Source organism: Modestobacter sp. KNN46-3 (assembly GCF_011039295.1).
On sequence record NZ_JAAKGN010000014.1, the window covers coordinates 1 to 54538 of the forward strand.

The window sequence follows — 54538 nt, forward strand, 5'->3', positions numbered from 1 at the left end:
CGTCGAGGGCGGCATCCCCCGCTACGTCGCGGTTTACCACTCGACCCTGCCGGCCCAGATCGGGCCGATCCGTTCCGTGCGTCCGATGGACCCGGCGATCGCCGCGCCGCTGCACGGCCTGTTCGCCTTCTCCGGTGGCCAGGCCGGCTACGTGGATGCGATCGCCGCCGCCGGGATGCAGGTGCTCAGCAACGACGCCGGCGCCGACGGCTTCTTCCGCACCAGCGACCGGCCTGCGCCGCACAACGTGCACGCCGACCCGCTGCGCCTCCTGGCCCAGTCCGACCCCGCCCACCAGGCGGCGCCGCCACCGCAGTTCGACCTGGCCGCCACGGCGGAGGAGGCCACCGCGGTGACCGCCGGCACGCCGGCGACGAACCTGGCGCTGACCCTGTCCCGGGTCAGCCGCCCGCAGTGGACCTGGAGCCCACCGGACGCCCGGTGGCTGCGGACCGAGGGCAGCACCCCGGCCGTCGGGGCCGACGGTGCCCGGCTGGCCGCCACCAACGTCGTCGTGCTGCGGGTGGACGTCCGGGCGACTGCGGCCCGCGACCCGGCCGGCAACGCGGTGCCGGAGACCGTGCTGGTCGGGGAGGGGGAGGCCCTCGTCGCCACCGGCGGCAAGACGGTGGCCGCCACCTGGGTCAAGACCGGCGTCGGGGACCGCGTGGTGCTGCGCGGGGCCGATGGCAACCCGGTCCGGCTGGCTCCGGGGAACACCTGGGTCGAGCTGGTGCCCAACTCCGGTGGCGCGGTCGCCGTCGGCTGAACGCCCCGCATCCGGGAGGCCGGGGCGGGGCGGTCAGCTGTCGCTGCGGGCGGTCAGCTGTCGCTGCGGGACATCACCGGGCGGTCCTTGGCCCACTGCAGGAAGCGCGCCGCCTGCTGCAGGTCCGGGAGGTCGTTGCCGACCAGTGAGCGGAGCAGGTCATTGCTCCAGACCGCCAGCCGGCCGCTGGTCCACGCCGTCTTCTCCACCGGCGGGAGGTCCAGCTCGAAGACCGTCTTGGCCAGCTCCTTCTTGCCGCCGTTCGCGGCGGTGTACCGCACCACGGGCAGGAAGCGCTCGGGCTCCACGACGCAGAGGACCTTGGTCAGCAGCGCCTCCTTGAACGACGGGAAGCCCAGGCCCTTCTTGCTGCCGTCGATCAGCTGGGTCATCCGGTCCTCGAGACGCAGGCTCTCCGGCCCGTACAGCAGGTGCTCGATCGTCTGCCGCACCTGCGCGGCCGCCTTGTCCGGGCCGGCGGTCTTCCACGCCCGGTTGAAGCCGGACACGTTGCCCGGGTCGGCGACGGTCGTGGAGTTGGCGAAGTGCAGCAGCTGCTCCGGCGTCGCCGACGACAGGTTCTCGCGGGAGAACAGCGCCGCGTACCGCTCGCGGTAGGGCTCGACGTCCGGGTCCGGCTCGGGCCGGTCCATGGCGAACTCCGACTGCAGCAGCATCACCCGCTCCCGCACGTCGGGACGGACGTCGGCCGGGGTGGGGAAGGCCGCCTGCAGGGAGTCGAACGACTGCACGGCGGGCCGGGCCGGGTCGCGGCGGGTCTCCCCGCGCAGCCACTCGGCGCCGCAGTCATCGCAGTGGATCAGCAGGCGGCCGTCCGGCTGCGGCTTGCCCGAGATCTCCTCGGAATTGCAGGTGGGGCAGGTGATCAGTGCCAAGGGAGCCCCGTTCGTCGGCGGCGAGTCAGCGAGCGCGTCGTCGTCGGTCAGGGTCCAGCGTCCCACGCCGGGCCGGGAGCGTGTCACCTCCGGCCCCGCCCTCCGGGTCGATGACCCCCTGCCGGACGCGCCGGAGAGGCAGGGCAGGGGGGCGGCGCGTCGCACCACGCGCGAGAATCGACCCCGATGTCCAGCACCCGCGGCGGCGACCAGCTCCCCCTCCCTCTCCCGTTCACCCGCCGTCAGGAGGCGGAGCGGATCGCCCGGCGCACCGGACAGGTCGTCTCCCGCGTCGTCCAGGTGGTGCTGCGGTGGGCGCTGCGGCTGGTCCTGCCGCTGGTCTGCGCCGCTGCGGCGCTGCGCGCGTTCCCGTACGAGGCGACCGTGCAGGGCGTGCCGTTCGAGGTCCGCGGCACGCTGCTCAGCCGGCCGGGGCTCAGCGCCGACACCACGCTGGGCAGCTGGGAGTTCCCCGAGGTCAGCGGGGTGCCCTTCGGCGTGCACATCAGCCCGGTCGACGTCGACGTCCTGCAGCTCACCAGGTTGGCCGGCGGCGACCTGCCCGGCTTCGTGGAGCGGATGCAGGCCGACTTCACCGCCCAGCTGCCGCGGATCGCCACCTGGCTGATCGCCGAGTTCCTGCTGGGCCTCGTCTCCGGTCTGCTCATCGCCGCCGCGATCAACATGTCGGTCCGCTACCTGCGAGGCCTGCCGCGCCGCCCGCACGAGCTGCGGTACCGGTCGCTGCAGGCCGCTGGCGCCGCCGCCGTCACGGTGACCGTCGCCGGGTACGGGGTGCTCAGCTACAACCCGAACTGGGTGCGGGACTCGCAGCTGACCGGCACGCTCGCCGCGGCGCAGCTGTTCCCCAGTGAGCTGAGCGCCTACTACAGCCAGTCGAACAAGGCCCTGGACGTGCTCGGCTCGGTGGTCGGCATCCAGGCGGCGCTGCAGGCCCAGATCGAGGACGACCAGACGCCGGAGACGGCGCTGCAGATCATGACCATCTCCGACATGCACCTGTCGGCGAACTACCCGCTGGTGGCGCGGTACGCGGCCAACTACGACGTCGACCTGATCGTCAACGCCGGCGACGAGAGCGCCTTCGGCACCCGCCAGGAGCTGACCCCGGCCTACCTGGAGGCGGTCGCCGCCCTCACCGAGACCGCCCCGATGCTCTGGGTGGCCGGCAACCACGACTCCCCGGCCACGGTCGAGGTCATGCGCTCCGTGCCGGGCGTCACCGTGCTGGGCGACAAGGTCGCCACCGCGGACGGCTACGCCGTGACCGCCGGCGTCGTGGACGCCTACGGGCTCACCGTCGCCGGCCTGTCGGACCCCCGGGTCTACGGCGGCCCCGGCCGGTACGGCGCCGATGCGGCCGACGTGGTGGAGCCGCTGCAGCGCGAGGCGGTGCGGGAGGCCCTCGGCGTGCTGGAGGACGAGGAGATCCCGGCGAGCGAGGAGATCGTCCTCGACGAGGCCCCCGCCGACGGCGCGGTGGCAGGCCGTGACGACCCCCTCGTCGGCGACGGCTCCGCCGTGCTGGACGGCATCGACGCCGAGACGGGGGAACCCGCCGATGCCCTGGAGACGATCGACGTCTTCGCCGTCCACGAGCCGGTCGCCGCCGAGGAGGTGCGCGAGGTGCTCCCCGGGCGGGTCCGGCAGACGATCTCCGGCCACGTCCACGCCCAGAACGACAGCTCCGAGGTGCAGGACGAGGACGGGGTGATCGATCTCGTCGAGGGCTCGACCGGGGCCGGCGGGCTGGACAACATCGTGCGCGGCACCGGTCGCCCGCCGATCGAGTTCAGCATCGTGTCGGTCGCCACCGACTGCCAGTTCACCCGGGTCATCCGCTTTTCGATCGAGTCGACCCAGCCGGTGCTGGTGGCCCCGCCGACGGCGGACTCCCCACGGGACTTCGGCGACGACGTCACCGCCTCGACGGTCTACTTCCGCCCGCAGGACATCGACCCGGACCGCCTCTGCAGCACCGGGCTCGGCATCAGCGAGGAGCGCCCCTGGCCGCTGCCGGAGTGACAGTCCGCTGAGCGACGCCCGCCCCGTGCGTCCCCCGGAAGGGTGGAGTCCGGCGCCCAGGGCCGCTCCGGCCGCCGTCCGGGCTCCCCGGACCCGACCACGGCACCGATCATGATCGGTGCCGTCCCGGTCCTGGTTCGGCCGGACGGGAAGGTGGTCGACCGGTGTCAGCAGGCACCCTGCAGCGTGCCCGGGCGACCGCCGAGCCACCGCCGCCCCGGCGGTCGTGGCCCCGGCGGGTGCTGCGCCGCCTCGGTGGGCTGGCCCTGGTGCTGGTCTTCCTGGGCGTGGCCGTGGTCGGCATCGGCTGGGCGCGGACGCCGCCGGTCGACGACGCCGCGGCGCGGGTCGCGGCGCACCTGGCCGAGCAGGGTGCGCCCCCGCTGCGGGTGGAGCCTGCCCCGGCCTTCGTGCAGGCCCTGCTCGCGACCGAGGACACCGGCTTCACCAGCCACCTCGGGGTGAGCCCGACCGGGGCGGTCCGGGCGTTCTGGGGGCTGGTGTCAGGCACCGACCAGGGCGGGTCGACGCTGGTGCAGCAGCTGGCCAAGAACGTGTACCTGGGCGGGGAGAACGGCCCGGTGCAGAAGGCCGAGGCCGTCGTCCTCGCGCTCAAGCTGGACGCTGCGTACAGCAAGGACGAGCTGCTGCGGATGTACCTGGACAACGGGTACTACGGCCACGGCTTCGTCGGGCTGACCGCGGCCACCCAGGGCTACTTCGGGGTGCCGCCCGACCAGCTAAGCTGGGCGCAGGCGACGCTGCTCGCCGGCCTGTTCGCCGCGCCCACCGCCTACGACCCGCTGGTGTCCCCGGCCCTCGCCGGCCAGCGGCAGGCCCACGTGCTGGGCCGGCTGGTCGACGAGGGCGTGCTGGGCCGCGACGAGGCCGCCGAGATCGCTGCCGACGACTGGGGTCTGGTCACCAGCTGACCGGCTCCTTCTTCAGTCGCCCTTGACGTTGACGACCTGGCGCAGCGTGTGCCGGACCTCCACCAGGTCGGCCGCGTCGGCCATCACCTGGTCGATCGGCTTGTACGCATCCGGGTGCTCGTCCAGGAACGCGTCGGAGTGCCCCCAGGCGATCCCGGTCATCCGCTGCTCCAAGTCCGCCCGGCTGAACAGCCGGCGGGCGGCGTTCCGCGAGTGGTTGCGGCCGGCCCCGTGCGGGGCCGACATCAGCGCCGTCGCGTTGCCCAGCCCGGAGACGACGTAGGACGCCGTCCCCATCGAGCCGGGGATCAGCCCGGCCTGCCCCCGGCGGGCGGAGATCGCGCCCTTGCGGGACAGCCACACCTCGCGCCCGTCGTGCCGCTCGCGCTCGGTGTAGTTGTGGTGGCAGTTCACCGTCTCCAGCCGCTGGACGTCGTCCCGGACGAACCGGCCCAGCTGCTCGACGACCCGGTCCATCATCTCCTCGCGGTTGAGGAAGGCGAACCGCTGCGCCCAGCGCAGCGCCTCCAGGTACGCGTCGAACTCCGGCGTCCCCTCCTGCAGGTACGCCAGGTCGCGGTCGGCCAGCTCGACCCCCTGCGCCCGGCACCACTCCTGGGCCCGGCGGATGTGCACCGACGCGAGCTTGTTGCCGACCCCGCGGGAGCCGGAGTGCAGGAACAGCCACACCCGGTCCTGCTCGTCCAGCGACACCTCGATGAAGTGGTTGCCCGAGCCGAGCGAGCCCAGCTGCAGCGGCCAGTTGCCGGCGGCGCCATCGGCCTGGGCGATGCCGGGCAGCGCGCGGAGCTCGGCGACCCGGGGCTCGGCGGTGGGCCGGACCGCCTTGTTGTTCCGCCCGGCCGACAGCGGCACCGAGCGGGAGATCTGCCCGTGCAGCACGGACAGGTCCCGGCCGGCGAGGGCAGATGCGTCGAACTGGGTGCGCACCGCCATCATCCCGCAGCCGATGTCGACGCCGACCGCGGCCGGGATGATGGTGCCCTCGGTGGGGATGACCGAGCCGACGGTCGCGCCCTTGCCCAGGTGGGCGTCGGGCATCAGCGCCAGGTACGGGCGGATGAACGGCATCGCCGCGGTCCGCTCGGCCTGCTCGCGGGTGCCGGGGTCGAGGATGGACGCCCAGCTCAGCAGCCGTCCGTTGATGGTCTCCATGGTCCCTTCCCGTGTGTTCCACCCCGTCCACCAAAATGGCCATTTTGGTGGACCTGCGGGGGTGTCGGTGGTGCCGCGCGGCCGGGGCAGTCAACGCGATGCCGGCTGGACCCGCACCCGCTTCACCCGGCCGGCCCCGTGCGAAGCTGCCGGGCGTGCCAGTCACGCGCAGCGCCGGGGTGCTGCTCCACCGGGTCTCCAGCGACGGTGGGGTCGAGGTGCTGCTCGGCCACATGGGTGGCCCGTTCTGGGCGCGCAAGGACGACGGCGGGTGGTCGATCCCCAAGGGCGAGCACGACCCGGGGGAGGAGCCGCTGGACGTGGCCCGCCGGGAGTTCGTCGAGGAGCTCGGCTCGCCGGTGCCGGCGCAGGAGTTCCTCGACCTCGGTGAGCTGCGGGTGACCAGCGGCAAGCTGCTCACCGTCTTCGCCGCGGCGGGCGACCTGGACGCCGCAGCCTGCACCAGCAACACCTTCGACCTGGAGTGGCCGCCCCGGTCGGGCCGGGTCCAGCAGTTCCCCGAGATCGACCGGGCCGGGTGGTTCCCGGTCGCGGAGGCGCGGGCCAAGCTCGTCAAGGGCCAGGTGCCGTTCCTGGACCGGCTGCTGGCCCGGCTGGCCACCCCGGCCTGACCGGGGTCCACCCAGGAGCGGAGGAGGGGGTCCGCCCGGGGGTGCAGGTGGGACGACGGAGGTCAGCGCGCGGGCCGATGCGCGCCGCGGGTGGACTGCGGTCGACTGGGGGAGCACCGCACCCCAGCCGAGGAGCACCCGATGTCCGCACCGCACGCCCCGACGTCCGTCGGTGGGCCGGCGTGGTGACGACGGCGTCCCGGCCCACCTGGTCGCCCGCACCGGCCCCGCGGCCACGGCGGGTGTCCTGGGGGCGCCGGGTGCTGCGCCGCGCGGTCCGGGCCGTGGTGGCCCTCGTCCTCGTCGGGCTGCTCTTCCTCGCCGTGGCCTGGCAGCTGACCCCCGACGTCGGCGACGCCCGGGACCGGGTGGACGCCCGGCTGGCGGCCGCCGCAGCGCCGCCGCTGTCCGGGCCACTGCCGGCGCGGCTGTCGGCGGCCGTGCTGGCCACCGAGGACAGCCACTTCCGCAGCCACCCGGGCGTCGACCCGCGCGGGGTGGTGCGGGCGGCCCGCGGAGCGCTGACCGGCGTCGACCTGGGCGGGTCGACGCTGCACCAGCAGCTGGCGAAGAACGTCTACGAGGGCGGGGAGAACGGGTTCACCGACCGGGTCTCCGCGGTGGTGCTGGCGCTGAAGCTGGACCGCACCTGGAGCGAGGACGCCGTGCTCCGGATGTACCTGGACGACGCCTACTTCGGGCACGGCTTCACCGGTGCCACCGCGGCGGCGCAGGGGTACTTCGGCGTGCCGCCCGAGGAGCTCAGCTGGGCCCAGGCCACGCTGCTGGCCGGCCTGCTGCAGGCCCCGAGCGGCTACGACCCGGTGCGGCACCCCGACCGGGCCGCCGGCCGGCAGGAGCACGTGCTGGACCGGCTGGTGGACGTCGGTGAGCTGACCCGTGCCCAGGCCGACGAGGTGGACGCCGACCCCTGGGGCCTGGTCGTCGGCTGACCGGCCGGTTTCCGCTGCCGACCTCCCGGGCACCGCCGTCCAGACGGCAGGTGACGACGGAGGGACTCCCCATGCAGGTCGGCTACAAGCTCGCCACCGAGGCGTTCAGCCCCACGGAGATCGTCGAGCAGACGGTGGCGGCCGAGGAGGCCGGCTTCGACTTCGTCGAGCTGAGCGACCACTACCACCCGTGGCTGGAGGAGCAGGGCCACAGCGGGTTCACCTGGTCGATGCTCGGGAGCATGGCGGCGAAGACCGAGCGGATCGGCCTGGCCACCGGCGTGACCTGCCCGATGATCCGGTACCACCCGGCGATCATCGCCCAGGCCGCCGCCACCGTGCAGCTGCTCTCCGGCAACCGCTTCACCCTGGGCATCGGGTCCGGCGAACGGCTCAACGAGCACGTGGTCGGGGGCGGCTGGCCCGCCGTCCGGATCCGGCACCACATGCTCCGCGAGGCGCTGGAGATCATCAACCTGCTGTGGCAGGGCGGCTACCAGTCCTACGAGGGGGAGTACCTCACGCTGGAGGACGCCCGGGTGTTCGACCTGCCCGACCAGCTGCCGGTGATCGCCGTCGCCAGCGGCGGCCCGGGGGCCTCCAAGCTCGCGGCCCAGTACGGGAGCGGGCTGTTCGCCACCGAGCCGAAGGCCGAGCTCGTCGAGGCCTACGCCGAGCACGGGGGCAGCGGCCCGAAGTACGCCGAGGTGCCGATGGCCTGGGCGCCGGACGAGGACGCCGCCGCGCAGGAGGCGCTGAAGACCAGCCGCTGGGCGCTGTCCGGCTGGAAGGTGATGAGCGAGCTGCCCAACCCGGTCAACTTCGACGCCGCCAGCAGCACGGTGACCGCCGAAGACGTCAAGGGCCAGTTCTCCTGCGGCCCGGACCTCGACCGGCACGTGCAGCAGGCGCAGCCCTACGTCGACGCCGGTTTCGACCACCTCGTCTTCCAGAACGCAGGTCCGGACCCGGACGGGTTCCTCGAGGTCTGCGAGAGCGAGCTCATCGAGCGGGTGCGTTCGCTGACCCCGTCGTCCTGACCCCTGTGCGAGGTGCGCCGTGAGCCGGGAGGAACGGTGGGAGCGCCGTCTGGCACTCCCCGTCCTGGTCGCGGCGCTGGCCTCGGTGCCGGCGATGTTCCTGACCTTCGCCGGCGGTCCGCTGGGCACCGCCGGCCGCTGGGTGGACGTCGCCAGCGGGGTCGTGCTCGTCGGCGAGGCGGTCGTGCTGCTGGTCGTGGCCGAGGACAAGCGTGCCTGGATCCGGGGGCACGTGGGGTTGCTGGCGCTCAGCTTCGCCGTGCTGGTGGCGATCGTGCTCGCCGTCGGACCGGTCCAGCTGCTCCGGCTGGTCCGTGCGGTCGGCGCGCTCCGGGTGCTGCGGGCCGGCCGGATCGTGCGGGCCGCCCGGGAGCTCGCCGACCGCCTGGGGTGGACCGGCCGGGCCTCCGCCGTCTTCGCGGCCGGGGCGGGTCTGCTGGCCGCCGTCTTCGTGGGTGTGGTCCTGGCGGACCCGACCTCCCGCTCCCGGTCGCTGCTCACCTGGGCGCTCGGCCCCGTGAGCCCGCCGGTGGTCGTGGTCCTCTCGGTGATCGCCGGGGCCCTGCTGGGCGGTGCGACCTACCTGTTGGCCCGGGACAGCGGTCTGGGGGACGCGCCGGACGACGAGGACGAGGACGGGGATGCAGCTCGGGACGCCGGCGAGGGCCGACCGGCGTCCAGCTGAACGAGACCCCCCGGGGCCGGTTGAGCGCGCGCTGGGCGGGCACCGACAGGGGAACAGCGGGCAGACGAGACGAAGGAGAACACCATGGGACTGATCAGCAAGCTCACCAAGGGCGCGGTCGCCAAGAAGGCCATGACAGAGGCGAAGAAGCCGCAGAACCAGGCCAAGATCAAGAACGCCATCTCCTCGATGCGCGGCAAGAAGAGCGGCGGCACCGGCACCAGCCGTCGCGGCTGACCCAGCGTCTCCCCTCGCCGGGACGAGGTCAGGGCCCGCACGGGTCCGGGCCGACGTCACCGACGTTGCGGCTGATCGAGCCCAACAGCTCGATCAGCCGCGCGCGGTCGGCCTGACTGAGGTCCCCGACCGTGCGCCGCTCCAGCTCGGCCCAGATCTGCTCGACCCGCGCACGCAGCGCCCGGCCGCTCGCGGTCAGCGACACCAGCACCACCCGACGGTCGTCGGTCGACCGTTCCCGCTGCACGAACCCCGCGTCCTCCAGTCGGGAGACCGCCTTGACCGCAGTCGGCGGCTCGACCCGCAGCGCTCGGGCGAGTTCGCCGGGGGAGCGCGGCTCATGCTCCCAGAGCTGCATCAGCAGGAGCTCCTGGCCTGGGTAGAGGCCGACCTCCCGCAGCAGGGTCCCCGCCAGCGTGCGGTGCGCCCGCGCGACCGCCGGGATCAGCGCGCTCACCGGCCCGACCGCCGCGACCGACGACGCACCGTGCGCGTACTCCTGCTCCAGTGTGCCCACCCCCGGAATGAAATACAGCCGGCTATTGGTTAGTCGGCTACAGGAACCGCGCGAGGCGGTCCCTGGTCCGAGGGAGTACAGCATGGACAGCAGCATCCCCAGCAACGACGGCCCGCTCGTCGCCGTCGTCGGCGCGACCGGACAGCAGGGCGGGGCGACCGCGCGGGCGTTGCTCGCCGCCGGCGTGCGGGTCCGCGCGCTGGTACGCGACCCCGGCAAGGCCACGGCCCAGGCGCTGGCCGCACGCGGCGCCGACCTGGTCCACGCCGACCTCCGCGACCCGGAGTCGCTGCGCACCGCGTTCCGCGGAGCCGACCGGGTGTTCGCGATGACCACCTTCGCCGACGAGCGCGGCGTCGACGGGGAGGTGCAGGACGGCCGGGCACTCGCCGATGCCGCAGCCGAGTCGGGTGTCGGGCACCTGGTGTACAGCTCGGTCGGCGGCGCGGAACGGGAGACCGGCGTGCCGCACTTCGAGAGCAAGCGCCGGGTGGAGGAGCACATCGCGGCGCTGGGGGTGCCCGCCACCTTCCTCCGACCGGTCTTCTTCCTGGACAACCTGACCGCCCAGGGCCCGACGGTGGAGGACGGCGTGGTCGTGGTGCGGCTGCCGCTCCCGGCGGACGTGCCGCTGCAGATGGTCGCCGTCCAGGACATCGGCGTCGCCGCCGCAGCGCTGCTGCGGGAGCCCGGCCAGGTGCCCGGCGGCTCGGTCGAGCTCGTCGGCGACGAGCGGACCGGTGCGCAGATCGCCGCCGCGTTCGGAGCCGCAGCGGGACTGCCCGGCCGCTACGAGGCGCTGCCGCTGGCGGTGCTCGGCGGGGACGAGGACATGACCCGGATGTTCCGCTGGTTCGCCGAGCTCCCCGCCTACCAGGGTGATCTGGCCGCCAGCCGGGCGCTGGTGCCCGACCTGCACGACCTGCCCGGGTGGCTGCAGAGCACCGGCTGGCCGCCGGCCGGCTGACCTGACGGGGTCGATCCCGCCGCCGATCGCGGGGTTCCTGCCACGACGGGCCGGACCCGGGACGGAGGGCACGGTCGGCGGCCAGACTGCCGTCCGTGCCCCTCGACGACCTCGTCCCCGACACCGCCGCTGCCACCTCCGCGTTCGAGGTGGCCCAGGCCTTCCACTCACCCGCGCTGCTGAACCACTGCCGGCGCGCCCACCTCTGGGCCGCCGAGTACGGCCGGGAGCGTGGGATCGCCTTCGACGCCGAGCTGCTCTACGTCGCGGCGATGCTGCACGACATCGGGCTGGTGCCGGCCTTCGACAGCGCCACCGTGCCGTTCGAGGAGGCCGGCGGCGCGGTCGCCTGGGTCTTCGGCGCGGGCGCCGGGTGGGACGCCGGCCGCCGTCGCCGCACCGCCGAGGTCATCGTCGCCCACATGGCACCGGAGGTGGACGTCGCGGCCGACCCGGAGGGCCACCTGCTCGAGCTGGCCACCGGGCTGGACGTCTCCGGCCGCCGTCCCGACGACTGGCCGGCCGCGTTCCGGGCCGAGGTGCTGGACGCCCACCCCCGGCTGGGGCTGGCCGAGGAGTTCCTCGGTTGCTTCGCCGAGCAGGCGCGCCGCAAGCCCTCGTCCCTGGCCGGGCAGTTCGTCGCCGAGGGCTTCGCCGACCGGGTGCGAGCCAACCCGCTGGACGGCCTCAGGCGCTGAGCAGACCGGACGGCTGCTCGGTGAGCCGCCCGGCGGCCAGGGCGTCGGCCAGGGCGGCGTCCAGCAGCGGCAGCAGGGCCGCGGTGCGCCGGCGGTGGCCGAAGACCTCGAGCGTCCGGAGCTGCAGCTCGTCGCGGGACAGGCCGGTGCCGGCCCGGCACAGCGCCACCATCGCGTTGGCGATCTCCTGCGGCGCCACGTGCTCCAGCGGGCGAGCGGTGCTGCTGGCCTGACGGCGGAACCAGTGCCACGTCTCCCGGTCGATCGAGGCCGGCCACAGGAAGTCGCCGTCGACGGCGGTGGCCGGCAGCAGCGCCAGCAGCGCGTCCCGCCGGGCCTCGGTCACCCGGGACAGCCCGAACGCCGCGGCGGTGAGCCGGGCCAGCCGGTCGCGGTGCACCGGGCCCTCCGCCTTGAGCCCGGCGGTGAGCACCCGGCGGACCAGCCGGGCGACGGCGGGGTCGCTCAGCTGGTCCAGCTGCTTCTTCTCCCCGGCGGGCTTCGGCGTCCAGGCGATGAACGGCTGTTCCTCGTCCAGCGGCGCACGGGTGCGGGCGGCCTTGGCCGGCGCCTTCGGCGACGTCCCGGCGGCGCGCTTCGGCGGGGCCGTCGCCGGCGTCTCCGCCGGCTGCGGGGCGACCGGCTCCGGGACGGCGGCCGGTTCGGCGACGGCGACCGGCTCGGGGTCCGTCTCGGCCACGACGGGCTCGACCACGACGGGGTCGGGGTCGGGCTCGGGGGCCGGCGTGACCCGGGCCGCGAGCGGGCGGAGCGGGATGACGTCGGCCAGCGGGCCGTCGTAGGGCGGCTCCTCGACCTCGACCCGGACCTGGGGCTCGACGGCTGCCGGGGCGGGGGACGCCGCCTCCACCACCGCCTCGAGCGCGGTCAGCACGGCCTCGCGGTCGGCCAGCCAGCTCGGCAGCCACACCCGCTCCACCGCCGGCCAGCGCAGCTCCCGGAGCACCTCGACCGGGAGGCCGTCGCGGTCCCCGACCGTCTGGCGCCCCGCCCAGGCCGGGCCGTCGAGCAGCACGGCCAGCACCGGGGCGTCCGGCGCCGACTCGCGGGCGACGGTCAGGTCGAGGCGGAAGCCCGACAGGCCGACGTCGGTGCGCACCACCAGTCCCCGGGCGCGCAGCGCGGCGGCCACGTCGTCGCGGTGCCGGTCGAGCGACGTCCCGGTGCGGGGGAGTGCATCGGTGCCGCGGGCGGCGAGGTCGAGGTAGGCGCGCAGGTGCTCGACCCCCGTCGACGTGGTCTGCTCGGCGTCCAGCTGCTCGGGGGCGAAGGAGCTGACGACGACGACCTGCCGGCGGGCGCGGGTGACGGCCACGTTCAGCCGCCGCTCCCCGCCGCTGCGGCTCAGCAGCCCGAGGTCCAGGGGCAGCCGGCCGCGCGCGTCGGCGCTGAACACGGTGGAGAGGAACACGACGTCCCGCTCGTCACCCTGCACGTCGTCCAGGCCCTTGACGAAGAGCCCCTCGCCGTCGCTGCGGTCCAGCGCGTCGACCACGCGCTCGTCACCGGAGTCGCGCAGCAGCTCCTCGATCAGCGTCCGCTGCGGCGCGGTCGAGGCGATCACCCCGATCGACGGCACCGCCGGGGCGGCGGAGGAGAACCGGCGCACGACCTCGGCGACGACCGCGCGGGCCTCCACCGGGTTGGTGCGCAGGCCCGGGCCGGAGCGCACGAAGGTGCCCTCGACCTGCACCAGGGAGACCCCGTGGCCGTCCGGGGCGGCAGAGGCCGGCCCGTGCACCGGCGCCGGGAAGGAGGAGAGCCGGCCGCCGTAGTACCGGGCGTTGCTGAAGGCGATCAGCGACTCGTCCTGGCTGCGGTAGTGCCAGGTCAGCCGCTGCTGGGGCACCCGTGCCTGCAGGCACTCGGTGAGGATGCTCGCCTCGGTGGGGACCGCGTCGGTGTCGGCGTCCTCGTCGAGGCCGGCGGGCAGCGGGGGCAGCTGCGCACTGTCCCCGACCACCACCGCGGACCGGGACCGGCCCAGGGCGCCGATGGCGTCGGCCACCCGGAGCTGCGAGGCCTCGTCGAACACGACCAGGTCGAACCGGTCGGCGACCGCGGGGAGGAACCGGGCCACCGACTCCGGCGTGGCCAGCACGCAGGGCAGGACGGCGGTGATCAGGTCACCGTGGGTGGTGAGCAGGCCGCGCACCCCCAGCCGCTGCTCGGCCAGCTCGCGCAGCAGGGCACTGACCTGACCGCTGCTGGCGGCGTCGAACGGCCGGGCCGCCAGGACCGCGGCGGGCACGGCATCGACCAGATGGGACCGCACGGCGCGGGACGCTGCGCCGAAACGGGCGAGGGTGCGCTCGTGCAGCCCGGCGTCGAACGTGTCCAGCCCGGTGGTTTGCTGCCGCTCGAGGACCGAGGCGTCGGCCAGCCCCCGGTCGAAGGCGCGCACCGCGTCGTCGGCGGGCACCGCGCCGTGCAGCAGCTGCAGCCGCGCCTCGGTGAGCCCGGCCAGCCGCAGCGGTTCGAGGGTGTCCAGCAGGCTGACCCACCGGCGCAGGGACATCGGGTGGACGTACTCGACGCCGCGCTCCGGCCGGGTCATCGCCCAGCGCAGCACCAGCCCGTCCTCGCCGCTCCACGCGCCCAACTGCGCCGAGCTGCTGGCGCAGACCGTCAGCAGCTGGCGGAGCGAATCGCGCAGCCGGGCCACCGTGCGGGCCCCGAAGGCGTCGGTCACCGGGCCGGCGGTGAGGAACCGGCGTACGGCAGCGGGGAAGCCGGCGCTGCCGTCGACCGTGGCGGCGGCGCGGCGCAGCCAGCGCACCTCGGCGTCGAACACCGACCGGCCCGGTTCGGTGAAGGGGTTCCACCCGGGCGGCACCTGCAGCCCCGGGATGCCGGCGGCCCGCGAGGCCAGGGCCCGGACGGCGGTCTGCACCCGCCGCAGCTCGGCGGTCAGCTCGGGGACGTCGCCGGGCTTGATCGAGGCGCCCGGGCGCAGCGCCGGGGTCAGCTGGTCCCGGACGGCGGCCAACTTGCCGCGCCGCGCCACCCAGCTCGCCGCGGCGGCCTCCTGGGCCTGCACGAACAGGTCGGCCAGCGGCAGGTCGAGGGCGGCCGGGGTGAGCGCCTCCAGGCCGGGGTGCGGCGCGGCGGCCAGCGCGGCGATCTCGCCGAGCAGGTCGTCGGTGGCCGCCGTCCAACGTGGGGAGCGCACCTCGTCGAGCACGGCCAGCCCGATCCGGGGGCCGCCGAGCAGGTGCACCAGGGCGTCCAGGTCCTCCGGGGTGCAGGCGGCCCGCAGGACCGCGGCCAGCCCGCCCTCGCCCGGCAGCTCCCGGATGGCGGCGTCCACGGCGACCGCGGCCTGCTGCACCTCGGTGATGTCGAGCTCGATCGTGTCGATGAAGGCCCATGCGTGCCCGGCCGACGGGCGGGCCAGGCCGGCGATGTCGGGCAGCAGCGCCAGCGCGCGGTGCACCTCGGTGACCACCTCGGCGGTGGCCCGAGCGGCGAAGCGGGCGGTCACCGGCAGCGGGTCGACGTCGGGGGCCGCGGCCAGCACGGCGGTGCGGGCGGAGTAGAGCGACAGACCCGCAGGGTTGTCCGCGTGCAGCCGCTCCGCGTAGTGCTGCAGGCTGCGCCGGGCCGACCGCAGCTCCTCGGCGTCGGCCGCCATGCCCTGGGCGTCGGCGTCGACCGCGTGCTCCAGCGCGGCACGGATCTGGGCCCGGACGACGGCCGGCCGGCTGCCCTTGTCGTGCAGGTCGAGGGCGAACGGGCCCATGCCGACCGCGTCGAGCCGGCGGGCGACGACGTCCAGCGCGGCGCGCTTCCCGGCGACGAACAGGACCCGCTTGCCCTCGGCGACGGCCCGGGTGAGCAGGTTGGTGATGGTCTGGGACTTGCCGGTGCCGGGCGCGCCCTCGAGCACGAACGTCCGGCCGGCGGTGGCCTCGGCGATCGCGTGCAGCTGGGCGGCGTCCGCGGGCGCCGGGCACTGCGCGGCGAGCTCGTCCAGGTCGACCGGGTCGGCGAGGGTGGGCACCGGGTCGACGAAGGCCTCGGTCGGGGCGTGCCCCAGGTGGGCGACCAGCGGGTTGGACGCGAACTCGGCCCAGTGCTCGTCGAGGTCACGCCACAGCCGGTACGCCGCGACCGGCAGGACGGCCAGGTCCGCGGTCGCCTCGACCCGGTGGGGGAGCGAGGCGGCGGCCAGCGCCGCACGCAGCGCCTCCACCGCCGTGGTCGGGTCGATGTCGGCGCCGTCGTCGGCCAGGGCGCTCAGCCCGGGCACGGTGAGCCCGTGCACCCGGCGGAGCTGCTCCAGCAGGCAGCCGTTCGGCAGGCTGTTCCCGGCCTCGTCGACCGTCAGCCGGTACCCGCCGCCGTGGGCGGGCGGGGTGAGCAGGACGGGGACGAGCACCAGCGGTGACCGCAGCGGGCGGCCGTCGAGCTCCCAGACCAGGCTGCCCAGGGCGAGGTACAGGCCGTTGGCGCCGGTCTGCTCACCCACCGTGCGCACCCGGTGGGCGAGGCCGCGCAGCCGGGACGGGTAGTCGGCGTGCGGGACGTCGACGTGCACCGAGCGACGCTCGGTGAGCTGCTGCAGCAGCTGCTGGGGTGGCAGGTCGCCGGCGGTCCGCACCCCGGGGTCGGCCTGCACGCCGGCGACCCGGTCACTGGGCAGGAGGGTCAGCGTGGCCCCGCCGCTGACCAGTTCCGCCAGCGTCGCCAGCGCGTCCTGCGGCACGGTGAGCGGCAGCCCGGAGCCCTCGGTGGAGTCGATCAGCCGGTTGCGCGGGCTGAGGTCGAGCAGGTCGTCCTGCCACTGCTGGACCCGGGCCGGGAGAGGCGGGCGGTGGTCGGCCCCGGGCGCCGTCAGGGCGTCGGGGAGGGTCGGGGCCTGGCCCGCGGTCGAGGGCGGCTCGACCACCTGGACCGAGCCGTCCGCCGAGCGGGTGTGGACGGGCAGCGGGCGGACGCCGTCGAGGCGGGCGCGGTGGACGTCGGTGACACCGAGGACCCGGGAGAGGTCACCGGACAACCAGGCGGTGTAGGCCGGGCCGTGCAGGTCGGGCGTGGTGTTGCCGCGGTCGGTGAGCAGGGTGGTCTCGACCAGGCCGATCACGCGCTGGTCGACGAGGTCCACCAGCGCTGCCACATCGGTGGTCGCAGCCGTCTCGGCGCTGCGCTCCTCCCGCCAGTAGCCCAGGAAGGCGTGCCCCTCGACCACCCACAGCAGCGGGCGGAGGCCGACGTGCTCCAGGGCGGCGGCGAGGGTGAGGACGGTGTCCAGGCAGGTGCCGGCCCGACCGTCGAGGACCTCACCGGGGTCGCGGACGTGCTGCCCGGACCCGGTCCAGTCGGCCGGCGGCTGACCGTGCCGGACCTCGCGACGGCGCACCGCCCAGGTGATCGCCTCGACCACCTCGTCGACCCGTTCGGGCCCGTCGGCGTAGCCGGTCATGCTGCTGCTGTCGGTGCCCTCCTGGAGGAGGGTGGCGGCGTCGGCGACCAGCGCGGTGATCGCCGGGTGCTGCGGCTGCACGTGGGCGGCGAGCACCTCCAGGGCCAGCGGCAGGGGTGTGGCCAGCCACTGGGCGGCGGCCAGCACCGTCACCGGCACCCGGTGCTCGGCCAGCACCTGGCCTGCGGCCGACAGCTCCACCTGCACCCAGCCCGGACGGCGCTCCCCGCCCTGCCGGAGGGTGGCGGGGTCCAGGGTGAGGCCGACGTCGTCGATCACCGTGGTGCGGCCGGCCTCGAGGTCGACCAGCCGCTCGACGGCGGGGGCGAGCTCGCCCTGAGCGTCCTGCACGGACAGCCGGAGCGCCGCCCCGCGGACGGTCGACGTGCTGCCGGCGAGGGTGAGCCGGGAGACGACCGGCACGGCGAGGGCGGCGAGCGCGTAGCTGACCACCGGGCTGACCCTGAGCTCGACCGCGACCGACGGCGAGGACGCCGCCGCCGGGCCCTCGGAGCTCACCTGGAGGTCGGCCGCGTTGCGCATGGAGTCTGTGTACCTGGTCGGACGGACCGTTCCGCTCAGGCGAGCCGCTCGTGGGACGGGTGTGACAGCCGATGTCCGGTGAGGTCTCGGTGCGCCGATCAGCTCACCGGCGGTGGTGGCGCCGCGGCCCGCTCGGTCAGAGCCGGGCGAGGGTGTCGCAGTCGGCGCAGAGGGCGTCGTAGAGCTCGGCCTGCGGGGGCCACGGCACCGCTTCGTCCCGGGCCACGTAGGCGCCGCAGAGAGCGGTACGGCCGCGTGCCCCGCTGAGCCCGAGGGTGGCGTGCGCCGGTCCGATGAGCCGCGCCGTCTGGCCGGCCGGGTCGTTCAGCGAGCCGACCATCATCACGGCCCGGGCCGTGCGGTAGGGGAAGGCCATGGCGCCACGATGTGAGACGCCGGCGGCTGCGACGCGCGCAACACGCAGGCCGTGTCCGGGGTGTCACCTCACCAGCCCCAGCCACCCCGGCAGGCGCCCCGTGGCCCGGCTGGACCGACCCCGGACACAGCAGTACCGCCACCGTTGGCCTTCCCCCGGGCCAACGGTGGCGGTACTGGACTGCTGTGCGTGCGGACCAGCGGGCTGGTCCGCAGTCGGTCAGGCGGCGAAGCCGGCCCGGTCGACCTTGCGGTGGTAGCGCTCACCGAGCTTGCCGCCGAGCACGGCGCCCAGCAGCGTGACCAGCAGGACGGCGACCAGGGCGATGATGCCGGCGGTCGTGAGGGTGCCCTCGTCGATCGGGATGCGCGGCAGGTCCAGGTCGGAGAGCACGTTGAACTCCGAGCCGAGGACCGCACCGGCGATGGCCAGGGCGAGGACGACCAGCAGGCCGACCACCCACACCGCGATGCCCTGGCGCACACCGTCGAAGCGGGCCATCCGGCCGGCGACGTAGCCACCGGCCAGGTAGGCCAGGAAGAGGACGACGAGCAGCGCGATGCCGCCGCCGATCCCGATGCCGCTGGCGTTGGACGCGGCCTCGTCGACGGAGGGGACGCCCTCGGTCAGCCCGATGGCGACCCCGGCGGCGGAGATCGCCGCGATGAGCAGGACGGCCAGGCCGTTGGCGGACAGCCAGCCGAAGAACGCGGCACCCCACTTGATGCCCCCGAAGCGGTCGTGCTGGCGGTCGACGGCGTCGTGGACGGTGCCCCGGCTGGCGCGTGCGCCGGTGCCGGGGTCCACGTCGTTGTTGCGGAAGCTGGTGGTCTTGTCGCCGACCGAGGTGCTGCGATCGGACGGGTCGGAGGGGGCGGTGCTGCCGGTCATGGTCGCTCCAGGGAAGAAGACGTCACGGTCGGCGGGCGAGCAGCCGCACGCCGACCGTGACGGGTACAGGGCGACCGGTGGGCGGGGCTGGCCGACGCGGTCGCGGGGTGGTGCGGGGTCGGCCCGCTGTGTGGCGGGCCGACCCGGTGGATCAGCGGCGGTCGGTGTCCCGGACGCCGTCGACGTCGCTCTCGATCTGCTCCTTGCGGACCGTGTCGGTCACCGTCTCCTGCTCGGTGACCGTCTCGGTGTCCAGGCGCACGCGCTCGACGGGGACGGTCTCCTTGGCGACGACCGGACGCTCGGCGTGCAGGACGACCTCGTGCTCCTCCTCGGAGATCGCCGGGCCGGCCAGCGCCTCGTCGCGGTTGGCGTCGGTGATCGGCTCGCGCTCGAGCCGGACCTCCTCGTGGGAGACCGGGACGGTGGTCGTCACGTCCTCGGTGACGACGTACTTGCGCAGGCGGGCCCGGCCGGTCTCGACCTGCTGGGTGCCGACCCGGATCTGCTCCTCGGAGCGGGTCATCGCGTCGTCGGTGGTCGGGCCGGACGTGTCGTGGCCGACGGTGCCGTGCCGGTTGGCGTCGGTCCCGATGGTGTCGGTCCGGGTGGTGTCGGTCCGGGTGGTGTCGGTCTGCGCGGTGTCGACCCGGGCGGTCTCGGTGCCGACGCCGACGCCGTAGTAGCGGTAGAGCTCGGTCTCCTCCTCGGGGCTGAGGTGACCCTGGTCGGCGTCCACCCGGGGGGCGTCCTTGACCTTGGACTTCTGGTAGGGGACGCGGAGGGTGCCGTCGGCGACCGTGGCGTCGGTCAGCGGGACGAAGGTCTCCGAGGTGCCGAACATGCCGGTGCTGACGGTGGCCCACTCGGGGCTGCCGGTCTGGTCGTCCAGGTAGACCTGGCCGACCTTGCCGAGCTTGTCGCCGTCGGCGTCCACGGCGTTGCTGCCGATGATGCTGGTGATGTCCTGCTGCGTGATCACGGGCGTTCCCTTCGGAGGATCTGGTGGACCGGTGTGCACCGTCTCGGGACGGCCGGTCGTCAGACACCTCTGTGCCCGGTCGTTTACGGCGTAAACGCCATCCTCGTCGGACTCTCGGACCCAGCGGGGGCCGGGCCGGGCGCGATCAGAGGTCGCCGACGTCGCCGCCGGAGTTCTTCGCCTCGTGCAGCAGCCGGTCCAGCCGGTCCAGCAGGTTCTCCAACGACTCCTCGAACTCCGCCGCCGACTTGTCCTGACCGAGTAGCGGCTCGGTCCGCGCCAGGTTCGGGTACTCGGCGAAGTCGGTCTCCTCCTGGGCCTGCGGGTCGCCCTCGGGCTGGTCCAGCAGGCTCACCTGCGCACCGATCTGGGTGACCTCGAGCAGCAGGTGGCCGAGCAGGAAGCTGGAGTAGGCGCGGTACGCGGCGACGGCGGCCTGGTCGGGGAAGCCGCCGTCGTGCAGCGTGCCGAGGAAGGACTCGACCAGGCGGAGGCTGCGCAGCGGTGGGCGCACCCAGGGCGCAGCCGGCGGACGGCTGGCGACCAGCGGGAAGACCGCCGGGTGGGCGAGGGCGATCCGGCGCATCCCGTGCGCCAGCCGGACCAGGTAGTCCTGCCAGCCGGAGTGGTCACCGATGTAGACGTCGTCGCCGTCCTCGTCGTCCCAGAGCGTCTCCACGACACGGTCGACGACCCCGTCGAGCAGGTCCTCCCGGCCGGGCACGTACCGGTACAACGCCATCGCCTCGACGCCCAGCGTGGAGCCCAGCCGGCGCATGGTGAGGGCGGCCAGGCCCTCCTCGTCGATGAAGTCGACGGCGGCCTGCAGGATCTTGTCCCGGTCCAGGCCGGCTGGACGGATCAGTTCGCTGGCCGCCTCGGGGCCCTCCTGCACGGCCACCAGGTCGGGGTCGCGCACGTCGTCACTCGTCTGGTCACGCGTCTGGTCACGCGTCTGGTCACGCGTCTGGTCACTCATCGTCGCCACCGTTCACCTCCTCGTGTCCCCCCACTGTCCACGCCCTTGCCCGTGCGCGGCACGGCTCTCCTGGCGGCTGCCCAGTGCGAGGGAGCTGCGCACGCCCGGATGTGACGACGGTCATCGCCAGCCGACCGCTTGCTGTTGTTGGCACCCGGGTCACGCTGGGCATGCAGCAGGGGTCCGGTCACACCCAACCCGTTGGAGTCCCCATGACCGACACCACCCCCCTCCTCACCCAGCTCCGCGCCCTGTTGGCGCTCACCCACACCGAGGAGCAGATCGCTCGGATCCGGGTCGCCCAGGCGCGCACCGACGCCGTCCGCCGGGAGCTGGAGCAGAACGCCCAGCACGCGGCCGAGCGCAGCACCGCCATCGCCGACCAGCTGCGGGAGCTCGGCGGGGTGACCGACGTCGTCACGCCCGTGCTCGGCCGGCTCGGCGCCCTGGTCAAGGGCACGCTGGAGCAGGCGGAGCCGATCGACGAGGCGCTGCTGCAGGACCTCCAGCTGGAGCACCAGCTCCTGGACCGCGCCACCTACCTCAGGGTGCTGGCCGACACCGCCGGGCAGTCGGAGGTCAAGGCGCTCGCCGAGCGGCTTATCAGGGCGCACTCGGCCACCGTCGAGTGGCTCACCGTCGTCCTCGCCGAGCAGGCTCTCGGTGGCCCCGCGGCGCTGGTGGCCACTCCGTTCCAGCGGGTGGCCGGTGGCGCCACCAAGCTGGCGAACCTGCCGGTCCGGTTCGCGGCCAACACGGTCAACCGGGCCGTGGACACCGCGCAGCACGCCGGTGAGCAGGCCGGTGCCCTCACCGGCGCCGTGCGGGAGACCCTCGCCGTGGGCCGGCTCGCCTCGCTCCGCCGGGCCGAGCGCATCGCCGAGCGGGAGGGCGACAGTGCCGCGGCCGAGGCGGTCGCCGCCACCCGCCGCGAGCTCGGGGACCTCACCGCCGACGAGCTGCCGATCACCGGCTACGACTCGATGTCGACCGCGCAGATCGCCACCGCGGTGGAGGAGCTCGACGACCCGCAGGAGATCGACGCGGTCATCCGCTACGAGGAGGCGCACAAGGCGCGCTCCAGCGTGGTGAGCGCGGTGCAGACCCGGCTGGCCGCCCTGGCCAAGGAGGCCGTCGGGGTCCCGGACTGAGCGCCCCGGCTCCGGGCCGCCGTGCGGCGGGTCGGAGCCGGGCACGTGCCGCGTCCGGGCGACCACCGTGTGCGAGGCCACTCGGCCGTCCACGAGACGCTGGTCACGATCGGGTTACAGCGTGCTGGCTTCGGGAAATGCTCTTCCTCATGACCACTGTGCCTGAGGTCGCCACCACCCCCGAGGTGCTGGAGAGCGAGTTCTCGCTCGTGACCGCCGTGACCCGGCTGGACTTCCTGAGCCGGCGCGACAACGTCGCCGTCGACGGCCCCAACGACCGTGCGGACGACGACGACGACTGGGCCAGCTTCAAGGCCCTCGGCACCTCGCTGGACGTCGACGAGGCCCTCGAGCTGCTCGCCCTCGGTGAGGTCGTCGCCCGCAAGGCGCACGCCCACCGCCAGCTCGGCATCCGAGCGGCGCTGCGCGGCGGCGCCGACTGGCAGCAGATCGGGCGGGCGCTCGGCATCTCGCCGCGGGCCGCCTGGGAGCGGCACGTCAGCTGGCTGGACGGCCAGGCGGCGGCGCGCCGCGACGGGGACGTCGACGCGCTGGACGCCGACACCGTCGCCGCGGCCCGCCAGCTCGCCGGCCGCCGGCCCGCCTGACCCGCTACTCGAAGTACCGCCGGGGCACCTGGACCAGCATCTGGTCCAGGTGCCCCTCGCTCGCTCCGCGCTCCCGCAGCATCGGCAGCACGTCCTGCGGCACGTGGGTGAAGTTCCAGTTCGGCATCGCCTGGGTCATCGCGGTGCGGGCCTCCCCGGGGAACCAGTCGATGTAGCAGCTGGCGTCCTGGCTGAGCACCATCCGGTCGGCGTACCCCTGCTCGGCCAGCGCGACGATGGTGTCCACCCGCGCGCTGGTCGGGTTGTAGAGGTCCAGGCCGAACCGGTCCATGCCCAGGATGCAGCCGGCGTCGGCCAGCTCCTTGAGGTGGTCGAGGTCGTTGCTGTCGCCGGCGTGGCCGATGACCACCTTGGTCAGGTCGGCGCCCTCCTCGCGGAGGACCTGGACCGCCAGCCGGCCGGTCTGTGCGGCGGCCGAGGTGTGCACGGTGATCGGCACCCCGGTCTCCCGGTGGGTGGCTGCGACGGCCCGCAGGGTGCGCTCGACGCCCGGGGTGAGCCCCTTGGCCTCCACGGCGCACTTGAGGAAGGCGGCGTTCACGCCGGTGTCGGCGATGCCGTCGCGGACGTCCCGGGTGAAGTCGTCGACCATCGGGTCGGTGGGTGTCTCGATGAGGGTGCCCGGCCCGCGATGCGCGTACTGGAACGGGATCTCGTCGTAGGTGTACAGCCCGGTGGCCACGATGATGTTCAGCTCGGTCTGCGCCGCCACCCGCTGCACCCGCGGCAGGTAGCGGCCCAGCCCCCACACCGTCGGGTCGACGATCGTGTCGATCCCCAGCGCCTTCAGCTCGTTGAGCTTGGTGACGGCGTCGGCGACCCGCTCCTCCTCGTCCCACCAGTCGCCGGTGCCGTAGTTCTGCTGGTGCTCGGTGGACAGCACGAACACGTGCTCGTGCATGAGGGTGCGGCCGAGGTCGGCGGTGTCGATCGGGCCGCGGACGGTGTGCACGGTGGGCATGCGAGCTCCCTTGCTCGGGGTCAGGTCACCGGTGCAGCACCGCGAACGTGGCGACGGCGTGCACCAGGCTGCGGCCATCCTGCTCGACGTCGGCCTCGCACACCGTCAGGTGCTCGCCCTGCTTGCTGACCCGGCCGGTGACCTGGAGGGTGCCGGGACCGCCGGGCCGCAGGTAGGTGACGGTCAGCTGGCTGGTGGCCGGGACGTCGTCCTCACCGGAGCGGCTGCGCACGGCGTGGCCCATGGCGGTGTCGACGAGGGTGGCCAGCACCCCACCGTGCAGCGTGCCCGCCTCGTTCAGGTGCTGGTCGGTGACGTCCAGCCGGAGGTGCGCCTCCCCGCCGTCCGCCGTCCGGCCGTACACGCCCAGGGTCTCCACGAAGCTCGTGTCGCTCATCCACCGCAGCTACCCGGGGCGGTCGACGGCACACGGTCGCCCGGTGGGATGCGCGGTCTGGTGGTCTGATGGGGCACCCGGCTCCAGGAGGACGACGTGCAGCAGGTGACGCTCGCCTACGGGCGCGGAGGGCTCCCCGTCGAGCTCCCGGACGACGCGGCGGTGATCACCCCCGTGCAGCACCCGGCCGCCCCGGACGTCGCCGCCGAGCTGCGCCGGGCGTTGCGCGAGCCGGTGAGCGGCTTGCCGCTGCGGGAGCGGGTGCGGCCGGGTCAGACGGTGGCGATCTCGGCCTGCGACGGCACCCGCGCCCAGCCCCGGCACCTGATGATCCCGGCGGTGCTCGAGGAGCTCGACGGCATCGCGCGCCTGGAGGACGTCGTCGTCCTGGTCGCCACCGGCACCCACCGGGCCAACACCGAGGCCGAGCTGCGGGCGATGTTCGGCGACGAGGTCGTGGACACCGTCCGGATCGTCAACCACGACTCCCGGGCGAGCGACACGCACCGCTGGATGGGCACCTTCGGCGACGGGGTGCCGGTCTGGCTCAACGAGCAGTGGGTGGACGCCGACGTCCGGATCACCACCGGTTTCGTCGAGCCGCACTTCTTCGCCGGCTTCTCCGGTGGGCCGAAGATGGTCGCCCCGGGCCTGGCCGCGCTGGACACGGTGCTCGTGCTGCACGACGCGAAGCGGATCGGCGACCCGCGGGCGACGTGGGGCGTCACCCAGGGCAACCCGGTGCACGACGACGTCCGGGCGATCACCGCGGGCACCGACGTGACGTACTCCTTCGACGTCGTGCTCAACACCCGGCAGGAGGTCATCGCCGCGTTCGGCGGGGACACGCTGGAGATGCACGCGGTGGCGATCGAGCGGGCCCGCGAGGTGGCGATGGCACCGGTGGACGCGCCGTTCGACGTCGTCGTCACCACCGGCTCGGGCTTCCCGCTGGACCAGAACCTCTACCAGTCGGTGAAGGGCATGTCGGCGGCCGCGCAGGTCACCCGGCCCGACGGGCTGATCGTCTGCGCCGCCGCCTGCGAGGACGGCTTCCCCGACCACGGTTCCTACCGCGAGGTGCTCACCTCGGCCGCGTCACCGGAGGCACTGCTGGAGCTGATCTCCGCGCGGGAGCAGACCGTGCCCGACCAGTGGCAGGTGCAGATCCAGGCCCGCATCCAGTCCGCCCACCGGGTCGTGATGCACACCGACCACCTCACCGACGCCCAGCTGGCCGAGGCGCACCTGGCGCAGACGACCGACATCGCGGCCACCGTCGCCGAGGCGGTCGCTGCGGCCGGCCCCGGCGCGCGGGTCTGCGCGCTCCCGGAGGGCCCGCAGACGATCCCCTATGTGAAGGGCTGACGGTCCGCCCCCGGCCCGGTGTCAGCGCTGGGGGAGGAGGAGGGCCTGGTCGGGATAGCACCAGGCCCAGTGCTCGCGCGGCTCGGCGGAGGCGACCACCGGGTGCCCGGTCGCGGTCGCGTGCGCGGTGGCGTGCCGGTGCGGTGAGGAGTCGCAGCAGGCCACGTGGTCACAGTTCAGGCAACGCCGCAGGTGCACCCACTGCCCGCCGTCCCGGAGGCAGTCCGCGCACGCCTCGGCCGGGCCGGGTGCGGCCGGCAGCCCCTCGGCATGCCGACAGACGGCCTCCCCGTCCACCCGCCAGGACATGGCCGGTCAGTGCGTCCGGCTCAGCGGCAGCCGGACGCAGAACGTCGTCCCCTCCGGACCGGTCGTGTACGTCAGCGACCCGCCGTGCCGCCGCTCGATGATCCGCCTCGCGTTGTCCAGGCCCAGCCCGCTCCCGTCGCCGGCCCGCTTGGTGGTCACGAACGGCTCGAACAGGTCCTGGCGCACCGCCTCCGGCACCCCCGGGCCGTCGTCGGTGACCTCCACGAACACCGCGTGCTGGTCGGCCCGGGTGCGCAGGGTCAGCACCCCGGACCCGTCCATCGCGTCGGCGGCGTTGTCGATCAGGTTGGTCCAGACCTGGTTCAGCTCGGCCGGGTAGCCGGGCACCGGGGGCAGGTCGGCGGCGTAGTCGCGGTGCACCTCGATGCCGGTGAGCTTGCGGGCCAGCATCACCAGCGTGCTCTCCAGCCCGGGCTTGACGTCGACGTCGGAGTGCCGGGCCTGGTCCAGGTGCGAGTACTGCTTCACCGCGCCGACGAGGGAGGAGATCCGGGTGGTGGCCTCCTCGATCTCGTCCATCAGCGCCTCGGTCTCCAGGGTGTAGCGCAGCCAGCCGAACGCGGCGTCCCACTCCAGCCCGGAGTCGACCTGCTCCACGACGTCGTCCACCCACTGCGCGTCCATGCCGGAGCCGGCGAACACCGGTGCGAGCTCCAGCGCCTGCTCGACGCCGATCTCCTCCAGCCGGTCGGCGATCGCGTCCTCGAGGTCGCTCTCCTGGAGCGCGGTCAGATCGGCGTGCGGCTTGAGCGCCCGCTCGACGGACATCTCCTGCGTCTTGATCAGCCGGCCGACCAGCTCGGGGGAGAGCCCGGCCTCCGACAGCAGGCCGAGCTTCCGGCGCATGCCGGCGACCCGGGAGCGCAGCTGCTCGGTGGCTCGCACCGCGGCCGCTGCCGGGTTGTTCAGCTCGTGGGCGAGGTTGGCCGACAGCGTCCCCAGCTGCACCAGGTGCTCGCGCTGGCGCATCGTCGACTCGGTCATCCGGATGCCCTCGTACAGGCCGTCGAGCAGGTGCACCGCCATCGGGCACAGCCGGTGCACCAGCGCGGCGAAGTCCTCGGCCGGCAACCGCAGGAAGCGGCTGGGCCGGGTGGTCCGCAGCGTGGTCTGGAAGTTCGGGTCGCGGCTCTGGGTGAACGCGCGGACCGCGCCGGCGTAGGCGCCGCGGTGCGTCGTGTCGTTGAGGACGACGTCCTCGCCGTCGGTGTGCTTGGACAGCAGCAGCCCACCCTCCAGCAGCACGTACAGCGCGTCGGAGGGCTGTCCCTCGGCGAAGACGACGACGTCGGCGTCGTACACCCGCACGTCGCTGTGCTCGGCCACCCAGCGCTGGTCGGCGTCCTCCAGCTCGGCGAACAGGAACAGGCTGCGCACCTCGGCGAGGTCGACCCCCGAGGAGGGCCCATGGCTCGCGGTCATCTCAGTTCGCCTCCAGGTAGCGGTGCACGAGCGTGACGGCCATCGCGCCCTCGCCGACGGCGGAGGCGACCCGCTTCACCGACTCGGCGCGGACGTCGCCGGCCACGAACACGCCGGGCACGGAGCACTCCAGGTGGTACGGCGCCCGGGTCAGCGGCCAATCCCGCGGCGGGCGGCCCGCCTCGTCCAGCAGCGCCGGCCCGGTGCGCAGGAAGCCGCGGTCGTCGCGCAGGAACGCCTCGCCCAGCCACTCGGTGGGCGGCGAGGCGCCGATGAACACGAACAGCCGGGACGCCGGGACGACCTCGGTGGCACCGGTGCGGGAGTCGGCGAGCACCAGTCGCTCGAGGTGGTCGGCGCCCTCCACGGCCCGCACCTGGGTGCAGGTGCGCACCTCGATCAGCGGGTCGGCCTCGATCCGGGCGACCAGGTACTCGGACATGCTCTGCCGGATGTCGGTGCCCCGGCAGAGCACCACCACCTTGCTGGCGAAGCGGGCGAAGTGCAGCGCGGCCTGGCCGGCGGAGTTGGCCGCGCCGACGACGAAGACCTCCTCGCCGGCGCAGTCGGCGGCCTCGTGCGCGACGGCGCCGTAGTAGACACCGCGGCCGGTGAGGTCGGCGGCGCCGTCGGCCGGCAGCAGCCGCCAGGAGACGCCCGTGGCCAGCACGACGGCGTGCGCGGCGACCTGGCTGCCGTCGGCGAAGAGCAGTGCCCGGCCATCGCCCTTGGGTGCGATCTCCACGACCTCGGCGGCGGTGAGCAGTTCGACGCCGAACCGCACGGCCTGGTCGCGGGCCCGCTGGGCGAGCTCGCTGCCCGACACCCCGAGCGGGAACCCGAGGTAGTTCTCGATCCGGCTGCTCTGGCCGGCCTGGCCGCCGGTGGCGGTGCGCTCGACGAGCAGGGTGCGCAGCCCCTCGCTGGCCGCGTACACGGCCGCGCCCAGCCCGGCCGGTCCGCCGCCCACCACCACGACGTCGTAGAACGGGCTGCCGGCGGTCGTGGCCAGCCCGACCTGCTGGGCGACCTGCTGGAGGGTGGGCCGGCGGAGCACGGTTCCCTCGGGGAAGAGCAGGGCCGGCAGCGTCGCGTCGTCCGCCAGGTCGGCGGCGGTGCGGATGCCGGCGGCGTCCTCGCCCTGGAGGTGCCGGTAGGGCACCTGGTTGCGGGCCAGGAACTCCTTGAGCTGCTGGGTCTCCGCCGACCACTGGTGGCCCAGCAGCGTGATGCCCTCGAACGGCGCCCGGGCGGTGCGCGACCAGGCCTCGAGCAGCTCGTCGAGCACCGGGTAGAGCAGCTTCTCCGGCGGGTCCCAGGGCTTGAGCAGGTAGTGGTCCAGGTCGACGTCGTTGATCGCCCGGATCGCCGCGTCGGTGTCGGCGTAGGCGGTGAGCAGCACCCGCTTGGCCGTCGGCGCCAGGTCCATCGCCTGCTCCAGGAACTCCACGCCGGTCATCCCGGGCATCCGGTGGTCGGCGAGGAGCAGAGCGGTGGCCTCGCCGCGCGCGGTCAGCTCACGCAGCACGGCGAGCGCGTCGCGGCCGCTCTCGGCGCGGACGATCCGGTAGCGGTCGCCGTAGTGGCGGCGCAGGTCGCGGGCGACGGCGCGGCTGACCGCGCGGTCGTCGTCGACGGTGAGCAGGACAGGTCGCGCGGGCACGGCACCTCCGGTCGGGGCCGTCGAGGTGGACCGCCCCGGTGGGCAGGCCCCCGATGGCATCTCCATCCAACCGGGTGCAGGTGAACGGCGGTAGTCCCGATCGGCCGCGGGCCAGCTCTGGCACGTCGGCCCGCGGCGCGGCAGGGTGACGTCATGACCGCGCCCGCGCACGAGCCCGGAACCCGTCGATGACCGCGCCGGTCGAGACGCTCGGCTGGTGGGAGGACGGTGAACGACTCCTCGGGACGGCGCTGGGCCGGCTGACCGACGAGGATCTCGACGCGCCGTCCCTGCTGACCGGCTGGTCGCGGCGGCACCTCCTGGCGCACCTGGCGGCCAACGCCGACGCGCTGGTGAACCTGCTGACCTGGGCGCGCACCGGGGTGGAGACGCCGATGTACGCCTCGATGGAGGCGCGGGACGCCCAGATCTACGAGGCGGCACAGCTGCCGGCCGCCGAGCTGCGCGCTGCCGTGGTGGCCGCGACCGGTCGGCTGGCCGCCGCGGTCCGCGGCCTGCCCGAGGAGGCGTGGGCAGCCCAGGTGCGGACCGCGCAGGGGCGCCAGGTGCCGGCCGCGGAGGTGCCCTGGATGCGCTGCCGGGAGGTGTGGGTGCACGCGGTCGACCTGGACGAGGGCGTCGGCTTCACCGACCTCCCGGACGACGTCCTGGCCGCGCTCGTCGACGACGTCTTCCGGATGTGGGACCGCCGCGACTCCGTGCCCGACGTCGCGCTGTTCGCCGGTGACCGGGAGTGGGGCACCGGCGCCCTGGCCGTCGCCGGTCCGCTGCCGGCGGTCGCGGCGTGGGTCACCGGCCGCAGCGCGGGGGAGGAGCTGGAGGCCGACGGTCCGCTGCCGACGCTGGCCCCCTGGCTCTGACCGGCCTGCCGACTCAGCCGGCGGGGCGGTCCCGCGGCATCGCCAGCGCAGCGAGCAGCGCCGCGCCCAGCACGGCGGCGCTGACCGCGAAGGCGACCTGGTAGGAGAAGGCGTCGGTGAGCCAGCCGGCGACCAGCGGCCCGGCCACCGCGCCCAGGTCGGCGACCATCTGGAAGACCGCCACCACCCGGCCGCCCCGGGCCGGGCTGACGTCACCGACCACCGCGGCCGGCACGCTGGCCAGCAGCGAGGCGCCCAGCCCGAAGGTGGCCATCGAGAGCAGGAACGCCGCGGTGGTCGGCGGCAGCACCAGGACGGCGATCGCCGCCGTGGACAGTGCCGAACCGAGCAGCAGCGAGGGACGGCGACCCCAGCTGTCCGCCAGCCGCCCGGCGCGCAGCAGCCCGACCGCCTGCGCCACCGACCCCGCGAGCAGGCCGGCGCCGGCCCAGGCCACCGTCTTGCCCAGCTCCTCGGTCACGTACAGCGGCACGAGGGAGTTGCGGACGCCGAACAGCACCCAGCCCACGCCCAGGTTGGCCACCAGCGCCGCGACGTAGGCCCGGGACCGCAGCGCCGCGCGCAGCCCGCCACCATCGGCGCCCGCGGGGGGCACGGCCACGGCCGAGGGGCCACCGCCGCGCACCTGGTCAGCCGCGGGGTCCGGGTCGGCCGCGGCTCCCGCGACCGGGGGCAGCGCGGCCGGGCGCAGCAGGACCAGCGCGACCACCCCCGCGACCAGCAGGAAGCCGCCGTAGACGAAGAACGGCAGCCGCGGGGAGACCTCGGCGAGGAACCCGCCGGCCGCCGGGCCGGCGATGCCGCCGAGGATGAAACCGCCCTGGTAGGTGGCCGCAGCCCGGCCGCGCTGGGCCGCCGGTGCCGTGCGCAGCAGCAGCGAGAGGGCGGCCACGGTGAACATCGCGCTGCCGATCCCGCCGGCCGCGCGCAGGGCGACGAAGAGCGGGAAGTTGCCGGCCAGGGCGGCCGCGGCGGTGGCGACCGCGACGATCGCCAGCCCGGCGGCGAGCACGGCGCGCTCGCCGATCCGCTCGACGAGGGAGCCCCCGGCGAAGGCGGAGACGAACCGGAAGAAGGCGAACGCGCTGACGGCGAACCCGACGGCGGTGGTGCCGACCCCGTAGTCGCGGACGAACAGCGGGATCGCCGGGGCGACGATGCCGAAGCCGAGGGCGACGACGAAGGCGACGATCGCCAGGACGCCGACCTCGCGGGGGAGGGGGGCGTCCTTGCTGCGATGTCGCACGAGCGCCGATCCTCACACGCGGCCCGGGACACCGCTGCGGGGCGTCAGGGGGTGAGCACGAGCCGCCCTGCGACGTCCCCCCTGCGCAGCCGGTCCAGCGCCTCGTTCACCTGGGTCAGCGGCAGCGTGCCCGCCACCGGCGGCGCCAGCTGCCCGGCCGCGGCCAGCGCCACCGCCTGCTCCAGCTCGGCCAGCGTGTTGCCCACGCTGGCGATGACCCGCTGCTCGGCGACCACCATCCCCAGCGGGCTCACCGTCAGTGCGTCGGCGCTGTACCCGACCAGCACCAGCCGCCCGCGGCGACCGAGCACCGCCGTCGCCAGCTCGAGGGTCGCCGTCACCCCGGCGAGCTCCACGACGACGTCGGCGCCCTGCCCGCCGGACAGCCGGGCCACGGTGCCGGCGAGTTCGGCGGGGGAGACCGCGGCCACCGCTCCGGCGGACCGGGCAGCCGACCGGCGGGCGTCGTCCCGGCTGACGGCCACGACCACGCCGCCGCGTCGTCGGGCCTCCTGCACCGCGGCCAGCCCGACCCCGCCCGCGCCGAGCACGACGACCACGTCACCGGGCTCGACCGCGGCCTCGGTGAGCGCGTGCACCGCGGTCGTGCCCGCGCAGCACAGCGGTGCGGCAGCCTCGAACGGCAGTTCGTCGGGCAGCCGGACCAGGCAGTGCGCCGGCACCACCAGCTGCTCGGCGAAGGCGCCGTCCGCGGCGAAGGCCAGCACCCCGCGCGGGGTGAGGCACAGGTTCTGCCGACCGCGCAGGCACCAGCGGCAGCTGCCGCAGAAGAGGTAGTAGTAGACGGCGACCCGGTCGCCCTCGGCCCAGCCGGTGACGGCCGACCCGACCGCGTCGACCGTGCCCGCGGCCTCGTGGCCCAGCGTCATCGGCGTCCGGGACGGCGCGTACAGGCCGTCGGTGAAGTGCAGTTCGGTGCCGCAGACCCCGGCCGCGCGCACCCGCACCCGCACCTCGTCGGGGGCGGGTTCGGGCACCGGGACGTCGTCCAGGGCCAGGGGTCGGCCAGGTGCGTGGAAACGGGCAGCGAGCATCGAGCAGCTCCCTCCGCCGGCATGAACCGGATCAGGTGTGGACGGTCGGCGGTGGTCGTCCGCCTTCTCAGCCCGCGCCCGGGCTCCCGTGTGCGCCGCTGAAGCTACCGCAGCGGGGCGACCGGCTCGACCCGGCGCAGGAACGACCGGATCGCCAGGTGGTGGGAGAGCTGCTCGCGGTGCGCCTCGCACGCCGTCCAGGTCTTCTCCCGGTCGGGGGTGTGCACCTTCGGGTTGTTCCACACCAGGACGACGGTCGCCGGCTCCCGGCAGCCCTTCGCCGAACAGATCACGCCGGCGTCCCCGGCCGGCCCTGCGTCCTCGGTCATGGGCCGAGTCTGAGCCGACGCACAGGAAACCGTCAGCAGGGGGTGCGAGGGTCGGTCCGGCCGCACCCCCTGACCCCGGGTGCGGCCACCAGCCCCCGCGGCCGGAAAGGAGGTCGCGGTGGGTGCACCCGGCCCGGGGGGCGGGTAGGGCGAGGTGCATGACCGACACCAAGCCCCTCGCCCTCGTCACCGGCGCCTCCAGCGGGATCGGGTTCGAGCTCGCCAAGCAGTTCGCCCAGCACGGCTTCGACCTGGTGATCGACGCCGAGGACCCGACGATCGACACGGCGGCCGCGAAGCTGCGCGCCGAGGGCGCCGAGGTGACCGCCGTCCAGGCCGACCTGCGCACCCCCGGCGGGATCGAACAGCTGTGGACCCGGGTGCAGGGCCTCGGCCGCCCGCTGGACGCCGCCGCGCTCAACGCCGGTGTCGGCCGTGGCGGTGCGTTCGTCGACACCGACTGGGCCGACGACCTGGAGGTCATGCAGCTCAACGTGGTCTCCACCGCCGCGCTGCTGAAGCTGGTCCTCGTGCAGATGACCGGTCGCAACGCGGGCCGGGTGCTGGTGACCTCCTCGATCGCGGCGACCATGCCCGGCGCGTACCAGCCGGTCTACAACGCCTCGAAGTCCTTCGTCCAGTCGCTGACCGAGGCCGTGCAGCAGGAGCTCAAGGACTCCGCCGTCACGATCACCGCGCTGATGCCCGGCCCCACGGACACCGAGTTCTTCGCCCGGGCCGACCTGGAGGACACCGCCATCGGCCAGGGCCCCAAGGACGACCCGGCGGAGGTCGCCGCGCAGGGCTTCGAGGCGCTGATGGCCGGGGAGGAGAAGGTGCTCGCCGCCTCGCTGAGGACCAAGGTGCAGGGCGCGGCCAACAAGGTGCTCCCCGACTCGCTCAAGAGCTCCGCGCACGAGGCGATGGCGAAGCCGCGCGACTGACCCGCTCCGACGACGCCCCTCCCGGTCCGCGGGCAGGGGCGTCGTCGGCGTCCCGGGCGACGCCGGCTTCCGGTGAGTGGTCGGCTCCGCTGCACCGAGCCGGGGCAGAGCTGGCAGAGTCGGGGCATGGACGACGTCGTCATCTGTTCCCCGGTCCGCACTCCCGTCGGTCGCTTCGGCGGGGTCTTCGCCGGTCTGTCCGCCAACGAGCTCGCCGCCACCGCGCTGCGGGGCCTGGTGGAGCGGACCGGGCTGGGGGAGGGCGAGGTCGACGACGTCATCCTCGGCAACTGCAGCCCCAGCGGTGAGAACCCGGCGATCGGCCGGATCGCCGCCCTGGACGCCGGCCTGGGCGTGCAGGTCCCCGGCCTGCAGATCGACCGGCGCTGCGGATCCGGCCTGCAGGCCGTCATCTACGCCGCGATGCAGGTGGCGGCCGGCGCCGGCAAGGTCGTCGTCGCCGGTGGGGTGGAGTCGATGAGCAACGTCGAGCACTACGCACTGGGGCTGCGCAGCGGGGCCAAGGGCGACGGCGTCATGCTGCACGACCGGCTGGCGCGGGCCCGGGAGACCGCCGGTGGCCTCCACCACCCCGTGCCCGGCGGCATGCTGGAGACCGCGGAGAACGTCCGTCGTGAGTACTCGGTCGACCGACTGGAGCAGGACGCCTGGGCGTTGCGCTCCCAGCAGGCCGCCGGCGCGGCCATCCGCGAGGGGCGGTTCGCCGACGAGATCATCGGCGTCGAGGTGCCCGGGACCCGCAAGACGCCGGCGCGCACGGTCACCGAGGACGAGCACCCCCGCCCGGACACGACGATGGAGGACCTGGCCGGCCTGCGCCCGGTCATGGGCCGGGTCGACCCGGAGGCGACGGTGACGGCCGGCAACGCCTCCGGCCAGAACGACGGCGCCGCCGTCTGCGTGGTGACCACCCGCGCCGAGGCCGACCGCCGTGGCTGGCAGCCCTTCGTGCGGCTGACCGGCTGGGCCGTGGCGGGCGTGCCGCCGGAGACCATGGGCATCGGCCCGGTCCCGGCGACGGCCAAGGTGCTGGAGCAGACCGGGCTGACCCTGGCCGACATGGACCTCATCGAGCTCAACGAGGCGTTCGCCAGCCAGGTGCTGGCCTGCCTGGGGGAGTGGGGCCTGGGCGCGGACGACCGCAACCGGGTCAACGTCAACGGGTCCGGCATCTCCCTGGGGCACCCGGTGGGGGCGACCGGCGCCCGGATCCTGGCCACGCTCGCCCACGAGATGCGCCGCCGCGAGGCGCGCTACGGCCTGGAGACGATGTGCATCGGCGGTGGGCAGGGGCTCGCCGCGGTGTTCGAGCGGGTCGTCTGACCCCAGCCGCAGGTCTCGATCGGGCAACGAGGCAGACCACCGGTTCGTTAGGTAAGGCTGCCCTCAGGTAGAACAACACCATGTTGCTCTCCCGGTCGCTCGCGCGACGCACGTTCACCAGCTCCGTGGCCCTCCCCGTCCTCGCGGTCGCCGTCCTGGCCGGCTGCTCGTCGGAGTCCGACGAGCAGCCGGCCGAGGCCGCCGCCGGCTCGGCAGCCGAGGCCGCCTTCCCGGTCACCATCGAGCACGCCTACGGGACGACGACGATCCCGGAGGAGCCCGAGCGGGTGGTCTCCCTCGGCTACACCGAGCAGGACGCGATCCTCGCCTTCGGTGTCGTCCCGGTCGCCGTCCGCTACGCATTCGGCCCCGAGGACGACGTCTTCTTCCCCTGGGCCGACGAGGCGGCCGGCGACGCCGACCCGGAGATCCTGCCGCGGGCGGAGGTCGACCCGGAGCAGATCGCGGCGCTCGACCCGGACCTGATCATGGCGGTCACCGCCGGCCTGACGGAGGACGAGTACGAGACGCTCAGCGCGATCGCGCCGACGGTCGTGCAGCCCGAGGAGCACATCGCCTTCGGCACCCCCTGGCAGGAGCAGACGCGGATCACCGGCGAGGCGCTCGGTCAGCCCGACCGCGCGGAGGACCTGATCGCCGACGTCGAGGAGCAGATCGCGGCGGCGCGGGCCGAGCACCCGGAGCTGGAGGGGAAGACGGTGACCCTCTCCGGCCCGGCGTACGGCGGGGAGTACCCCTTCCACACGTCCGACGACACCCGCACCCGGTTCTTCCTGGACCTGGGCATGGTCGTCGACCCGGCCCTGGACGCCGCGGCGCAGAGCGACTTCTACGGGACGGTCAGCCGCGAGGAGGCCCGGATGCTGGACGCCGACGTGCTGGTCTTCCAGTCCGGTTCCGAGGCCGAGCGGGCGGGGATCGAAGGGGACCCGGTGCTGTCCGGGCTCCCCACCGTGACCGAGGGCCGGTCGATCTTCATCGAGGGGGAGGACTACGCGGCGCTGCAGTTCGCCAGCGCCCTGAGCCTGCCCTACCTGCTGGACGGCTTCGTGCCGGAGCTGTCCGAGGTGGTCGGCTGAGTTGAGTGCACCTCGAGGCCGCCGTGGACACCTCCGCGGCGGCCCGGCGGCCGCGCAGGTGGTGCCGCAGTCGACCCGCGCCTGACGAGCACCGGGGTCACCAGTTCGGTGCGGCGCGACGGGAGGTCCTGGGCGCCGGACGTCAGCTGGCGGAGCAGCAGGTCGGCCGCGCCCACGGCGAGCAGGGCGGCGCAGTTGTCGACGGTGGTGACCGGCGGCGACCACCACTGGTAGAACGGTTCGTCCTCCGTGCAGATCACCGACAGCTGGTCGGGCACCCGCAGCTCGCTGTCGCCGATCACCGGCAGTGCCCCGAATGACGCCTCGTGGTTGGTCACCAGCAGGGCCGTCGGTGGCTCGGACAGGCCGAGCAGCTCGGCGGCGGCCCACCGGCCGAAGTCGGGTGTGAAGGGCCCCCGGCACACCAGGTCGTCCAGGACCGGGACACCGGCCGCCGCCATCGCGGCCCGGAAGCCGGCGTCGTGCAGTCGGCCGGAGGTCACCGACGGCGGGCCCTCGATCGCGGCGATCCGGGTGTGCCCCAGCTGGAGCAGGTGCTCGGCGGCCAGTCGGGCTGCGGTCTCGTAGGCGGACATCACCGACGGGGCCAGGGAGCCGGGCACCTCGCGGTTCATCGTCACGACCGCGTGGTCCGCCTGGACCAGGGCGTTGACCAGGTCGGTGTTCGCACCGGAGCCGGCGATCACCACGCCGTCGAAGTGGTGCTGGCGGACCGTCTGCAGGAACGAGGCCTCGCGCGCCGGGTCGCCCCCGGTGGTGCAGACCAGCAGCTGGTACTCGTGTTCGGCGGCCCAGCCCTGCAGGGTCTCCGCGATCGTGTGGGACGTCGCCGAGCGCAGGCTGTTGACGACCAGGCCGATCAGCCCGGTACGCCGGGTGCGCAGCGCGCTGGCCGTGCGGTTGGGCTCGTACTGCAGGGCCGCGGCGGCCGCCTCCACCCGGGCACGGGTGCTGGGCAGCACCGCCGGGTGTCCGGACAGGGCGCGGCTCGCGGTACTGGTGCTGACCCCCGCGGCTGCGGCCACGGAGCTCAACGTCGTAGGCACAGCGCGCTTTCTACCGAAGTGGAGAAAGGGGGGAACCGCTGCCCCGTGGGCAGACGGCGGGTGTAGGTGTGCTGTCCGGGCAGGGCACATCCGTCGATGTGTCTTTCGATGTACAGGGCGATGTGTCCCTGGCTGTTGCCCCTGTCCGGCCCTGGTCGGCGCACGCCAGGATGTCGGCACCGGCGGCAGTGCCGCAGCAGGAACACCGCGCGGCTCGCCGCCGGGCCGCCCGGTTGCTCACCCGGCCTGCGGGCTGTGTGATGGGCATCACGTCCAGTACGCCCGGATGGACCATCGCGTGACCGCCAGCGTGTCGAGACGAGGAGCCCTCGTGTGCCAGCTCCGCACCACCCCAGCACGGTCAGTCCACCTCAGCCCGAGGAGTGCGACGTGAGCGGCCCCGCGCGCTCGTCCGGGCAGGGCATCGCGCGATCCGTACCGGTGGCCGCGTCGACCACCGGCGGCGATCCCGATGCCGAGCCGGAGCGGATCGCCGAGTCGGCCACCGGGCTGGACATGATCTTGACCGACGCTGCGCTCGGGCCGCTGCGCCGGTTGGTGCCGCCGGTCAGCAGCAGCCTCCGCTTCACCGCGGCGCTGGCGCGCCGTCCGCGCACCGTGCTCGGCCACACCGGCCGGCTCGTCGGCGAGTGGGGTCGCATCGGGCTCGGCCGTTCCGAGGTGGCGCCGAACGCCAAGGACAAGCGTTACGCCGATCCGGCCTGGTCGGGCAACCCGGTGTTGAAGCGGGCTATGCAGGCACACCTGGCGACGGCGCAGACGGCGACCCGACTGGTCGACGACGCAGCCCTGCCCTATGCCCACGACGAGCGGATCCGGTTCTCCGTGACCAACATCGTCGAGGCCCTGGCACCCAGCAACAACCCGGCGCTGAACCCCTCGGCGTGGAAGACGGCGATCGACACGGGCGGGCGCAGTGCGGTGTCCGGCACCAGGCGGCTGGTCCGTGACCTGTCCTCGGCACCCCGGGTGCCCTCGATGGTCGAGCCGGACGCCTTCGAGGTGGGCAAGGACCTGGCGCGCACCCCCGGCGTCGTCGTGCTGCGGACGCCGGTCTTCGAGCTGATCCAGTACCAGCCCACCACGCCGACGGTGCACGCCGTCCCGCTGGTGATGGTGCCGCCGACGATCAACAAGTTCTACATCGCCGACCTGGCCGAGGGTCGCAGCATCGCCGAGCACATGGTCGCCGACGGGCAGCAGGTCTTCATGATGTCCTGGCGGAACCCCGACGCGCGGCACGCCGACTGGGGCCTGGACACCTACGGGCAGGCGGTGCTCGACGCGATGGCCGCGGCGGAGCGGATCACCGGCGAGCGGCAGACCAACCTGATGTCCTTCTGCTCCGGCGGGATGATCACCGCGATGGTGCTCGGGCACCTCGCCGCGATCGGCGAGCAGGAGCGGGTCGCCTCCGTGTGCTTCGCCGTGACCGTGCTCGACCAGGCCCGCGGCGGGACGGTGGGGGCGTTCCTGGACGAGAAGTCCGCCCAGTCGGCCATCCGGGCGTCGGCGAAGAAGGGGTACCTGGACGGCGCGACGCTGGCGGAGGTGTTCGCCTGGCTGCGGCCCAACGACCTGATCTGGAACTACTGGGTCAACAACTACCTGCAGGGCAAGCCCCCGCCGGCGTTCGACATCTTGTACTGGAATTCCGACACCACCCGGATGGCCGCGGCACTGCACCGGGGCTTCATGGACATGGCCGTGCACAACTCCCTGACCAAGCCGGGTGCCGCCACCATGCTCGGGTCGCCGGTGGACCTGTCCGCGGTCACGGTCGACGCCTACGTGGTCGCCGGGATCGCCGACCACATCTGCCCGTGGCAGTCCTGTTACGCGACCACCCAGCTGCTCGGTGGGGACACCCGGTTCGTGCTGTCCACCAGCGGGCACATCGCCTCGCTGGTGAACCCGCCGAGCAACCCGAAGTCGACCTGGCGGACGGGCGCGCCCAACGTCCCGGACGCCGACGAGTGGCTCGCCGCCGCACACACCGAGAAGGGGTCGTGGTGGACCGACTACGCCCGGTGGGTGGGTGAGCGGGCCGGCGACGGGGTCGACGCGCCGGCGGAGCTCGGCGGTGGCCAGCCCACCCTGGGCGCGGCTCCTGGCACGTACGTGTTCGACAAGTGAGCGTCGGGAGGGGCACCCGCCGGGACGGCGACCCCCCGCTGCGGACGGTCACCGTCGGGGGCCGGACGCTGCGCGTCTCGGTCCACCCCGGCGACGGCACGCTGCCGCCGTTGCTGTTGCTCAACGGCATCGGCGCGAGCCTGGAGGTGTTGCAGCCCTTCGTCGATGCGCTCGATCCCCGGCGTGAGGTGATCCGGTTCGACGTCCCGGGTGTGGGCGGGTCCCCGAGGCCGGTCATGCCCTACACGATGGTCACGTTCGCACCGGTCGTCGCGGGGCTGCTCAGCAAGCTGGGCCACCGGGAGGCCGTCGACGTCCTCGGCTTCTCCTGGGGCGGCGGTCTGGCACAGCAGTTCGCCGTGCAGCACCGGCGGCGGTGTCGGCGGCTGGTGCTGGCCGCGACCGGGACGGGGTCGCTCATGGTGCCGGCGCACCCGCGGGTGCTGTCCAAGATGCTCACCCCACGGCGGCACCGCGACCCCGATTACGCCCGGACGATCGCAGGGGAGATCTACGGCGGCACGATGCGCCAGCACCCCGAGCGCGCGGCCGAGGTGCTGCACGCCGAGTCGCGGCTGGGCCCGCAGCGCGGCTACTACTACCAGCTGGCGGCCGGCGCCGGCTGGTCGAGCCTTCCGCTGCTCCGCATGATCAAGCAGCCCACCCTGGTGATCGCCGGCGACGACGACCCGATCATCCCCGCGGTGAACCCTCGCGTGATGGCCCGGCTGATCCCTGACTCGGAGCTGCACCTCTACCGCGGCGGACACCTCGCCCTGGTCACCGAGGCGCCGGAGCTGGCGCCGGTGGTGGAACGCTTCCTCAGCTGACCGGAGCCGTCCGACGGGAGCGGTCGGCGCCTCCGCCGACGTGTCGTACCCCCGCCGTACGGTCGCTGCAGCTCCTCCACCAGGGGGAGGGGACGGGGGCAACGGTGTACGAGTCCGACGGCGCGCTGGTGGTCAGTGCCAGTGACCTGACCGGCTTCATCGAGTGCGAGCACCTCACCCGGCTGTCCCTCGAGGTCGCCCGCGGCTCCCGCAGCCGCCCGCCGGCGGTCGATCCGATGACCGAGCTGGTCGCCGCCCACGGCATGGCGCACGAGGAGCGGCACGTGCAGCGGCTGCGCGACCGGGGCCTGTCCGTCGTGGAGGTCACCGGTCCGTCGGGCAAGGACGCCGCCGGGCTGCGTCGCTCTCAGGACGAGACGCTCGCCGCGATGCGCGCCGGCGCGGACGTCGTCTACCAGGCCACCTTCTTCGACGGCACCTGGCGCGGGCACGCCGACTTCCTGCTCAAGCGCACCGATCGGGTCAGCGACCTGGGGGCCTGGGCCTACGACGTCGCCGACACCAAGCTGGCCCGCCGCATCAAGGTCCCGGCCCTGCTGCAGATGGCGCTGTACGGCGACCTCCTGGCCGGGCTGCAGGGCGTGCCGCCCGAGCTGCTCACCGTGGTCACCGGCGACCAGCAGGAACTGGTCTTCCGGTACTCCGACGCGGAGGCGTACACCAGGGCCGCCCGCACCCGGTTCCTCTCCGGGCTCGCCGACGGGGAGCTGGCGCCGCCGTACCCGAACGCGCACTGCGGCGTCTGCCCCTGGCGGGACACCTGCACGGCGCGCTGGCGCGAGGAGGACTCGCTGTCCCTCGTGGCCTTCATGCGCCGCGACCACGCGACCGCGCTGGTCGAGGCCGGTGTCCCGACCGTCACCGCGCTGGCCACCCGCGCCCCCGACGAGCTGCCCGACGCCATCGGCCGCAGCTCGCGGGAGCGGCTCACCCAGCAGGCCCGGCTGCAGGTGCAGGAGCGCGAGTCCGGGCTGCCGAGCTACGAGTTCCTGTCGCGCGAGCCGGGGCGGGGCTTCGAGCTGCTGCCGCCGCCGAGCGCCGGCGACCTGTTCTTCGACATCGAGGGCGACCCCTTCGCCGGCGATGCCGGGCTGGAGTACCTGTGGGGCGTCCTGGACACCGCCGGGGAGTTCACCGCCTTCTGGGGCTGCGACCCGGCCGCTGACGACCAGTCCGCTGCCGAGCGGCTCGCGTTCGAGGCGCTGGTCGACCACCTGACCGCGGCCCACGCCGCCGACCCGGCGATGCACGTCTTCCACTACGCGCCCTACGAGCCGACCCGGCTCAAGACGCTGTCGGCCCGGCTGCAGACGCGGGAGGCCGAGGTCGACCGGCTGCTCCGGGGCGACGTCCTCGTCGACCTCTACGCCGTGGTGCGCCAGGGGCTGCGGCTGAGCAAGGAGTCGTACTCGATCAAGCAGGTGGAGGACTACTACCGCGGGCACACCCGCGCGCACGGGGGGGACGTGTCGGACGCCGGGGAGAGCATCGTCGCCTTCGAGCGCTGGCTCGCCACCCGCGACCAGGCGCTGCTCGACCAGATCGAGGCCTACAACCGCGACGACTGCGTCTCCACCCGGGAGCTGCGCGACTGGCTGGAGGCCCGGCGCACCGAGCTGCTCGCCTCGGGCGCGCGGCTGGGCCGGCCGGAGGACGGCGACCCGGACGGCTCTGCCGAGAACGCCGCGGCGCAGGAGCTGCGCGAGGAGCTGGAGCTCCGGCTGACCGCCGGGCTGCCCGACACCGACCGGACCCCGGAGCAGGAGGCCACCTGGCTGCTGGCCCAGCAGCTGGGGTGGCACGCCCGGGAGGCCCGCTCGGCCTGGTGGGAGTACTTCCGGCTGCGCGACCTGGCGGCCGACGACCTGGAGCGGGAGACCCCGGCGCTGGGCCCGCTGGAGGCGCCCGAGCTGGTCGGTGCGGCCCAGCGGTCGCAGCACTGGCGCTACCGCTTCCCGCCGCAGGAGACCAAGGTGTCGGCCGGCAACCGGTACGAGCACCTGTTGCCCGACGCGGACGGGAAGCGGCTCACCAGCTCGGTCGTCGACATCGACCCGACCGCCGGCTGGGTGGTGCTGGCGCGCGGCGCCGCCGCCGCGCTCGAGCACCCGACCGGGCTGCTGCCCACCTCGCCACCGAGCGACAAGCTGTTCCGGGCCGCGCTCACCGACCTCGGTGAGCAGGTCGCGGTCAGCGGCATCGACGCCCCGGGCCCGGCGCGGTCGGCCCGCGACCTGTTGCTGCGCCGACCGCCGCGGCTGCTCGCCGAGGCGCCGCAGCGCGATCCCGGGGAGGAGTCGGCGGCCGCGGTGCGTCGGCTGGCCGGGCTGCTCGACGGCGGGGTGCTCGCGGTCCAGGGCCCGCCGGGAGCCGGCAAGACGTACACCGGGGCCCGCGCGGTCATCGACCTGGTCCGCGCCGGCAAGCGGGTGGGGGTGACCGCCTCCAGCCACAAGGTGATCGGCAACCTGCTCGACGCGGTGATGGCGGCCGCCCGCGAGGCCGGGGTGCCGGTCCGGGCGCTGCAGAAGGCCGACGAGCTGCAGCGGTGCGGCGACGCCGACGTCCAGTGCGTCGGCTCCAACGGGCAGGTCGTCGACGCACTCGACGGCGGCGACGTCGACCTGGTGGCCGGCACCTCGTGGCTGTTCGCCCGCCCGGAGCTGGCCGGTCGGCTGGACGTGCTGGTGGTCGACGAAGCCGGGCAGCTGTCCCTGGCCAACACCCTGGCGGTGAGCAGGGCCGCGGCCGGCCTGGTGCTGCTCGGCGACCCCCAGCAGCTCCGCCAGCCGGGTCGGGGGATCCACCCCGACGGCGCGGACGTCTCCGCACTGCAGCACGTGCTGGGCGAGGAGGAGGTGCTGCCCGCCGACCGGGGGGTGTTCCTGGACCGCAGCTGGCGGATGGCGCCTGCGCTGTGCCGGGTGGTCTCCGGGCTGTCCTACGGCGGGGAACTGCAGCCCGCGCCGGTCACGGCCGGCAACGAGCTCGACGCCCCGGCCCGGTGGGCGGCGCCGGCCGGGATCGGCTGGGTGCCGGTGGTGCACGAGGGCAACGGCTCCGCCTCGCCGGAGGAGGCGGCCGTCGTCGCCGAGCTCGTCGCCGGGCTGATCGGCCGGAGCTGGCGGACCGGCGAGGTCGAGCGGGTGATGGGGCCGGCCGACGTCCTGGTCGTCACCCCGTACAACGCGCAGGTCAACCAGCTGCGCAGCGCGCTCGCCGCAGTCGGGCTGGGTGGGGTGGAGGTCGGCACGGTGGACAAGTTCCAGGGCCGGGAGGCGGCGGTGGCGGTCTTCTCCCTGGCCGCCTCCAGCGGTGCCCACGTGCCCCGGCGGCTGGACTTCCTGCTCGACCGACACCGGCTGAACGTCGCGCTGTCCCGGGCGAAGACCGTCGCCTATCTCGTGGGCAGCCCGGCGCTGCTCACCTCGCCGGTGCAGACCCCGGAGCAGCTGCGGCTGGTCAACGGCCTGTGCCGCCTGGTGGAGATCGCCACCGCGGCGGCCCGGCCCGCGCCGCCGGCCCCGGCCGTCGCCCAGGTGTGAGCACGGCGGGGCGGGCGGCGCGTGTTCGGTGAGCCGCTGCGGGTAGCCGTTCCTGCTCCAGGGATTCCCTCGATGGTCTGGTTAGGCTAGCCTCACCATCGTCCGGTTGCGCACGAGCCGGTCACGACGAGCGCGGGAGCAGCGATGACCACGGCGGTGACCGGACGTGCCGGAACGGCGGTTCTCGAGAACCTCACCGAGCCGCAACCGGCGGTCCCGCAGCCGGTCGCCGCACCGAGCTACCGCTTCTTCAGCGCCACCGTGGGGCGCGTCCAGCGGCTGAGCCCCACCTTCCTGCGGCTCACCCTCCGCGGCCCGGAGCTCACCGGCTTCGGCGCGGCCGGCGACGACCAGCGGATCAAGCTGGTGCTCTCCCGGGACGGCGCCCCGGTCACCGACCTGCTCACCGACGGCCCGACCTGGTACCAGGACTACTGCGCGCTCCCGGACGAGCGCCGCCCGTACCTGCGCACCTACACCGTGCGCGCCGCCCGCCCGGAGCTCGGCGAGCTGGACGTCGACGTCGTGCTGCACGGGGTCGAGGAGGGCCACTCCGGCCCGGCCGCCAGCTGGGCCGCCACCGCCGTCCCCGGCGACCCGATCGTCGTGCTGGGCCCCGACCGGCCCCGCCCCGGCCGGGCCGGGTCCGGCCGGCCCTGGGGGGTCGAGTGGGCCCCACCGGCCGACGGCCCCCTGTTCCTCGCCGGGGACGAGACCGCCGTCCCGGCGATCAGCGCGATCGTGGAGGCGCTGCCCGCCGGCCGGCGCGCCATCGCCGTGCTCGAGGTCCCCGAGGCCCGGGACGTGCTGTCGCTCGCCGTGCCGCCGGGGGTGGAGGTCCGCTGGCTCGTCCGCGGGGGTCGCGCGCCCGGCGAGGCGCTCGGCACGGCGGTGCACGCCGCTCTCTGCGAGCTCGGCGTGGCCGCCCGCACCGCCGGGCAGGAGCTCGAGGACGTCGACCTGGCGGGCGGCGTCCTCTGGGAGGTGCCCGACGAGGGCGGCGCCGACGGCTGTTACGCCTGGCTGGCCGGGGAGGCGGGCATGGTCAAGAACCTCCGCCGCCGCCTGGTCCGCGACCTCGGCGTGCCGCGCACCTCGGTGGCCTTCATGGGCTACTGGCGGCTGGGCGCAGCCGAGGGCAGCTGACCCTCGCTACGGTCGGACCCGTGCTCCGCCTCCTGCTCCTGCTGCTCCTCGTCTGGGTCGCCGTGACCGTGGTCGGCGTGATCGTCGAGGGCCTGTTCTGGCTCGCCATCGTCGGCCTGCTCTTCTTCGTCGCCACCGCAGTGCTCGGCGCGTCCCGACGACGATGACGACCCTGCTGGTCGACGTCGCCAACACCGTGGGCGCCCGGCCCGACGGCTGGTGGCGCGACCGGGCCGGCGCCACCGCCCGGCTGCTGGAGCAGCTCGCCGCGCTGCCCGGCCGGGAGCTGGCCGGGCCCGACGGCGAGCCGGTACCGGTGACCGCACTGGTCGCGGTGGTCGAGGGACAGGCCCGGGACGTCGCGGCCCCGGCCGGCCTACGGGTGGTCCGGGCGGCCGGCAGCGGCGACGACGCGCTGGCCGCGACCGCCGCCGACCTCGCCGACGGCGACGACGACCTGCTGGTGGTCACCGCCGACCGCGGGCTGCGCGACCGGCTCCCCGCCGTCGCCCGGATCGCCGGGCCCGGCTGGCTGCTGGCCGCGGCCGACCGAGCGGCCGACCCGGCCGAGGGCTGAGCCACCCGCACGGCGGAGGCGGATCCCCCGAGCGGGGGAGCCGGTGGTCGAGCGCGCTCACGACGCTGGACGGCGACCCCGGGACCCACCCGGGCCGCTGATCCGGAGGTCCACCGTGACCCTCGACCCTGCCGCCGCGCCAGCCCATGCTGTCGGCCACAGCACGCCCACCGTCCGCCGGCTGCTGGCCGCCGGCGTCGGTTGGAGCGTGCTGCACGCGCTGCTGGCCCCGCGCTGGCTGCTGGACCCGGGCAGCTGGCCCGGACTGGACGCCGACGAGCGGTACGGCGTGCTCTCCCTGCTCGACCGCACGTCCACGGCGTGGACCCTGCTGGCGCTCTCCGGCGCCGGCCTGCTCCTCGTCCTGCTGACCCGCCGGCGGGGCGGATCACCCCTGCTGGTGGCCGCCATGGCGGTGCAGGCTGCGCTCCTCGGCGTGCTCGCCGCTGACCTCGGCTCGCTGGTGCTGCTGGGCTATCTGGCCGCGATCGTCGGCCCGGCCACCTTCCTGGTGGTCTTCACCGTCGGGGCGGCGCGGGACCGGCGCACCCGGCCGTGGCTGATCGGGGTGGCTGCGGTGGTCGCCGCCGGGATGGCCGCCGGGCTGCTGCGGCCGGGCACGGTGACCGACCTCGCCGGCGAGCTGGGCTCCGGTTTCGCCGAGCACGCGATGCCGCACCTGCACCTGGCGCTGCTGCTGGCCGGCGCCATGATCTGGGGCACCACCGCGATGCTGCTGCGACGGTCGGCGACCGGCCGGTGCGCGGTCTGCGGGCGCCCCGGTGCCGCGTGGACCCGGCCCGAGGCGGCCCGGCGCTGGGGGACCGTGGCCACCTGGATCGCCGTGGCCGGTCCGCTGCCGTACGCCCTGCTGCGGATGACCTGGCTGACCCCGTGGCCGCTGGGCATGCCCACCGATGCGGTGCTGGAGCCGCAGATGCGGTTGTTCGGGCTGGGACTCGGCTTCGCCGCGCTCGGCGGGGCGGTGCTCACGCTCGGGCTCATCCGGCCGTGGGGTGAGGTCTGGCCGCGGTGGGTGCCCGGGCTGCACGGCCGGGCGGTGCCGGTGCGGGTCCCCGTGCTGGCCGGCGGGCTGGTCGCCGTGGCCCTGCTGGCAGCCAGCCCGGCGTTCCTGGCGATGGCGGTGGAGCGGCTGCTGGCCGGCGACCTGGGCGACGCCGCTCTCGTCCTGGTCTTCCCGACGCTCCCCTGGGGACTGGCGCTGGCCGCGGCGGTGACCGGCTACGCGTTCCGGCGCCGGGGCACGTGCGCCACCTGCGGGCAGGGCGAGCCGGCGCTGTCGGTGCGCGACTGACCGGGGCCCCCGACGCCCGCGCCGATCGGGTGGCGCGGGCGTCGTCCGGGTCTTGTCCGGCTGGAGAGGATGGCCTCGTGGCTCGACAGGTGGCTCGAGAGGTGACGCGGCGGACGGCGGCCCCGGCGGTGCGCCGCTCGCTGCACCGCTGGCTCTACCTGCTGCTGGGCGGGGCCATCGGGGTGGCGGTCGGGATCGTGCTGGCCTGGCCGGTGCAGGTGATCGCCACGTCCGGCCTGCCGCCGGTGCTGATCGGGGTGCTCGTGGTGCTGCTGGTGGCTGCGCCGGTCGTGGCGGTCGGCGCGCTCGCCGAGGTCCGGCCGGTGGAGGCGGTCGCGGTCGGTGGGCTGCTGGCCCGTGAGTTCACCGACCGCCCCGGGCCGTCGACCAGCGCGCCGCAGCGGGCCCGCACCGCGCTGCTGCTGGCCCTGCACGTGCTGGCCGGCACGGTCGTCGGTGCCCTGCTGGTCATCGGTGTGCCGTCCGCGGTGGTGCTGGTGGCCGTGCCGGGCGGCGCGGGGGCGGAGGACCTGCTGGGGATGGCCGTGCCCGCTGGATGGCCGGTCCGGGTCGGGCTGGCCGCCGGCCTGCTGCTGCTCGTCGTGGCCGGCGGGGAGCTCCTCGGCCGGGGCCTGGCCGCGGTCGCCCCCCGGCTGCTGGCCGGCTCCACGGCCGAGCGGCTGGCTGCGGCCGAGGCCTCGGTGTCGGTGCTGACCGGCCGGGACCGGCTGGCCCGCGAGCTGCACGACAGCGTCGGGCACGCGCTGAGCCTGGCCAGCGTGCAGGCCGGCGCCGCCCGCCGGTTGCTCACCCGCGACCCGGTGGCCGCAGAGGAGGCCATCCGGGCGACGGAGGACGCCACGCGGCGGGCACTGGTCGACCTGGACCACGTGCTCGGCCTGCTGCGGGCGGAGGAACAGGCCGCCGCCGACGTCGCCCCGGCCCCGGACCTGCGCGACCTGGCCGAGCTGGTCGGCACCGCCCGGGCTGCCGGTGCAGTGGTCTCGGTGGAGGTCCGTGGCGCGGTCGAGAGCCTGCCGGCGCTGGTCTCCCGGGAGGCCTACCGGATCGTGCAAGAGGGGCTGACCAACGTGCTGCGGTACGCCCCGGGCACTGCCTGCCGGCTGGTGGTCGACGCCGCCGGTGACGACCTGGCGCTGACGCTGGCCAACACCGGGCCCGGCGCGGCTGCCGCCGGGTCCGGCGGTGGGCGCGGGCTGCGCGGCGTGCGGGAGCGGGTGCGCGACCTCCGGGGCGAGGTGCGGGCCGGCGTCGCCGAGGACGGCCGGTGGCAGCTCGCCGTCCGGCTGCCGGTGCACGCCCGGAGCGCGGTCCGGTGACCGTCCGGGTGGCGCTGGTCGACGACGAGCCGATGATCCGTCGCGGCCTGGCCGCCGTGATCGGTGCGGAGCCGGACCTGTCGGTGGTCGGGGAGGCCGGGGACGGCGCCGACGTGCTGGACCTCGTCGGCCGCACCTCGCCGGACGTCGTCCTGATGGACGTGCGGATGCCCCGGCTGGACGGGATCGCCGCCACCCGGGCACTGGTGCGGGCCGGCTCGCCCGCCCGGGTGCTCGTGCTCACGACCTTCTCCAACGACGACCACGTCTTCGACGCACTGGCCGCTGGCGCCGACGGGTTCCTGCTCAAGCGGTCGACGCCGGAGGAGCTGCTGCACGGCATCCGGACGGTGGCCCGCGGGGAGTCCTTGCTGTTCCCCGACGCCGTCCGGGAACTGGCCCGCCGGCACGTGCGCGCCGCCGACCCGGTCGCTGCGCCGGGGCTGGCGCGGCTGACGGAGCGGGAACGCCAGGTGCTCGGGCTGATGGCCCAGGGGCTGAGCAACGCCGAGATCGCCGGAGAGCTGTTCCTCGGCGTGGAGACGGTGCGCACCCACGTCGCCGCGGTGCTCGCCAAGACCGGGGCCCGGGACCGGACGCAGGCCGTGGTGCTGGCCTACCGCTCGGGCTTCGTCCCCGGCTGAGCTCCCGGGCGGACAGGGTGCAGGCTGCCTCCATGACCTCGCCCCTCAGCCCGCCCGCCGCGGTGCGCGCCGCCTCGGACCTGGCCGCCACCGCGCTGGCCGCCGTCCGCCCCGAGCAGCTCACCGCGCCCACGCCGTGCGGCGACTACGACGTCCGCGCGCTGGTCGACCACCTGGCCTGGGCCGCCCTGCTGTCCCAGCGGTCGGCGACCGGCATGCCGCTGGAGCAGGACGGGAGCAGCCTGCGGCCGGCGCCGTTCCTGGACGGCGTGCCGGTGGAGCAGTGGGCCGCTGCCGTCCCCGTCGAGCTGGACACCGCGGCCGACGCCTGGGCCGACCGCGCCGCCTGGGAGGGCGAGACGCTGCTCGGCACCACGCCGATGCCCGCCGGGGTGGTCGGCCCGCTGATGCTCGCCGAGTTCGCCGTGCACGGCTGGGACCTGGCCCGGGCGATCGGCGCCGGCTACGACGTCCCGGCCGGGCTGGGGGAGGCGGTGCTGGCGGCGGTCGAGCCGTTGGCGCCGATGGGCCGGGACGGCGGCTGGTACGGGGCCGCGGTGCCCGTGCCGGCCGACGCCCCCGCCTTCGACCGGGCGCTCGGGCTCGCCGGCCGGGACCCCGGCTGGCGGGCCTGACCGGTCAGTCGAGCATCGTGACCACGCGCAGCCGGGTCGAGCGCCGGCGGCCGGGCAGGCAGGCGGACAGCGCGAGGACGACGGCCACGCCGTCCTCGATCAGCGCGGCCTGCCAGTCCGGCATCAGGTCGGCTGCCCAGCGCCGCCAGGCCAGGCCGCCGAAGGAGCCGGCCGCGGCACCGGCGGCGCCGGCCAGCACCGGCAGCGCGGCGTTCTGCCCCTGGCGTCGGGCGAGGAGCCCGGCGCCGCCGGCCCCGCTGGCCAGGCGCGAGGGGAGGACGGCGGGGCTGGTCCGCGCCGGGATGCCCGGCTGCTTGTCGGCGTACACCTCGCCGCCCACCGAGAGCAGGGAGCCCAGCTTCTTGACGACGCCGGTGTCGGCGGCGGTGAGCGTCGGCGCGGCGAGCCCGAGGGAGCTGCGGCACCCGGCCGCCGTGCCGAGCAGCAGCGAGCGGGCGACCAGCCCGGCCGAGGCGCGCTGCTTGACCAGGACCCGCTCCTCCCGCGTCGGCAGCGCGGAGACGACCGCCTGCACGGCCGCACCGTAGGCGAGGTGGGGCACCGCGTCGGCCGCCCAGTCCGATGACGTCCAGGTGCGCGGATCGGTCACGCCCAGCGCCGCCGTCGGCCCGTCGGTGGCCGCCATCGACGCGGCACCGACGACGACCGCACCGACCGGCCCAGGCATCCGCACCCCGCCGGCGCGGGCGAGGCTGGCCAGCAGGCCGACGCCCAGACCGTTGCCGATCCCCAGGAGCGCACCGAGCCCGGTGGTCCGGGCCTGCCGCTCCGCACCCCTGCCCGGCACCTCCACGCCGGCGGCGTCGGCGAGCGCGGCGGCGGTCCGGTCCGGCACGGTGCTGGCTGGACGGCCGCGGCGCAGCATGTCGGCGTAGGTGACGGCGTTGAGGGCGGTGGTGCCGGCGGCGCCGGCGAGCAGCCCACGAGCGAAGGTCCCGGTCATGCCCTGACCCTCGTTCTCCTGCGCCGCTCCGGCAACCGCAGGGGCGGCCGGGACGTGGGGTGCGACACCGTGGGCGCTCTCACGCCGGGTGGACCCCGGATGGACACGCATTGCGCACGTCCGAGTGGCACCGTAGGAGACAGCGCCCGAGGTCGTGTGCTCCCCGACCCCCGCCAGCCGTTCCGCGGTGCTGCGCGTCCACTCCCTGAAGGTCTCCCATGGTCATCTCTGTGCCCTCCCGTGCCCCGGGGCTGCTCCGTTCGGTGCTCGCCCGGGCCGTCCCCTCGTCCACCCCGCCCTCGCTGCGCCGGCTGCGGGTGGCCGTCGCCGTCCTCTTCGGTCTCGACGGCTTCGTCTTCGGCAGCTGGGCCGCCCGGGTGCCCGATGTCAGCGCCGCCACGGGCGCCGGCCACACCGCCCTGGGTGTCGCGCTGCTGTGCCTGTCGCTCGGCGCGCTCGCCTGCATGCAGGTCACCGGTGCGCTGTGCACCCGGTTCGGCACCGGGCGGGTGGCGGCGCTGGCCGGCGTCGCCGCCAGCCTCAGCGCCGTCCTGCCCGGGCTGGCCGGCACCCTCCCGGCACTGTGCGCCGGGCTGTTCCTGTTCGGCGCCGTCACCGGTGCGGTGAACGTCGCCGCCAACAGCGTCGGAGTGCAGGTCGAGGCGCGCGCCGGGCGGCCGTTGCTGTCCGGGCTGCACGCCGCGTTCAGCGGTGGCGGTCTGGTCGGTGCCCTCGTCGGCGGACTGGCCTCGGCCGTGATGGGGGTCGCCCCGCACCTGGCCGGCGTGGCGATCGTCGGCCTCGTCGCGATGGCCTGGGCCGGGCCGGTGCTCGTCCGCGGCGACCGCCCGGAACCGGCGGCCGACCTGCGGGCGCCGGCCGCCGAGGGCACGCGCAGCGCCCGTCCCACCGGCGTCCTGGTGCTGCTCGGTGCGGTGGCCGGGGCGACCGCCTACGGCGAGGGCGCGCTCAGCGACTGGGGTGCGCTCCACCTGCGCGAGCAGCTGGCCGCCGCTCCCGCCCTGGCAGCCGCCGGGTACGCCGGCTTCTCCTCGGCGATGGCCGCCGGTCGGCTGGCCGGTGGTCGGCTGGTGCTCGCCCTGGGCGAGCGGCGACTGCTCGTCGGCGGCTCGTTGCTGGCCGCGGCCGGCGCGCTGGCCGCGGTGACGACGACGTCGCTGCCGGTCGCCCTGGCCGGTTTCGTGCTCGTCGGGCTCGGGCTGGCCAACGTCTTCCCGCTGGCGATCGCCCGGGCCGGTGCACTCGGCGGGCCCTCGGGCGTCGCGCTGTCCACCACGGTCGGGTACACCGGCCTGCTCGGTGGCCCGCCGGTGATCGGCTTCCTCGCCGAGCACGCCGGGCTGCCCGCCGCGCTGGGCACGGTGGCCCTGATGGCGGTGCTGGCCGCGGTGCTGGTGCTCGGCATCGAGGGCGAGCAGGTGCGGCGCCCACCGCTGCCCCGGCGCGGCTGGACGCAGCCGGTGCTCTTCGGTCGGCGCCCGGTGGCGGTCGTGCTGCGCCCGGTCGGTGTGGTGCTGCGCCCCGCCGCCACCCGCGCGCACGTCGGCGCCTGCAGCTACGTGCGCGACCTGCAGCTGCTCGAGCTCGGCTGACCGGCGTCTTGTGAACAACGTGTTCCGGGACGTCGCACCCCGTTGACCGGCGGGTGCGAGGGGAACACGCTGGCCCCCGCCTGATCCCAGGGGCCACGAGTCGGAGGACCGCAGATGACCGTCGAACCCGCACCCGCCCGAGCAGCACACGGACCGGGGCGGGGGGTCGAGGCGGAGACGGTCGACGCCGGCTACCTGGAGAAGCGGCAGCTCCGTGGGGGGACCGCCGGCTGGGTGCTGCTCGCCGGGCTCGGCGTCGCCGCGGTCATCTCCGGTGACTACGCCGGCTGGAACTTCGGGTTGGAGCAGGGCGGGTTCGGCGGGCTGCTGATCGCCGTCGTCCTGATGGCGGTCATGTACTCGGCGATGGTCTTCGGCCTGGCCGAGCTGGGCTCCGCCCTGCCGACCGCCGGCGGCGGCTACACCTTCGCCCGCCGGGCGCTGGGGCCCTGGGGTGGTTACGCGACCGGCGTTGCGGTGCTGATCGAGTACGCGATCGCCCCGGCGGCGATCGCCACCTTCATCGGTGCCTACGTCGAGTCGCTCGGGCTGTTCGGCATCACCGACGGCTGGTGGGTGTACCTCGTTGCCTACGGTCTGTTCATCGGCATCCACCTGCTGGGCGTCGGTGAGGCGCTGAAGGTGATGCTGGTGATCGCCGCGGTCGCCGTGGCCGGGCTGGTGCTCTACCTGGTCGGGGCGGTCCCGGCCTTCGACGCGGCCAACCTGACCGACATCGCGCCCACCGACGCCGCCGGCGCCTCGGAGTTCCTGCCGTTCGGGCTGATGGGCATCTGGGCGGCGTTCCCCTTCGCCATCTGGTTCTTCCTGGCGGTGGAGTGCGTGCCGCTGGCCTCGGAGGAGGCCCGCGACCCGGCCCGCTCCCTGCCCCGGGGCATCGTCGCCGCGATGGGCCTGCTGCTGGTGCTGGCGGTGCTGATGCTGGTGTTCACCGCCGGTGCCGGGGGCGCGGAGGCGATGTCGACGAGTGGTAACCCCCCGGTGGAGGCGCTCGAGGTCGCCGGGGCCGCCAGTGGGCTCACCACGGTGATCAACTACGCCGGGCTGGTCGGCCTGGTCGCCAGCTTCTTCTCGATCATCTACGCCTACTCCCGGCAGACCTTCGCGCTCTCCCGCGCCGGCTACCTGCCCCGGGCCCTGTCGGTGACCAACTCCCGCAAGGCGCCGGTGCTGGCCCTGCTGGTCCCCGGTGCCATCGGCTTCGCGCTCTCGCTGACCGGGCAGGGCGCGATGCTGCTCAACATGGCCGTCTTCGGGGCGACGGTCTCCTACGTGCTGATGATGGTCAGCCACATCGTGCTGCGCCGGCGGGAGCCGGACCTGCCCCGGCCCTACCGGACACCCGGCGGGACGGTCACCACCGGCGTGGCCCTGGTGCTCGCGGCGGCCGCCGTGCTCGCGACCTTCCTGGTCGACCCCGTCGCCGCGGCCTGGACGCTGGTCGCCTACGCCGTCTTCATCGGCTACTTCGCCCTCTACAGCCGCCACCACCTGGTCGCCTCCGCGCCGGAGGAGGAGTTCGCGCTGCTGGCCGCCGCCGAGGAGGACGTGCGATGACGGTCCGCCGGACGACGCTGGGCGGGCACACCCACGAGTTCCGCTCGCTGACCGACGTGCTGGCGAAGGCGACGCCGGCCCGCTCCGGCGACGTGCTCGCCGGGGTCGCCGCGGAGTCGCAGGCCCAGCGGGTCGCCGCGCAGCACGTGCTCGCCGACGTCCCGCTGGCCACCTTCCTCACCGAACCGGTGGTCGGCTACGACGAGGACGACGTCACCCGGCTGATCCTGGACACCCACGACCCGGCTGCCTTCGCCCCGGTCTCCGCACTGACGGTGGGGGAGTTCCGCGACTGGCTGCTGGCCCGCGCCGCCGAGCGGGACGAGGCGGCGATCTCCGGCCTGGCCCGCGGGCTCACCCCGGAGATGGCCGCCGCCGTCTCCAAGGTGATGCGCAACGCCGACCTGGTCGCGGTCGCCCGCCGGACCCGGGTGGTCACCGGCCTGCGCAGCACGCTCGGGCTGCCCGGCCGGCTGGCGTCCCGGCTGCAGCCCAACCACCCCACCGACGACGCCGTCGGGGTGACCGCGGCAATCCTGGACGGGCTGCTGCACGGCAGCGGCGACGCCGTCATCGGGATCAACCCGGCCACCGACTCCCCGGCGCAGACGATCGCGCTGCTGGAGCTGGTCGACGCGGTGATCAGCCGGTACGAGATCCCCACCCAGTCCTGCGTGCTGGCGCACGTGACCACGACGCTGCGGGCGCTGGAGGCAGGTGCGCCGGTCGACCTGGTCTTCCAGTCCGTCGCCGGCACCCAGGCCGGCAACCGCGGCTTCGGCGTCACCCTCGACCTGCTCGCCGAGGCGCGCGCCGGTGCGCTGGAGCTGGGCCGCGGGACGGTGGGGGCCAACGTCACCTACTTCGAGACCGGGCAGGGTTCGGCGCTGTCGGCCGACGCGCACCACGGCGTCGACGGCCCGGTCGACCAGCAGACGCTGGAGTGCCGCGCCTACGCCGTCGCCCGGCACTTCGACCCGCTGCTGGTGAACACCGTCGTCGGGTTCATCGGGCCGGAGTACCTCTACGACGGCAAGCAGGTGGTCCGGGCCGGGCTGGAGGACCACTTCTGCGGCAAGCTGCTGGGCCTGCCGATGGGCGTGGACGTCTGCTATACGAACCACACCGACGTCGACGGCGACGACACCGACACCCTGACGCTGCTGCTCGGCGCGGCGGGCTGCTCGTTCGTCATCGCCGTCCCCGGCTCGGACGACGTGATGCTGCACTACCAGTCGCTGTCGTTCACCGACGTCCTCACCGCCCGCTCGGTGCTGGACCTGCGGCCGGCGCCGGAGTTCGAGGCGTGGCTGGCGATGATGGACCTGCTCGACGACGCCGGCCACGTGCGCGAGCTGACCCCCGAGGCGCCCGCGGCCCGCGCCCGGGTGGCGTCCCGCAACACCGCCCACGGGTCCGGCTCCCCACCACAATGGCCATTTTGGTGGTCGGGGGTGGTCATGGGCGGGCGGCGGCGAGCAGCTGTCTCTTATACCCATT

The 54538-nt window shown here is 74.8% G+C and carries 48 protein-coding genes and 1 riboswitch; of the genes, 30 read left to right on the forward strand and 18 right to left on the reverse strand.

Features of this window, described 5'->3' with window-relative positions; all coding sequences use genetic code 11:
- Positions 1-769: DUF3048 C-terminal domain-containing protein (locus G5C62_RS05675; RefSeq protein ID WP_164700241.1), on the forward strand; the 769-nt coding region annotated here is incomplete at its 5' end.
- A 53-nt stretch (positions 770-822) separates the two neighbouring features.
- Here G5C62_RS05675 and G5C62_RS05680 read toward each other — a convergent pair.
- Positions 823-1731, reverse strand: a complete 909-nt coding sequence (locus G5C62_RS05680) for a hypothetical protein (RefSeq protein ID WP_052091332.1) — start codon at positions 1729-1731, stop codon at positions 823-825.
- Positions 1732-1851: 120 nt separating this feature from the next.
- Here G5C62_RS05680 and G5C62_RS05685 point away from each other — a divergent pair, with 120 nt between their 5' ends.
- On the forward strand, positions 1852-3711 hold the full coding sequence (locus tag G5C62_RS05685; RefSeq protein WP_164700242.1) for a metallophosphoesterase: 1860 nt from the start codon (positions 1852-1854) through the stop codon (positions 3709-3711).
- 164 nt (positions 3712-3875) lie between these two features.
- The gene (locus G5C62_RS05690) at positions 3876-4643 is read left to right on the forward strand and encodes a biosynthetic peptidoglycan transglycosylase (RefSeq protein WP_164700243.1); all 768 of its coding nucleotides are present in this window, start codon (positions 3876-3878) and stop codon (positions 4641-4643) included.
- Between the two features lie 12 nt (positions 4644-4655).
- Here the strand turns inward: G5C62_RS05690 and G5C62_RS05695 are convergent, their stop codons facing one another.
- Positions 4656-5819 (reverse strand): RtcB family protein, encoded by a 1164-nt coding sequence (locus G5C62_RS05695; protein ID WP_164700244.1) that lies wholly within the window; start codon positions 5817-5819, stop codon positions 4656-4658.
- Positions 5820-5974: 155 nt separating this feature from the next.
- Here G5C62_RS05695 and G5C62_RS05700 point away from each other — a divergent pair, with 155 nt between their 5' ends.
- The 5 genes from G5C62_RS05700 (at position 5975) to G5C62_RS05720 (ending at position 9366) form a co-directional block, all read left to right on the forward strand.
- On the forward strand, positions 5975-6451 hold the full coding sequence (locus G5C62_RS05700; protein ID WP_206330488.1) for an NUDIX domain-containing protein: 477 nt from the start codon (positions 5975-5977) through the stop codon (positions 6449-6451).
- A 182-nt stretch (positions 6452-6633) separates the two neighbouring features.
- On the forward strand, positions 6634-7404 hold the full coding sequence (locus tag G5C62_RS05705) for a biosynthetic peptidoglycan transglycosylase (RefSeq protein ID WP_164700246.1): 771 nt from the start codon (positions 6634-6636) through the stop codon (positions 7402-7404).
- A 71-nt stretch (positions 7405-7475) separates the two neighbouring features.
- Complete coding sequence (locus G5C62_RS05710) at positions 7476-8444, forward strand: TIGR03557 family F420-dependent LLM class oxidoreductase (RefSeq protein ID WP_164700247.1); 969 nt, start codon at positions 7476-7478, stop codon at positions 8442-8444.
- 19 nt (positions 8445-8463) lie between these two features.
- Positions 8464-9129, forward strand: coding sequence for a hypothetical protein (locus tag G5C62_RS05715; protein ID WP_206330489.1), 666 nt, complete (start codon positions 8464-8466; stop codon positions 9127-9129).
- A gap of 84 nt (positions 9130-9213) precedes the next feature.
- Positions 9214-9366: a hypothetical protein gene (locus tag G5C62_RS05720; RefSeq protein WP_164700248.1), complete on the forward strand. Its 153-nt coding sequence runs from the start codon at positions 9214-9216 to the stop codon at positions 9364-9366.
- A 28-nt stretch (positions 9367-9394) separates the two neighbouring features.
- Here G5C62_RS05720 and G5C62_RS05725 read toward each other — a convergent pair whose 3' ends face one another.
- Positions 9395-9883: a MarR family winged helix-turn-helix transcriptional regulator gene (locus G5C62_RS05725; RefSeq protein WP_164700249.1), complete on the reverse strand. Its 489-nt coding sequence runs from the start codon at positions 9881-9883 to the stop codon at positions 9395-9397.
- Positions 9884-9965: 82 nt separating this feature from the next.
- On the opposite strand from G5C62_RS05725, the gene G5C62_RS05730 reads away from it, so the two are divergent.
- Together G5C62_RS05730 and G5C62_RS05735 are read left to right on the forward strand one after the other, a co-directional pair.
- Positions 9966-10850, forward strand: coding sequence for an NmrA/HSCARG family protein (locus tag G5C62_RS05730; RefSeq protein WP_164700250.1), 885 nt, complete (start codon positions 9966-9968; stop codon positions 10848-10850).
- Positions 10851-10945: 95 nt separating this feature from the next.
- Complete coding sequence (locus G5C62_RS05735; RefSeq protein ID WP_164700251.1) at positions 10946-11548, forward strand: HD domain-containing protein; 603 nt, start codon at positions 10946-10948, stop codon at positions 11546-11548.
- Here the strand turns inward: G5C62_RS05735 and G5C62_RS05740 are convergent.
- The 5 genes from G5C62_RS05740 to G5C62_RS28645 all read right to left on the reverse strand — a co-directional run bounded on the left by G5C62_RS05740 (position 11538) and on the right by G5C62_RS28645 (position 20765).
- Positions 11538-17537: a DUF4011 domain-containing protein gene (locus tag G5C62_RS05740; protein ID WP_164700252.1), complete on the reverse strand. Its 6000-nt coding sequence runs from the start codon at positions 17535-17537 to the stop codon at positions 11538-11540. The two genes, G5C62_RS05735 and G5C62_RS05740, sit on opposite strands and share 11 nt — an antisense overlap.
- Positions 17538-17673: 136 nt before the next feature.
- Positions 17674-17913 (reverse strand): hypothetical protein, encoded by a 240-nt coding sequence (locus G5C62_RS05745; RefSeq protein ID WP_036337084.1) that lies wholly within the window; start codon positions 17911-17913, stop codon positions 17674-17676.
- A 219-nt stretch (positions 17914-18132) separates the two neighbouring features.
- Positions 18133-18804: a hypothetical protein gene (locus tag G5C62_RS05750; protein WP_164700253.1), complete on the reverse strand. Its 672-nt coding sequence runs from the start codon at positions 18802-18804 to the stop codon at positions 18133-18135.
- A 151-nt stretch (positions 18805-18955) separates the two neighbouring features.
- Positions 18956-19786, reverse strand: coding sequence for a DUF2382 domain-containing protein (locus G5C62_RS05755; RefSeq protein ID WP_164700254.1), 831 nt, complete (start codon positions 19784-19786; stop codon positions 18956-18958).
- A gap of 145 nt (positions 19787-19931) precedes the next feature.
- Entirely contained in the window at positions 19932-20765 is an 834-nt protein-coding gene (locus G5C62_RS28645) for a TetR/AcrR family transcriptional regulator (RefSeq protein ID WP_164700255.1), read from the reverse strand.
- Between the two features lie 212 nt (positions 20766-20977).
- Here G5C62_RS28645 and G5C62_RS05765 point away from each other — a divergent pair, with 212 nt between their 5' ends.
- Both G5C62_RS05765 and G5C62_RS05770 read left to right on the forward strand, forming a co-directional pair.
- Complete coding sequence (locus G5C62_RS05765) at positions 20978-21916, forward strand: ferritin-like domain-containing protein (RefSeq protein ID WP_164700256.1); 939 nt, start codon at positions 20978-20980, stop codon at positions 21914-21916.
- A gap of 149 nt (positions 21917-22065) precedes the next feature.
- Positions 22066-22524, forward strand: coding sequence for a hypothetical protein (locus G5C62_RS05770; RefSeq protein WP_036337270.1), 459 nt, complete (start codon positions 22066-22068; stop codon positions 22522-22524).
- A gap of 4 nt (positions 22525-22528) precedes the next feature.
- On the opposite strand, the gene G5C62_RS05775 is transcribed toward G5C62_RS05770, so the two are convergent.
- Together G5C62_RS05775 and G5C62_RS05780 are read right to left on the reverse strand one after the other, a co-directional pair.
- On the reverse strand, positions 22529-23506 hold the full coding sequence (locus tag G5C62_RS05775) for a phosphotriesterase (protein ID WP_164700257.1): 978 nt from the start codon (positions 23504-23506) through the stop codon (positions 22529-22531).
- A 25-nt stretch (positions 23507-23531) separates the two neighbouring features.
- The gene (locus tag G5C62_RS05780; protein WP_164700258.1) at positions 23532-23903 is read right to left on the reverse strand and encodes a PaaI family thioesterase; all 372 of its coding nucleotides are present in this window, start codon (positions 23901-23903) and stop codon (positions 23532-23534) included.
- 96 nt (positions 23904-23999) lie between these two features.
- Here G5C62_RS05780 and larA point away from each other — a divergent pair, with 96 nt between their 5' ends.
- Entirely contained in the window at positions 24000-25271 is a 1272-nt protein-coding gene (gene larA, locus G5C62_RS05785) for a nickel-dependent lactate racemase (protein ID WP_164700259.1), read from the forward strand.
- 21 nt (positions 25272-25292) lie between these two features.
- On the opposite strand, the gene G5C62_RS05790 is transcribed toward larA, so the two are convergent.
- The 3 genes from G5C62_RS05790 to G5C62_RS05800 are packed head-to-tail and all read right to left on the reverse strand — an operon-like array spanning position 25293 to position 28686.
- Entirely contained in the window at positions 25293-25580 is a 288-nt protein-coding gene (locus G5C62_RS05790; RefSeq protein ID WP_164700260.1) for a UBP-type zinc finger domain-containing protein, read from the reverse strand.
- 6 nt (positions 25581-25586) lie between these two features.
- Complete coding sequence (locus G5C62_RS05795; RefSeq protein ID WP_164700261.1) at positions 25587-27023, reverse strand: ATP-binding protein; 1437 nt, start codon at positions 27021-27023, stop codon at positions 25587-25589.
- A gap of 1 nt (position 27024) precedes the next feature.
- Complete coding sequence (locus G5C62_RS05800) at positions 27025-28686, reverse strand: FAD-dependent oxidoreductase (RefSeq protein ID WP_206330490.1); 1662 nt, start codon at positions 28684-28686, stop codon at positions 27025-27027.
- A 188-nt stretch (positions 28687-28874) separates the two neighbouring features.
- Between G5C62_RS05800 and G5C62_RS05805 the strand changes: the two genes are divergently transcribed.
- Positions 28875-29567: a maleylpyruvate isomerase family mycothiol-dependent enzyme gene (locus G5C62_RS05805; protein ID WP_164700262.1), complete on the forward strand. Its 693-nt coding sequence runs from the start codon at positions 28875-28877 to the stop codon at positions 29565-29567.
- A 13-nt stretch (positions 29568-29580) separates the two neighbouring features.
- Here G5C62_RS05805 and G5C62_RS05810 read toward each other — a convergent pair whose 3' ends face one another.
- The 3 genes from G5C62_RS05810 to G5C62_RS05820 all read right to left on the reverse strand — a co-directional run bounded on the left by G5C62_RS05810 (position 29581) and on the right by G5C62_RS05820 (position 32218).
- Entirely contained in the window at positions 29581-30834 is a 1254-nt protein-coding gene (locus G5C62_RS05810) for an MFS transporter (protein ID WP_036337070.1), read from the reverse strand.
- 44 nt (positions 30835-30878) lie between these two features.
- Positions 30879-31889 carry an alcohol dehydrogenase catalytic domain-containing protein gene (locus G5C62_RS05815; RefSeq protein ID WP_164700263.1) on the reverse strand — a complete coding sequence of 337 codons (1011 nt, stop codon included), beginning with the start codon at positions 31887-31889 and terminating at the stop codon, positions 30879-30881.
- Positions 31880-31989, reverse strand: a riboswitch (TPP riboswitch). It overlaps the preceding gene by 10 nt.
- Positions 31990-31993: 4 nt before the next feature.
- On the reverse strand, positions 31994-32218 hold the full coding sequence (locus G5C62_RS05820; protein WP_164700264.1) for a hypothetical protein: 225 nt from the start codon (positions 32216-32218) through the stop codon (positions 31994-31996).
- A 158-nt stretch (positions 32219-32376) separates the two neighbouring features.
- Here G5C62_RS05820 and G5C62_RS05825 point away from each other — a divergent pair, with 158 nt between their 5' ends.
- From G5C62_RS05825 to G5C62_RS05835, 3 genes are all read left to right on the forward strand, one after another.
- Positions 32377-33162 (forward strand): SDR family oxidoreductase, encoded by a 786-nt coding sequence (locus G5C62_RS05825; protein ID WP_164700265.1) that lies wholly within the window; start codon positions 32377-32379, stop codon positions 33160-33162.
- A gap of 126 nt (positions 33163-33288) precedes the next feature.
- A complete protein-coding gene (locus G5C62_RS05830; RefSeq protein WP_164700266.1) occupies positions 33289-34506 on the forward strand; it encodes an acetyl-CoA C-acetyltransferase in 1218 nt (405 codons plus the stop codon).
- A gap of 80 nt (positions 34507-34586) precedes the next feature.
- On the forward strand, positions 34587-35606 hold the full coding sequence (locus tag G5C62_RS05835) for an iron-siderophore ABC transporter substrate-binding protein (RefSeq protein ID WP_164700267.1): 1020 nt from the start codon (positions 34587-34589) through the stop codon (positions 35604-35606).
- Here G5C62_RS05835 and G5C62_RS05840 read toward each other — a convergent pair.
- Positions 35558-36652, reverse strand: coding sequence for a LacI family DNA-binding transcriptional regulator (locus G5C62_RS05840; protein ID WP_164700268.1), 1095 nt, complete (start codon positions 36650-36652; stop codon positions 35558-35560). The two genes, G5C62_RS05835 and G5C62_RS05840, sit on opposite strands and share 49 nt — an antisense overlap.
- A 411-nt stretch (positions 36653-37063) precedes the next feature.
- Here G5C62_RS05840 and G5C62_RS05845 point away from each other — a divergent pair, with 411 nt between their 5' ends.
- The 10 genes from G5C62_RS05845 (at position 37064) to G5C62_RS05895 (ending at position 48883) form a co-directional block, all read left to right on the forward strand.
- Positions 37064-38830: an alpha/beta hydrolase gene (locus tag G5C62_RS05845; RefSeq protein WP_241175719.1), complete on the forward strand. Its 1767-nt coding sequence runs from the start codon at positions 37064-37066 to the stop codon at positions 38828-38830.
- Positions 38827-39660 (forward strand): poly(3-hydroxyalkanoate) depolymerase, encoded by an 834-nt coding sequence (gene phaZ, locus G5C62_RS05850; protein WP_036337064.1) that lies wholly within the window; start codon positions 38827-38829, stop codon positions 39658-39660. The genes G5C62_RS05845 and phaZ overlap by 4 nt, the downstream gene beginning before the upstream one ends.
- 104 nt (positions 39661-39764) lie before the next feature.
- Positions 39765-43226, forward strand: a complete 3462-nt coding sequence (locus G5C62_RS05855) for a TM0106 family RecB-like putative nuclease (protein ID WP_164700269.1) — start codon at positions 39765-39767, stop codon at positions 43224-43226.
- A 144-nt stretch (positions 43227-43370) separates the two neighbouring features.
- Positions 43371-44372 (forward strand): siderophore-interacting protein, encoded by a 1002-nt coding sequence (locus G5C62_RS05860; RefSeq protein ID WP_164700270.1) that lies wholly within the window; start codon positions 43371-43373, stop codon positions 44370-44372.
- Positions 44373-44392: 20 nt separating this feature from the next.
- Positions 44393-44539 carry a hypothetical protein gene (locus G5C62_RS05865; RefSeq protein WP_036337061.1) on the forward strand — a complete coding sequence of 49 codons (147 nt, stop codon included), beginning with the start codon at positions 44393-44395 and terminating at the stop codon, positions 44537-44539.
- Positions 44536-44949, forward strand: a complete 414-nt coding sequence (locus tag G5C62_RS05870) for a hypothetical protein (protein WP_036337059.1) — start codon at positions 44536-44538, stop codon at positions 44947-44949. The genes G5C62_RS05865 and G5C62_RS05870 overlap by 4 nt, the downstream gene beginning before the upstream one ends.
- Positions 44950-45064: 115 nt before the next feature.
- Positions 45065-46264, forward strand: coding sequence for a hypothetical protein (locus G5C62_RS27465; protein WP_206330491.1), 1200 nt, complete (start codon positions 45065-45067; stop codon positions 46262-46264).
- 101 nt (positions 46265-46365) lie between these two features.
- Positions 46366-47604, forward strand: coding sequence for a sensor histidine kinase (locus tag G5C62_RS05885; RefSeq protein ID WP_164700272.1), 1239 nt, complete (start codon positions 46366-46368; stop codon positions 47602-47604).
- Positions 47601-48248 carry a response regulator transcription factor gene (locus tag G5C62_RS05890; protein ID WP_036337263.1) on the forward strand — a complete coding sequence of 216 codons (648 nt, stop codon included), beginning with the start codon at positions 47601-47603 and terminating at the stop codon, positions 48246-48248. The genes G5C62_RS05885 and G5C62_RS05890 overlap by 4 nt, the downstream gene beginning before the upstream one ends.
- A 32-nt stretch (positions 48249-48280) precedes the next feature.
- Positions 48281-48883, forward strand: coding sequence for a TIGR03086 family metal-binding protein (locus G5C62_RS05895; RefSeq protein WP_052091322.1), 603 nt, complete (start codon positions 48281-48283; stop codon positions 48881-48883).
- A 4-nt stretch (positions 48884-48887) separates the two neighbouring features.
- Here the strand turns inward: G5C62_RS05895 and G5C62_RS05900 are convergent, their stop codons facing one another.
- On the reverse strand, positions 48888-49847 hold the full coding sequence (locus G5C62_RS05900; RefSeq protein WP_164700273.1) for a hypothetical protein: 960 nt from the start codon (positions 49845-49847) through the stop codon (positions 48888-48890).
- Positions 49848-50065: 218 nt separating this feature from the next.
- Between G5C62_RS05900 and G5C62_RS05905 the strand changes: the two genes are divergently transcribed.
- From G5C62_RS05905 to G5C62_RS05915, 3 genes are all read left to right on the forward strand, one after another.
- Positions 50066-51460, forward strand: coding sequence for an MFS transporter (locus tag G5C62_RS05905; protein WP_241175720.1), 1395 nt, complete (start codon positions 50066-50068; stop codon positions 51458-51460).
- A 114-nt stretch (positions 51461-51574) separates the two neighbouring features.
- Positions 51575-53038, forward strand: a complete 1464-nt coding sequence (gene eat, locus G5C62_RS05910) for an ethanolamine permease (protein ID WP_164700274.1) — start codon at positions 51575-51577, stop codon at positions 53036-53038.
- A partial coding sequence (locus G5C62_RS05915; RefSeq protein ID WP_241175721.1) for an ethanolamine ammonia-lyase subunit EutB occupies positions 53035-54538 on the forward strand: 1504 nt, incomplete at its 3' end. The genes eat and G5C62_RS05915, both read left to right, overlap by 4 nt.

What these genes read in the sequence shown, in the direction of transcription:
- eat (WP_164700274.1), top strand. Translation starts at nt 51,575, where the DNA reads ATGACCGTCGAACCCGCACCCGCCCGAGCAGCACACGGACCGGGGCGG.
- G5C62_RS05830 (WP_164700266.1), top strand. Translation starts at nt 33,289, where the DNA reads ATGGACGACGTCGTCATCTGTTCCCCGGTCCGCACTCCCGTCGGTCGC.
- G5C62_RS05695 (WP_164700244.1), bottom strand. Translation starts at nt 5,819, where the DNA reads ATGGAGACCATCAACGGACGGCTGCTGAGCTGGGCGTCCATCCTCGAC.
- G5C62_RS05745 (WP_036337084.1), bottom strand. Translation starts at nt 17,913, where the DNA reads ATGGCCTTCCCCTACCGCACGGCCCGGGCCGTGATGATGGTCGGCTCG.
- G5C62_RS05795 (WP_164700261.1), bottom strand. Translation starts at nt 27,023, where the DNA reads ATGACCGCGAGCCATGGGCCCTCCTCGGGGGTCGACCTCGCCGAGGTG.
- G5C62_RS05790 (WP_164700260.1), bottom strand. Translation starts at nt 25,580, where the DNA reads ATGTCCTGGCGGGTGGACGGGGAGGCCGTCTGTCGGCATGCCGAGGGG.
- G5C62_RS05900 (WP_164700273.1), bottom strand. Translation starts at nt 49,847, where the DNA reads ATGACCGGGACCTTCGCTCGTGGGCTGCTCGCCGGCGCCGCCGGCACC.
- G5C62_RS05870 (WP_036337059.1), top strand. Translation starts at nt 44,536, where the DNA reads ATGACGACCCTGCTGGTCGACGTCGCCAACACCGTGGGCGCCCGGCCC.
- G5C62_RS05740 (WP_164700252.1), bottom strand. Translation starts at nt 17,537, where the DNA reads ATGCGCAACGCGGCCGACCTCCAGGTGAGCTCCGAGGGCCCGGCGGCG.
- G5C62_RS05685 (WP_164700242.1), top strand. Translation starts at nt 1,852, where the DNA reads ATGTCCAGCACCCGCGGCGGCGACCAGCTCCCCCTCCCTCTCCCGTTC.
- G5C62_RS05815 (WP_164700263.1), bottom strand. Translation starts at nt 31,889, where the DNA reads ATGCTCGCTGCCCGTTTCCACGCACCTGGCCGACCCCTGGCCCTGGAC.
- G5C62_RS05780 (WP_164700258.1), bottom strand. Translation starts at nt 23,903, where the DNA reads ATGAGCGACACGAGCTTCGTGGAGACCCTGGGCGTGTACGGCCGGACG.
- G5C62_RS05730 (WP_164700250.1), top strand. Translation starts at nt 9,966, where the DNA reads ATGGACAGCAGCATCCCCAGCAACGACGGCCCGCTCGTCGCCGTCGTC.
- G5C62_RS05720 (WP_164700248.1), top strand. Translation starts at nt 9,214, where the DNA reads ATGGGACTGATCAGCAAGCTCACCAAGGGCGCGGTCGCCAAGAAGGCC.
- G5C62_RS05765 (WP_164700256.1), top strand. Translation starts at nt 20,978, where the DNA reads ATGACCGACACCACCCCCCTCCTCACCCAGCTCCGCGCCCTGTTGGCG.
- G5C62_RS05820 (WP_164700264.1), bottom strand. Translation starts at nt 32,218, where the DNA reads ATGACCGAGGACGCAGGGCCGGCCGGGGACGCCGGCGTGATCTGTTCG.
- G5C62_RS05825 (WP_164700265.1), top strand. Translation starts at nt 32,377, where the DNA reads ATGACCGACACCAAGCCCCTCGCCCTCGTCACCGGCGCCTCCAGCGGG.
- G5C62_RS05750 (WP_164700253.1), bottom strand. Translation starts at nt 18,804, where the DNA reads ATGACCGGCAGCACCGCCCCCTCCGACCCGTCCGATCGCAGCACCTCG.
- G5C62_RS05860 (WP_164700270.1), top strand. Translation starts at nt 43,371, where the DNA reads ATGACCACGGCGGTGACCGGACGTGCCGGAACGGCGGTTCTCGAGAAC.
- G5C62_RS05770 (WP_036337270.1), top strand. Translation starts at nt 22,066, where the DNA reads ATGACCACTGTGCCTGAGGTCGCCACCACCCCCGAGGTGCTGGAGAGC.
- G5C62_RS05905 (WP_241175720.1), top strand. Translation starts at nt 50,066, where the DNA reads ATGGTCATCTCTGTGCCCTCCCGTGCCCCGGGGCTGCTCCGTTCGGTG.
- G5C62_RS05775 (WP_164700257.1), bottom strand. Translation starts at nt 23,506, where the DNA reads ATGCCCACCGTGCACACCGTCCGCGGCCCGATCGACACCGCCGACCTC.
- G5C62_RS05805 (WP_164700262.1), top strand. Translation starts at nt 28,875, where the DNA reads ATGACCGCGCCGGTCGAGACGCTCGGCTGGTGGGAGGACGGTGAACGA.
- G5C62_RS05835 (WP_164700267.1), top strand. Translation starts at nt 34,587, where the DNA reads ATGTTGCTCTCCCGGTCGCTCGCGCGACGCACGTTCACCAGCTCCGTG.
- G5C62_RS05895 (WP_052091322.1), top strand. Translation starts at nt 48,281, where the DNA reads ATGACCTCGCCCCTCAGCCCGCCCGCCGCGGTGCGCGCCGCCTCGGAC.
- G5C62_RS05710 (WP_164700247.1), top strand. Translation starts at nt 7,476, where the DNA reads ATGCAGGTCGGCTACAAGCTCGCCACCGAGGCGTTCAGCCCCACGGAG.
- G5C62_RS28645 (WP_164700255.1), bottom strand. Translation starts at nt 20,765, where the DNA reads ATGAGTGACCAGACGCGTGACCAGACGCGTGACCAGACGCGTGACCAG.